The sequence below is a fragment of the Nitratidesulfovibrio sp. D1 genome (assembly GCF_051133415.1).
GTDB lineage: Bacteria > Desulfobacterota > Desulfovibrionia > Desulfovibrionales > Desulfovibrionaceae > Cupidesulfovibrio.
Genome location: NZ_JBPGNZ010000001.1, coordinates 1 through 56,734, shown reverse-complemented (window position 1 = coordinate 56,734; position 56,734 = coordinate 1). Strand labels below are relative to the sequence as shown.

Here is a 56,734-nt window from a genome sequence, read left to right as displayed (position 1 = left end):
GCCCGCGCGTTCCACCAGTTCCAGGGTGGAGCGCCAGATGTCCGAGGGAATTTCGCCGGGGCGCAGCCGTTCCGCCGCGCGGGCCTGCACCTCGATGCACAGGTCGTGGGCGCGGCGCACCGCGTCGGGGATGGAGGCGGCGCTGCCCGCCCAGTACAGCTGGGTCTTGTCGGTGTGGTAGCCTTCGAGGCAGAAGCCGATATCCAGCGCCAGCGGGGTTCCGTGCCGCCACACCGAGCCCGCGTACCCCATGAACGGGATGGCCGGATGTTCGCCCTTGAGGCCCAGCGGCCCGTTGAAGTGACTGGGGTAGTTGCCGTTCTCCCCGGCGGCGATATGCCCGAGAAAGCATTCCTCGCCCGGCGCGCCCATGCGCATCAGGCCGCCGTGCCCCCGGCTGAAGAACACCTGCCACGCCAGGTGCGAAATCTCGCGCTCGGTCATGCCGGGGCGCATCAGGCCGGGCAGCACGTCGTGCAGGCATTCGTGGTGGCGGGCCCCGGCCAGACGCAGTTTGGCCAGTTCCCATCCGGTCTTGCGGGCGCGGGCGCGGGTGAGCACCGCATCCCCCGGCACGAAGGCGACGTCCGCCAGCCGCTGCTGCATCATGGCGGCCAGCGACCATGGCAGGCCGGACATTTCCGCCGCCGCCACCGGGGCCAGCGGACTGCCCGCGTCGGCGCACAGGCCGGGCAGGTCGCCGTAGGAGCGGAAGGACACGATGTTGTCCAGGGGGCTTTCCAGCCGGGCGCGTTCCTCGCCCTTGCGCACCAGCAGCACCGGTTCGCCCTCGCGCGGCAGCCACAGCACCCCGTTGCCCGCCGTGCCGGCAAGATAATAGATGGCCACGCGCGAGAAGGCCATCAGCCCCCCGGCGTCCGGGGCCAGCGCGGCAAGGATGTCCAGCGTGCGGGACTGGCGCAGCCGGGCCTCTTCGGCGGGCATGCGCTCGGCGGCGGTGAACGGGCGGGGGGCGGCGGGGACATGCGGAATGCGGGCGTGGGACATGGCTGCGGGGCTCCTTGGGGACTGGGTTCCGGCGATGGGCTCAGGGTAGGCCAAGGGAGGGCCGGGCGCAACCGGTGGTGGGGGCGGTCCCGGCGAGAGGTGCGGAACCGCCCGCCCCGCGATGGCGGCGCCAGGCGCGCCGATTGCGCTTGGCGGCAAGGCCGGGTAGAGGGATGTTTCCGGATTGTTGCTCGCGGCCGACAACGGCGGCGCGACCGCAGAAGAGGCAAGGGCCGCGCCAGTCCGCCGGGGCGCGCGGCTTCGGCTTCGGCCGTACATATGGTTTAGAGGTACAGGATGCTGCTCGACGCAACGCTTCGCACCATACTGCGCGAATCGCGCACCATCGCCGTCATCGGCGCCAAGGACAAGCCCGGCCAGCCCGTGGACATGGTGGGCCGCTACCTCATCGAGGCCGGATACGACGTGCGCCCGGTGCATCCGGTGCGCCGCTCCGTGTGGGGCATCCAGGCCTGTCCGACCATCGCCGACGTGCCGGTGGACGTGGACATCGTCAACGTGTTCCGCGCGCCGGAACACTGCCCGGCCCACGCCGTGGAGGTGCTGGCCCTGCCGCGCCTGCCGCGCCTGTTCTGGATGCAGTCGGGCATATCGAGCCCGGAGGCGGGGCGGATGCTCTTCGAGCGGGGCGTGGCCGTGGTGGAGGACCTGTGCCTGATGGTGGAGCACCGCAGGCTGATGACCGGGGGGCTGCTGTGAGCGCCCCCACGACACCGGCGTCCTCTTCGGCGTCCGCGACCCCGGAACCCTGGGACGACGCCTTCGACTGCCGCATGTGCGGCCAGTGTTGCCAGGGCGAGGGCGGCATCGTGGTCAGCCCCGCCGATCTTTCGCGCATCTGCGCCTTTCTGGGCATGACGCCGGAAGCCTTCGAGGCCGCCTACGGAGAGCGGAGCAACGGCAAGCTGAAGGTGCGCACCGGGCCGGACGGCAACTGCGTGTTCTTTGCCGCCGGGCGCGGCTGCACCGTACACGAGGGCAAGCCGGACATCTGCCGCGCCTGGCCGTTTTTTCGCGGCAACCTGGTGGATGCGGGCAGCTTGGCCATGGCCAAGGAATACTGTCCCGGCATCCGGCCCGGGGTGCGCCACGCGGAATTCGCGGCCGCCGGGCGGGCCTATCTGGCCGCGCGGGGGCTGCTGGCCTCGGACTGTACGTGCGAGGCCAACGCGCTGGTGCTTGAACGGGACGAAGACGGCGCGAAATAGCTGGCGGAAAGGGCGCGGATCCGCGGTAAGGTTTTTCGCCGAAACAGCCGAAAGGGCTGCGGGCAAGGCAAGCGGGGGCGTGGAGGTCGCGTGACGCTGAGGGAATGCTACCGGATACTGCAAGTGGGCAACGGCGCGTCGCTTGACGAGGTCAAGAAGGCGTACCGCAAGCTGGCCTTCGAGTTGCATCCGGACCTGAACCCTGGCCGGTCCGACGCGGCCCGCCGGTTCCAGCGCCTGAACGAGGCGTACGTGCTGCTTTCGCGCACCCTGGACGCGGCCGGGCCCGGCGGCAACGGGAACGGGACGGGTGCCGCCGACCGTGAATCGGCCGAGCGCGAGGCCGCCCGCGCCTACGAGCAGGCCCGCCAGCGCTTCGGCGACATGGGAACGGGGGGAGCAGGGGGAGCGGGGGGAACCGGACCTTCGGCCTCGTCCGCATCGGCGGGGAACACGTTCACGGGCGGCGCATCCACCGCGCGCGGCGCCAGCGGGGCCGACCGCAGCCGCCGCAAGGCGGAGGCGACCTATCAGGCCGGTCAGGACGAGGTGTTGCAGGACATTCTGCGCGACCCGTTCGCCCGGCGCGTCTTCGAGGACATCTACAGCCAGATCCGCCGCGACGGCGGCGGGTTGGCCGCGCGCCCGCCCAAGAAGCGCAAGCTCAGCCTGGAATGGGGCGGCAAGGCCCTGACGCTGGACCTCACCCACGGCATCGGCGGTGCGGTGAAGGGCTGGCTGCGTCGCCAGATCGACGACGAGCAGACGGTGTACCTGCCCGCCCTCAGCATCGTGCCGGGGGCGCGGCTGCGCTTGCAGGTCACCCAGGGCCTTTCCGGAGAGGTGCGCACCGTGGAGGTGACCCTGCCGCAGGACTACGTGGTGGGGCGGCCCATCCGACTCAAGGGGCTGGGCAAGCGCATCGGGCCGTGGCAGGGCGACCTGTACCTGCGCATTCTCGCCAAAGCGTAGCCGTTTGGAAGGACGTAGCCGTTCGCCAAGGCATAGCCGCCCGGCGATTCCGGGGCCTTCCCGCTTCCGCTCATTCCACGGGCATGTGCCCGCGCGTCAGGCCGGTGTCTTCACCGGCCGTTTCCGTTTCCGCCGCGTCTTCCCTGCCGGAGGCGCGCGATACGCCCCCGTCATGCCTGTCGCGGCCCCGCGCGCCGTCCAGCACCACACAGAACACCGCCGCGATGACCAGCCCGGCTCCGATCCAGCCCGAGGGCGGGAACAGCTCGTCCCACAGCCAGTAGGCCAGCAGGGCCGCCAGCACCGGCTCGAAGTTGGCCACCACGGCCACGCGGGTGGGCGAAAGGCGGCGCATGCCCTCGCAGTAGGCCAGGTACGCGCCGTAGGTGGTCACCAGCCCCATGCCCAGCACCAGCAACGACCACGCCAGCGGCCCCTTGGGGGCGAAGTCCACGAAGGGCAGCAGGGCCAGCGCCCCCACGGGCAGGCAGAACAGGTACATGGTCACCGGCGAATGGCGGCGCAGGAAGTGGCGGCTGAACACGTAGTGCAGCGAATAGGTGAAGCCCGCCAGCAGGCCGAAGCCGATGCCCGCCGCGCTGGTGCCGCCCTGCAATCCTCCGCCGGACCGGCAGATCAGGAAGGCCCCGGCCATGGCCAGGCCCAGGGCCGCCAGCTTGGCGCGGGTCAGGGGTTCCGCGAAGCACAGCCGCGAAAGCAGCGCCACCCACGCCGGGGCGGTGTACAGCAGGATGGAGGCCAGCGCCGCGCCGCCTTCGCGCACGGCCAACTGATACGAGCCGAAGAACAGCGCCACGCCCACCAGCCCGAACGCGGCGAAGGCGGCAGCGTCGCGCGCCGGGGCGCGCCACAGTCCGTGCCGGGCCGCGTGCAGGCCGAAGAACAGCGCGCCGAACGCGGCGCGCCAGAAGGCGATTTCCAGCGGGGTCACCCCTTCGGCAAGGCAGTAGCGGGCCAGGGGGCCGATGAGCGCCCACAACCCGGCGGCAAGCAGCACGAAGCCGTATCCGGCCAGCGGCATGGCATCCTCCCGTTGTTGTCGTACCGGTGTTGTGAACGATGGCGGGGGGGATGGCAAGCCCGGAACGCACGGAAAAACGGACGCATGGCCGCGTGATGCTTCCGTAACCCGGCGGCGGCTTCACAGTGGCCCTGCGGGGTGGTACATACCGCCCAGACATATCGGACCAGACTCGACGCACCAGACACGCTCACCCGCTCACGCCCGACCAATGGGCTCGCGCCGCACGGCCCGCGCCCGCAGGAGGATGCCACGGATGGCCCCCGAAACGCCCGATCAGACCCCAAATCAGACGCCCGGCCAGACCCCCGATACGGCTCCCGGCCGCGACCCCTCCCGTTCCGCCTCCGGCCCCACCCGGCAGGACGGCAGCCTGCTCGACATGCCCAGGCCCCCCAGGCGCACGCGCAGCAAGCTGGTGTGGGCGTTCCTGCTGGCCCTGGCCGTGGCCGGCGTGGCCCTGTGGGAACTGCGCGACCTGGTCCTGCGCGATGCCGTGCCCGAGCGGCAGGCCAACATGACCGGCACGGAAGCCGCCATCCTGGGGCCCAACGCCACCAACGGCACGCTGCCCTCCATGGTGCCCATGGACGGCGACGCGGCAGCCGATGCCCAGGCCAACGCCACGGCCGGGGCGCCCGGCGTCAACGCCACCAGCCCGGACGGGGCCTTTGCCCAGGACGACGCGGTGGTGCGCTTCGCCTTCGTGGAGGACGTGGCCAACTGGCTGGTGGAAAGCTACTATCCCAAGGGCACGCACATGGAGGCGCGCAACTCCGGCTGGGTGGCCCCCAGCCTGAAGTCGGCCAACATGCGCTACGGCGTGAACATGACCGGGCTGTCGTGGTCCGGTGACGATCTTTCCGCCGGGCGCGCAGGCGTGCTGGACTACGCCTTCACCCCGGCCATGCTCGAAGCCCTGCAACGCCTGTACGCCGACCGGTTCATGGAGGCCATGGCCGCCGCCGCGTCGGTCGCCAAGGTCACCGACAAGGGCAAGGAGCGGCCGCTGGCCCCCGCCGAGGTTGCGGAAATGTACGGCCTGTACGCCACGCGCCTGCGCGGCCTGGCAGGAGCCCTGCGCGAGATTGCGGGCATGCCCGACGCGGTGGTGCGGGTGAACGCCTGGCTCACCGCGCAGCAGACCGCGCTGGAGGCCAACGCCAAGTACCAGGACGCCGTGTTCGGCTACGATACCGCGCGCGAGGGCAATTCCGCGCACATGGCCGAGCAGGCCCGGCGCATCATGGAGCTTTCCGGCAAGGCGTACCAGCAGGCCATCATGGCCCGCGAACGCGCCCGCGAAACCCTGGCCGAGGCCATCCGCCGCAACCCCGACGCCCGCAGGCTGGACGACGACACCCTGGTCTACACGGCGGGGTGGGTGTACCGCCGGGCCAACGGCAAGCCGGAGAAGATGGACGCCGTGCGCATGGCCGCCACGGTGCTGGCCGACACGGCCGCCCGCTTCGACAAGGCCGCCATGGCGGCGCGGCAGTAGCGCGCGGAAAAGCGGTACAACGTGACGACGCCGCGAGGGGGCAACCCTTCGCGGCGTTTTTGCGTGCGGCATGCGCATGGAAAAGACGGAATCGGAGGAGAAAGGAGCGGACCGGCGCGCACGGCACATGGCCCGGCGCGGCCATTGCCCTTTGTCTTCCTTCGGCCGTCAGAACTGCCTGTCCAGCAACAGGTGCGAGAAATACCCCAGCACGGCGGCCGCGTACCACGGGACGGCGGCCTGCCACGCCCAGCCGTACAGCAGCACCGGGGCCAGCAGCAGGGGCAGGGGCACCAGCAGCATGGCCCACCAGGTGTGGGTCCACCCCCGGTGGCCGTCGATGGCGGGCAGCATGGCCAGCAGACCCAGGAGGGCGGCCCACTGGTAGCGCCGGGTGGCGATGAGCGCCACGTCGGCCACGGCCAGCAGTCCGTAGAACCACGTCCGCCCGCGCGAGTGGGTGTCCACGTCGGGCGCCAGGGCAAAGGCGGTGGACACGGCCAGCAGGGCGGCCTGGGTGGGCAGGCCGGGAGCGTGAATGCGCAGGGTCTGCGCCGCGAACAGGGCTCCGGCGGCCAGCACGGCGCCGCCGACGAGGTGGGTGCGGTATCCGGGCATCGGTGATGTGGATTGGGGTGCGTGATGCGGCGCGGGGCGGAATGCCACGGGACGGGGGTCGCGCCGGGGCGACCATATGTCACCCCCGCCCGGCGGGCAAGCGGGGCGCGCTGGCTAGTCCGGCCCGCGCCGTGCTACAGCAGGCGCGGGCGGCAGGGGATGCCCGGCCGCGCCGCATCGGCCTCCGTCACCCCAACCCGTGGAACCCGCCATGTCCGAACCGTTGCCCGCCGACACCTGTTCCTCCCCCGGCCAGCAGGCCGCTCCCCCCGCCAGCACCATCCTGTTCACCGGCGGATGCCGCAGCGGCAAGAGCGGGCTGGCCCAGCGCTGGGTGGAATCGCTGGGGCCGTCGCGGGTGTACATCGCCACCGGGGCCGCCCGAGACGCGGAAATGGCCGAGCGGGTGCGCCGCCACCAGGCCGCGCGGGGCGCGGGCTGGCGCACGGTGGAAGAACAACTGGACGTATGCGCCGCCCTGCGCGGCTGCATGGGGCAGGGCGCGGGCCAGTCCGCCCCGCAGTCCCGTCCGCACGGGGTGCTGCTGGACTGCGTCACCCTGTGGCTGACCAACCGCATGCTGGCCGATCACGACGACGCGGCCATCCTGCGCGGGGTGGAAGAGTTGGCGGCGCTGCTGCGCGCGTCCTCCGTGCCTGTGGCCGTGGTGACCAACGAGGTGGGCTGGGGCGTGGTGCCGGAAACCCCGCTGGGCCGCCGCTTCCGCGACCTGTCCGGCGAGGCCGGTCAACTGCTGGCCACGGCCTGCACCGGCGTGATCCTGGCCGTCAGCGGATTGCCGCTGGCCGTCAAGGGCAGGGTGCCCGCCGCCTGCATGGGGTAGGGCGGCACTGGACCCCGGCCCGCCGCTGGAGTAGAAGCCGCATGAGCCGCCCGTGCGGCCCCAACCCCTGAACAGGAAGCTCACATGCCCGGATATTTCCGCCGTCTGATTTCGCTCCGTTTGAATCCGCCCCGCCTGATTCCGTTCGGCCTGATTCCGGCCGCGATCCTGCTGCTGGCCGTCTCCGCTCCCGTCCTCGCCGCCGCCGAGGAAACCCCGGAAGCCGCCCTGCGCCAGGTGCAGACCGCCATCGACACCAACGACGCCGCCCTGCTGGAAAAGTACGTGGACGTGGGCCGCATCGCCCAGCGCGGGGTGGACGCCTTCATGTCCGACCTGGTGGCGCGCCCCCCCAAGGCCGTTTCCGGCGGCGGCGAAACCCTGCCCCTGCTGGCCATGCTGTCCAGCGCGGTGCAGTCCGGCGCGCAGTCGCAGACCGCCCAGACCGTGAAGATGCTGGTGGCCGAGGAAACCCGCAAGTTCGTGGTGTGGGGCGTGGCCTCCGGCAACTTTTCCGGCAAGCCGGTGAAGAAGGAACGCAAGGCCACCGACGGCGGCCTGTTTTCGCCCCTGTTCGCCGATGCCTCCGTGAGCCGCAAGGAACTGCGCGGAGTGAAGTCGGTCGCCCGCGACGGAGACAAGGCCACCGCCTCGGTGATGCTGTTCGACCACGGCAGCGAGCGCGCCTACCCCGTGGATCTGGCCCTGACCCGGCGCGAGGCGGGCAACTGGCAGGTCACCGACGTGACCAACGCCGCCGCGCTCATTTCCGCCATCCGGAAGGAAGCGGAGAACCGCTAGGGCAGGAGCGGGGCAGGCGACAGACAGCAACAAGACAGCGGGTTGCGTATGCATCAGAGATGCGTACACAACCCGCTGTTTTCATTCTGGTACCGGGAGCGAGACTCGAACTCGCAAGGTGTTGCCACCGGCGGATTTTGAGTCCGCTGCGTCTACCAATTCCACCATCCCGGCAGGTGTAGGGAAAGGGCTATGGCACAGCGGGCGTGGTCCGGTCAAGGGCCGAGTTACGCCGTGGCCCGGAAGGGTGCCTGCTGACGGCTGTTGGAACGTGTCCGGGCCGCGTCTGCACAGGGCCGGGCAGGGCCTGGCAGGGCCGGAAAATTTCCCCGCGCTGCTGCCCTACTGTCCGCCTATTGTCCCCCTACTGTCCCCTTACTGTTCGCTGACGGGCAGCACCACCTTGGAAAAAGTGCTGCCATTCCAGCGGTACAGCACCCGGTGGTCGAATTTCACCTGTGCAAGCCCGGTGGATGTCCACAGCAGGGCGCGGGCTTCCAGATCATTTTCGCCAAGGCAGAGCATGACGGACGGGCTCGTGCCCGGGGGCAGCTTGTGGCCGGGCGCGAAGAATTCGGCGATGTCCGGCTCCTCCGGCGTGGCGGCGGGGGCCAGCCTGCCGTCGGGCTTGCGGCGCCACAGTTCCAGCGCGCAGGCCTCGCCGTTCTTCACGCCCATGGCCGCCAGCGTGTCGCCGTTGTCGGCGCGGAACACCCGCACCGAAACCCGCGTGTCCAGCATGGGCAGGGCGCCCACCTCGAAATGTTCCGGGGTGCTTTCGATGACCGCCCAGAAACCGGTTTCGCCCTCGTCGGCCAGTTGCTGCTTTTCTTCGTCGCTCAGCCCTTCGGCCGTGTTCTCGAAGATGGTGGCGGGCAGCATCCGGAACATGTCCAGCGCGGTGATCTGCCCCCCGGCCGCGCGGGCCGTCGTCGCGCCCAGTGTCACGCCTGTCCCCACCGCCAGGGCCGCCGTCAGTGTCACCGTCAGTGACACCAGCAGGGCGGCAGTGCGCAGAATGCGATGCATGGTGAACTCCTTCCTTCTTTCGCCGCCGCCAGCCCGCGGTGGCGTATCCATGATACGCGGGCCACGGGGCCGTGTCCATTTGCAGGGTGCCAGAACCGTGGGAAATTTCCGTGAGCCGGATCACGCTTTCCGGCGGCGCAGTGCCGTTGCGGCAGGGCGGGGGAGGGTGCAGCCCCATTCCGTGCCGCCACTGCGGCGCGCGCCCGCGCGGGGTGAAGCGGATGCTGCGAAATGGCAGGTAAAGCCGCTTCCAAGTCCCTTTCGTTTCGGGTATCACGGGGCTCCAACAAACGGAGCGTATCGTGACTCTTCCCGTCGGTTCACTCATCAACATGGCCGCCGTCGTGGGCGGCGGCGCGCTGGGCATGCTGCTGGGCGCGCGCCTGCCCGACCGCGTGCGGGCCATCGTGTTTCAGGGGCTGGGGCTGTGCACCATGGTCATCGGCATGCAGATGGCCTTCAAGACCGCCAACCCGCTGGTGATGATCTTCAGCATTCTCAGCGGGGCCATCATCGGCGAACTGCTGCGGCTTGAGGACGCCTTCGCCCGCGCGGGCGAGGCCCTGAAATCAAAGCTGCGCTCCGGCAACCCGCGCTTCACCGACGGGTTCGTCACCGCCACGCTGCTGTTCTGCATCGGGTCCATGGCCATCCTGGGGCCGTTCGACGAGGGCCTGCGCGGCGACCGAACCATCGTGCTCACCAAGTCCATCCTCGACTGCTTCGCGGCCATCGCCCTGGCCTCGGCCTACGGGGTGGGGGTGCTGTTCTCCGCGCTGCCGCTGTTCATCTACCAGGGCTCGCTGACGATGTTCGCCGGGGTGCTCCAGCCGCTGCTGGGTCCGGCGGTGATGAACGAACTGACCGCCACCGGCGGGCTGATGGTCATCGGCATCGGCATCAATCTGCTGGAACTGAAGCGCATCCCGCTGGCCAACATGTTGCCCGCACTGCTTACGGCGGTGCTGCTGGCGTCCATTTTCATGTAGTCCGGCGCGGCCCTGCGGCTGCCGCGCGGCCCCCCGTGACGCCACCGCAGCCGGACCATCTTGCGCCGGGTACTTGCCCCGCGCGCCGGATGTCGTATCTTACCCCCTGTTGCCAATGTCGCGACGACCAACCCGATTCGGCCCGGACGGCACATCTTGTCCGGCAGGCGGGACGCACGCGCGTGATGCGGTTTCCACGTCGCGTCGCGCCCGGTGCCCGTCCGTTCCGGCCGCCGCGTCCCCGCACCGTCAGCACTCCAACCCGCGCGTCCCCGCACGACGCTCCGGCGGTTCCGGCCGCCCGCCCCACACGAGACCCACCGCATGAGCAAGCCCTGCATCCATATCGAGGGAGCGCGCCAGCACAACCTCAAGAACGTCACCCTCGACATCCCCCGCGACGAACTGGTGGTGGTCTGCGGCCCCTCCGGCTCGGGCAAGTCCACCCTGGCCTTCGACATCGTCTACGCCGAAGGCCAGCGCCGCTACGTGGAATCGCTGTCGGCCTACGCCCGCCAGTTCCTGCCCCAGATGGACAAGCCGGAGGTGGAGAAGATCGAGGGGCTTTCCCCGGCCATTTCGCTGGAACAGCAGACGGCCACCCGCAACCCGCGCTCCACCGTGGGCACCGTGACCGAGGTGTACGACTTCCTGCGCGTGTTCTGGGCGCGGCTGGGGCGCATGTACTGCCCGCAGTGCGGCCTGCCCATCGAGGCGCGCGCGGCGGACGAGATCATCGCCGACATCCTGGCCCTGGGCGAGGGCACCCGGTGCATCGTGCTGGCCCCGCTGGTGGAGCACCAGAAGGGCACCCACCTCGACCGGTTCAAGAAGCTGAAGGCCGAAGGCTTCGTGCGGGTGCGGGTGAACGGGGCCATCATGGGCATCGACGAGGTGCCCGCGCTGGACAAGAACCGCAAGCACACCATCGACCTGGTGGTGGACCGGCTGGTGATCAAGGACGGCATCCGGGGGCGGCTGGCCGATTCGGTGGAACTGGCCCTGCGCTACGGTGACGGACGGCTGGTGGTGCATTTGCCCCCCGAAGGAAAGGACGGGAAGGAGGGCGGCGAAGGGAAGGGCGGCACGGCAAGCGCCGGACGCGACATCGTGCATTCCACGGAATCGGTGTGCCCGGCCTGCCGCATCAGCCTGCCCGCGCCCAGCCCGCAGCTGTTCTCGTTCAACAGCCCGCAGGGGGCCTGCCCGCGCTGCCTGGGCCTTGGCAGCGTGGAATATTTCGAGCCCGCGCTGGTGGCGCCCAACCGGGGCCTGTCGCTGAACACTGGCGCGCTCTTGCCGTGGAAGAACACCAAGCTGTTCGAGCGCCACAGGGACGCCCTGACCGCCCTCGGCAAGCGCTGGGGCTTCACCCTGTCCACGCCGCTGGCCGCGTATTCGGCGGACGCGCTGGACGCGCTGTTCCACGGCGAGACCGAAGATGGCAAACCCGCCGGGCGCGGCGCGGGCAGCAACCTGCGCCGCAACTGGCTGGGCGGGTCCGTGGTGGTGAATGCGCCCGCGTACGACGGCAACGGGGGCAACGGGAACGGCAACGGCGCGGCGCACGACCACGGACCGGCGCTGCCCGCGACTGGCGGAACCGTGCCCACCGGGGGCGGCGGCATCGTCACGGCGGACCGCTGGCCCGGCGTGGTGTCCATCCTCGAACAGGGCATGCAGTACGGCGACGCCTGGCGCGAACTGTTGTCGCGCTACCGCCAGAGTATGGCCTGCCCGGTGTGCGCCGGGGCGCGCCTGCGGCCGGAATCGCTGGCCGTGCGGGTGGACAGCCTGAACATCCACGAATTCTGTTCCATGTCCGTGGCCCGCGCGCTGGACTGGCTGCGCGAACGCCGCTTCGAGGGCCGCCACGCCCTGGTGGCCGAACCGCTGATGAAGGAACTGCACCACCGCCTGGAATTCATGGTCAACGTGGGGCTGGACTACATCGCCCTTGGCCGCAACATGGCCACCCTGTCCGGGGGCGAGGCGCAGCGCATCCGCCTGGCCTCGCAACTGGGCTCCGGGCTGGTGGGGGTCACCTACGTGCTGGACGAGCCCTCCATCGGCCTGCACCCGCGCGACAACGAGCGGCTCATCAAGACCCTGCGCAGCCTGCAACGGCGCGGCAACACCGTGCTGGTGGTGGAGCACGACGAGGCCACCATCCGCGAGGCGGACACGGTCATCGAGCTTGGCCCCGGTTCCGGGGCCATGGGCGGCGAGGTGGTGTTCAACGGTTCGGTGGATACGCTGCTGTCCTCGTCGCAAAGCCTTACCGCGCAGTACCTGCGGGGCGACATGTCCATCGCCCGGCCCCGGGTGCGCCGCGCACCGCGCGGGTGGATGACCCTGCACGGGGTGACCACCAACAACCTGCAAGGCATCGACTGCCGGGTGCCGTTGGGCGTGCTGACCTGCGTGACCGGGGTTTCCGGCTCGGGCAAGAGTTCGCTGGTCATGGACACCCTGTACAAGCACCTCGCGCTGGCGCAGGGCATCCGGGTGGACCAGCCGGGCTCCATCGAGGGCCTCGAGGGCGCGGAGACCGTCGAGCGCATCGTGTCCATCGACCAGACGCCCATCGGGCGTACCCCGCGTTCCAACCCGGCCACCTACACCAAGATATTCGACGAGATACGCGGCATCTTCGCCATGACGCCCGACGCCCGCAAGCGCGGCTACAAGCCGGGCCGGTTCAGCTTCAACGTGCGCGGCGGCCGCTGCGAGGCCTGCGGCGGCGACGGGCAGATCCGCGTGGAGATGCACTTCCTGCCCGACGTCTACGTGACCTGCGACGTGTGCAAGGGCCGCCGCTACAACCACGAGACGCTGGAGGTGCGCTACAAGGGGCTGAACATCGCCGAGGTACTCGACCTCACCGTGCGCCAGGCGCGCCAGTTCTTCGAGAACTATCCGGTGCTGGAACGCCGCCTGGGCGTGCTGGAGGACGTGGGGCTGGAATACCTGCGCCTTGGCCAGCCCGCCACCACGCTGTCCGGCGGCGAGGCCCAGCGCATCAAGATATCGCGCGAACTGGGCAAGCGCAGCCTGCCCGGCACCATGTACATCCTCGACGAGCCCACCACCGGCCTGCACATGCACGAGGTGGGCAAGCTGATCGCCGTGCTGAACCAACTGGTGGACCGGGGGGCCACGGTGACGGTCATCGAGCACAACACCGACGTCATCCTGGCCTCGGACCACGTGGTGGACCTGGGCCCCGGCGGCGGCGAGAACGGCGGGCGCATCGTCTCGGCGGGCACGCCGGAAGAGATCATGGACGACCCCCATTCGGTGACCGGCACCTTCCTGGTGCAGGAACACGCAACCCGCCACCCCGGCGTGCCCATGCCGCGCGTGCCCGTGGCCGCCGCGCCCGCGCCCGTCCAGATTCCCGGCGTGGATATGGGAGACGCGGTGGATATGGGAGAAGCGGAAGGTCTGGTTGTTGCGGGTGACGCGGACGCCGATGCGCCCGGCGCAGGCGCCAAGGCCGCATCCGCCAAGCCCGGCCGCAAGCCCAGGACGGCTGCAACCGGCAAGCCGGAGAAGCCTGCCAAGGCGGCGGCCTCCACCGCCCCCGTTGCCCCCGTCACCACGGACGCCCCGCGCAAGCGCGGCAGGCCCCGCAAGAATCCCCCGGCCTAGCAGACAGCTCCGATCCCGCCATCTTCCCTTGCCGGTGCTCCCTTCCGGCTATCTTTTCAGTGTGGGCCGGGCACGTGTGAAGAAATGTCAGGGCACGCACCTCCGCGCTCCATGGCATGGTAAGTATGCGCTCAGCGACATTGAGGTTTCCATTGCTGCGTTTGTCGCATGGGTGTAGTATGCCCAGCGGATTGACTGCACGTTTTCCCTGACAGGAGATGCACATGGGCCGATTTTCCGGCTTCGATGAAGTATATGCCGCGCTGTACGTGGATTTCGACAACATCTACTCCCGTCTGCGCGAACAGGACGAAGACATTGCCCGCGCCTTTGCCACCAACCCGCAGCGCTGGGTGAAGTGGATCGAAGGCCATGCCCTGCGCATGCTCTACGGCGACGGCGTGCGCCGCCGCATCCTGAAGCGCATCTGCTACATGAACCCGCAGTGCTTCCACGAGTTCCGGCCGTTCTTCATCCGCGCCGCCTTTCAGGTGGTGGACTGTCCGCCCCTGACCAATCAGGGCAAGACCAGCGCCGACATCCATCTGGTCATGGACTGCATGGACGCGCTGAACCACTCCACCCGTTTCGACGAATTCATCATCCTTTCCGGCGACGCGGACTTCACGCCGCTGCTCATCCGGTTGCAGGAACATGCCCGCCGTCCGCTGGTGCTTTCCGTGGGCTACACCTCGCCCGCGTATACCGCCGCCGCCTCGTGGCGCATCCGCGAGGACTGGTTCGTGCAGCAAGCCCTGGAAGATGAACGCCCGGCCGAACCCGCGCCCGCTCCCGCCCCGTATCCCCCGCGCGGCAACGGCGAACGGCTGGCCCGCGTGGCCGAGGTGGTGCGCCGCGTCGTGGCCGATGCCCCGTCTCCGGTGGGCATCGCCTCGCTGGCCCAGACCCTTCAGCGCGAAGTGGACCCCGGCGCGGACTGGTTCGGCTACGGCCGCCTGCGCGACCTGCTGGACGTGCTGGACCTGAAGGGGCTGGAATTCTCGCCCGTGCCGCCCGGCTACCTGTACGACCCGGAACGCCACGAACAGCCCGAGGAACGCGACGCCCACGACGACTTCCGCTCGCGTTACCCCGACCTGTACGACTTCGCCCTGAAGGTGCACCGTCTGACCGACATGCCCCTGCTGCGGCCCGACCATTTCCGGCAGCTGCTGGGCTACATCGTGGAAGAGGTCAACGCCAACGGGTTCTTCATGACCACCACCTCGCGCAACGTGCGCGACCGGTGCGTGGAGGCGGGCCTGCCCATCGCGCGGGGCCACGTGAACTTCGTGCTGGTGGGCATCGCGCGCGGGGGCTACCCCCTCAACGAACAGGACGGCGTGAACCTGCGCGACGTGGGCAAGGCGTTCCTGCGCAACGCCTACGACCTGTGCCGCATGTCCCAGATGGACCTGACCAAGCCGGAGCAGCAGATGCTGATGGTGTGGATACTGCCCAAGGAATCCATGGGCGATTAGGGGCTGTCCCCCGAATTGTCCTTTCGCCCGTTGGCTGCGTCAAACTTCGCCCGCCATTTCGGTCGAATACGAGAAGAGCGCGCTGCGGTCCTCATCCGTAAGGTTCGCAAGCTCGCCTAACGGCTGAGGCATACTCCCTCATGACGGGCTCGTTTTCCTTGCCAACGGACGAAAATCCTAATTCGGGAAACAGCCCCTGAAAGGCAAAAGACCGCAGTGCGCAACAACGAACCGGCTCCCCGCGAGGGGAGCCGGTTTTTGCTTTCAGAGTCGGGGCATCCGGGGTTCAGCCGGAAAGGCCCGGTGCGGGGCAAGGCAGTCGCGTTTCTCCCCGCGCGGGGGCGGTTACCACTGCACGTAGCTGATGTGGGTTTGCAGGTATTCCATCAGGCCGTGCTTGCCGTCGGCCCCGCCGATGCCGGACTTGCGCCATCCGGCGTGGAAGCCCTGCATGGCCTCGAAGTGTTCGCGGTTGACGTAGGTTTCGCCGAACTTCAGGCGGTTCATGGCGTACATGGCGCTGTTCACGTTGGTGGTGAAAATGGACGAGGTAAGGCCGTATTCGCTGTCGTTGGCCAGGGCGATGGCCTCGTCCAGGTTGCTGAAGGTCAGCACCGGCAGCACCGGGCCGAAGATTTCCTGCTGCACGATCTCCATGTCCTGGCGGCAGCCGCGCAGCAGGGTGGGCTGGTAGAAGTGCCCGGACGGCGTATCCGGAATGTGCCCGCCGGTGATCACCTGCGCCCCGTCCTCCACGGCGCGCCGCACCATGCCCGCCACCTTCTTCTGCTGTTCGGCGCTGACCTGGCTGGACATGTCCGGGGCGGTGGCGGCCATGGGGTCGCCGTAGGTCACGGCCTTGAAGGCCCTGGCCAGCATGTCGGTGAACCGGTCGGCGATGCGCGCGTCCACGTACAGCCGTTCGGCGCAGTTGCACACCTGCCCGCTAAAGATCACGCGCGAGGCCACAACGGCCTTGGCCGCCAGTTCCAGGTCGGCGTCGGCGCAGACGATGGCCGGGGCCTTGCCACCCAGTTCCAGCGAGGTCTTGGTGATGTTCTGCGCGGACGAGGCGATGACCCGCTGGCCCGCCTCCACGCTGCCGGTCAGCGAGATGATGCCCGGTATGGGGCTGCGCACCAGCGCTTCGCCCAGCGTGCCCCCAGCGCCGGTGATGATATTGAGGATGCCGCCCGGCAGGTCCAGCCCGGTAAGCAGTTCGGCAAAGGCCATGATGGTGTTGGGGGCCACGGAACTGGGCTTGATGACCACCGCGTTGCCGGTGAGCAGGGCCGGGGCCACCTTGCGGGCCATGACGAAGAACGGGAAGTTCCACGGGCAGATGCCCACGGAAACTCCCACCGGCTTGCGCATCAGGAAGATGCTCTCGCGCGGGCGGTCGCTCTGGATGATCTCGCCTTCGTAGATGCGCGCCCACCCGGCGTAGTAGTCGAAGTATTCGGCGGTGACGTCGATCTCCACCTGCGCCAGCGGCAGCACCTTGGCCTGTTCCTCCACCAGGATGCGGGCCAGTTCCACGCGGTGCGTGCGGATCAGTTCCGCCATCTTCTTCAGGTAGCCGGCCCGGTCGGGGGCGCTGCGGGCCGCCCAGGCGGGCTGCGCGGCGCGGGCCGCCTCCAGCGCGCGCACGGCGTCGGCCTCGTTGCCGTTGGGCACGGTGGACACGATGTTGCCGGTGAACGGGTTCTCGACCTCGATGACGTCCTTGCTGCTGGAGGAAACCAGGGAACCATCGATGTACTGCTTGTAAGCCTTCATGATGCCTCCGGATTGCAGGTGAGGGAAAGAAGGATGCCGGCCTGGGGGGGCGCGGGATGGCCTGTGGTCCCGGCCATGTGGGGCATGGGGGATTATGGAAGACTACACCGTCTTTCCCCGTCGCAGTCAAGGCATGCAACCGCGCATGCAGCGCAAATGTGTTGCAGTGGCACTGCATTCGAAGGCGACGTGGTGATTTTTCTGCATTGGTTCCATAGAATTCGTGACCGGATGTTGCGGCAGGCGAGACCGGGCGGCGGGCGCAACGGTTCGGAACGTCGCGGCAAACCATCATGCGTCAGGACCATGCATAGGGTGTGGCTATCTCAATATCTGGAATGTATTGGCTATTTCGTTTTGTGGGAGCGCCGCGCGGCGTATAGGGTGGGTGCCACTACCCATAACACGCGGAGGTGTTCATGCGTCAGTTGCAGGACGAGGGGCGGCGCGGGTTTCTGCGCGCCTCGCTGACCGGGGTGGCGGGGCTGGCCGCCGCCTCGTTGCCGGGAACGGCGCAGGCCGCGCCGTTCCCGGGCGGCAGGTTGCAGGTGTGGTCGTGCGGGGGCCTGGCCGAGGCCATGCAGCCCGCCCATGTGGAGTACGAGAGGCGCAGCGGCGCGGCGGTGGTGTACACCGGCGCGTTTGCGGCGGCGCTGGGCAAGTCGCTGCTGGGCAGCGGCTCGACGGAGGTCTTCGCCGGGCGGGTGCTGGACCTTGCGAAAAAGCTGCGCGCGGCGGGCCGGATGACCTATTTCAGGCCACTGTGTTTCACCAGCTACGTCATCGTCACGCCCACGGGCAATCCGGGCAACGTGCGTTCCGTGGAAGACATGGCCCGCAAGGGCGTGCGGGTGGCCATGGCGCCCGAGGCGTCGCCCCCCGGCGGCGCGGCGGTCATCGGGCTGCTCAAGAAGGCGGGGTGCCTGGATGCGGTGATGGCCAACGTGGCCGACCCCGGCACCTGCGTGCAGCGTTCGGTGGAGGCGGTGACCACCGGCAAGGCCGACGCCATGATCGTGGAACTGCGGGTCGCGCGGCTGCCCCAGTTCGCGGATCGGCTGGACATCGTGGAGATTCCCGCCGGGCTGTTTCCGCCGCCGCCGCTCACCTTCACCGTGGGCGTCATGCAGGAGGCGCGCGACCGCGCCCTGGCCGACGACTACGTGGCGTGGGTGACCTCCGCCGAAGGGCAGGCGCATTTCGAGCGGGCCGGGTTCATCCCCGCCATTTCGCCGCGCGGGCAGGAACTGGTGGAAAAGCTGGGGGTGAAGGATGTCTGATGCGGGCGTGAATACCTTGCATGCGGCGGGCGGCGCGGCGAACCTGACGGAACTGCGGCCGCGCGCGGGCCTGCGCGCCCGCACCGTGCGCCTGTGGAACCGGGTTGTGCAGGTGGTCATGCTGGCCGTCATCGGCCAGTGGTCGTTCTACGGCATCTTCCGTTGCCCCTTCGTGGTGCCGTACATCAGTTGCCAGAACTGTCCGGTGGTGGCCTGCCACGGGCGGCTGTTCACCATGTTCTGGGGCGTGTGGGCCGGGTGGCTGGCGCTGGCGGCCCTGTTCGGCCGCGCCTTCTGCGGGTGGGCCTGCCCCGGCGGCACGGTGAACCGGCTGCTGGGCCTGTTCGCGCCGCTGCGCCTGAAGCCCGGCGGCCTTGCCGCGCGCCTGCTGCCCTTCGGCAAGTACGGCGGGCTGGCGCTGGCCCTGTGGGCCTACTTCGTGCTGGGGCAGCCGCGTGTCAACGTGCCCATCCGCACCGGGGAATTCTTCGGCGCGGTGGCCCTTACCTTCGAGCACGCCATGCCGCTGTGGCTGGTGCGCACCTGGGCCGTGGTGGGCCTGCTGGCGCTGGGCGTGGCGGTGTCCGCCGCGTGGTGCCGCTTCGCCTGTCCGGCGGGCGGCGTGCTGGAGGTGGTGCGCCGCTTCGCGCCGTTTGCGGTGTACAAGACCGACGCCTGCAACGGCTGCGACAAGTGCCGCAAGGTCTGCTACATGGCCACGCGGCCCGAGGAGACCAACTGTACCAACTGCGGGGACTGTATCGGCTCGTGCCCGCAGGACTGCATCGGCATCGGGCGGAAGCCGCGATGAGCGCGGGCGATCCGCGTCATCCGTGCTTTTCCGCCGGGGCGCACGGAACGCACGCGCGCATCCACCTGCCGGTGGCGGCGGCGTGCAACATCCGTTGCGGTTACTGCGACCGGCGGCACGACTGCGTCAACGAGTCGCGCCCCGGCGTGACCAGCCGCGTGCTGGACCCGGCCGAGGCCGCGCGGCTGGTGGACCGGGCCGTGGCGGCGCTGCCGCACCTTTCGGTGGTGGGCATCGCCGGGCCGGGCGACCCGCTGGCCGACCCCGGCCCCACGCTGGAAACCCTGGCCCTGGTGCGGCGGGCGCATCCCGGCCTGCTGCTGTGCCTGTCCACCAACGGGCTGGCCCTGCCCGAGCATGTGGACGCGCTGGCCGCGCTGGGCGTGGGGCACGTCACCGTGACCCTGAACGCCGTGGACCCGGAAGTGGGCGCGCGCCTGTACGCGCACGTGTCTGGCCGGGAAGGGTGTGCCGGGCGCGTGCTGCGCGGTGCGGAGGGTGCGGCGCACCTGCTGGCCCGGCAGGAGGATGGGCTGGCCCGCCTGGCGCGGGCGGGCATCGCCGTGAAAGTGAACACCGTGGTGGTGCCCGGCCTCAACGACGCCCACGTGGAGGCGGTGGCCATGCGCGCCGCCGCGCTGGGGGCCTCGCTGATGAACTGCATCGGGCTCATTCCGGTTGCGGGCACCCCGCTGGGCGGGGTATCCGCGCCGGGGCCGCGACTGATGGACGCGGTGCGCGCGGCGGCGGGCCGCCACCTGCCGCAGATGCGCCATTGCGCCCGCTGCCGGGCCGACGCCGCCGGACTGTTGGGCGACGGCGGCACGCTGGGCGGGCTGGGGCTGCTGCCCTTGGAGCCGGAACGTCCGCGCCGGGGGCACGGGCTGCCCGGAACGGCAGGCTGCTCCGGGCGGCGGTGCGGCTGAGGGCGGGCGCTCGTCCGCCGGGGCCGGACCCGTGGTCCGATACGAAGCAAATACAACGAGAAAGGACGCCGTACCCACTGTGGGCGGCGTCCTTTCAAGTTTCCGGGCTGTTGCCGGGACGCGGCGGGTCACTTCTCCGTGTCCCAGACCTGTTCCAGCCGTTTGTCGCGGCCGGAGTTGGCCCGGTAGAACGAATAGCGGACCGGGCTCTTGAGGTAGTAGTCCTGGTGGTATTCCTCGGCGGGCCAGAACGTGGTCGCGTCCACGATCTGCGTCGCCACCGGGCGGCCCAGGCGTTCCTCCACCGCTTTTTTGCTGGCCTCGGCGGCGCGGCGTTGCTCCGCGTCGGCCACGAAGATGGCCGAGCGGTACTGGCTGCCCCGGTCGCAGAACTGGCCGCCGGGGTCCAGCGGGTCCACGTTGCGCCAGAAGACATCCAGCAGGGTTTCATAGGCGACCCTGGCCGGGTCGTAGGTCACCCGCATGGCCTCGGCGTGCCCGGTGAGGCCGGAGCACACCTGCTGGTAGGTGGGCGAATCCACGCTGCCGCCGGTGTAGCCGGGAGTGGTTTCCAGCACGCCGTCCAGTTGGTCAAAGGGTTTTTCCATGCACCAGAAGCAGCCGCCCGCGAAGATGGCGGTGGCCGTGGGGGCCGCAGGGGCGGCGGTTGCGTCATCGGTTGCCGTGGTCTCGATGGAGGCGGAGTGAAGCAGGGTGGACATGATGCGCACTCCCGTGCCGGACGCGGCGCGCCGGAAATGGCGCCCCCCTCCGGGCATCAGGTCAGATATAGCACGCCCGCGCCGGGAGTACAGGGGGGCGCGGTCCTGATGTGGTCGCGGGACAGGGGGAGCGGGAAGGGCGGTGCGGACCGCTGGCGCGGATTGCCCATGGCGGAAGCGGCGGGAGGCTATCCCCCGGCCCACATCTCCGCCAGCCGGTGGCGGTGGTGCAGCAGGATGCCGCAGTAGTCCAGTTCCATGTCCAGCATGTCCCGGTCGCTGCGGCGCAGCCATTCCGACAGCCACCCGAAGCGCGAGGCCAGCACCATCAGCGGCAGGTGGCGCAGGGTGTCCGCCGGTATTCCGGCAAGGTCATACTGTTCCACGCCCTCGCGCAGCGTGGCGGTGAACCCGGCGGCAAAGGCGCGCCCGAGGCCCGAGGGATGCTCGAACCCCACGCAGCCGATGCAGTTGGCGGCATCATACAGCACGGGCTGCGCCCCGGCGAATTCCCAGTCGATGACCCCGCGCAGCGCGGCCAGCGGTCCGGTGGTCAGCGGTCCGGCGACGCGCGGCGGGGTGTCGTCGCCATTCTCGCCGGGCGTCCAGATCAGGTTCAGGGGGTGGGCGTCGCCGTGGGCCAGCACCACCGGCTGGGCGGCCAGCGCGTCGGGCAGGGCTTCCAGCGCGTCGCGCACCGGGTGCAGGCGGCGGGCCGCCTCGGGCATGCGCCGGGCCACGGCCTCGTGCAGCCCGGCGATGAACGCGGGCAGCGGCGGCACCGGCGCGGGGGGCAGCCCGGCGGGCAGATTGTCCCCGGCCCGGTGCAGGGCCAGCAGCAGGGCCGCCACGGCCCGGCCCCGCCAGGCATGGTCCAGATAGTCGGGACGGGGCGGCTCCGCGCCGGGCACGAAGGGCGAAAGCTGCCAGTACCCGGCGTGGGGCGGGGTATCCGCCGCCAGCACGTGGCGCAGGGCAGAGCCTTTCGGGGCCTTGTGCGGCGAAGCATCGTCCACCGGCAGGTAGGCGGGCACCAGCCGGGCCAGGTCCGGGCCGGACACGGCCGGGTCCGCCAGTTGCGCCAGCAGGCCGCCCATGGCCTCGCGCCGGGCCACCTGCGCCGGAGCGAGCCGTTCCAGCATCCACAGCCGTCCGTCGTCGCCCTGCACCGCCGTGCGGGTCAGGCAGCGTTCCGGGCTGCCGGGCAGGGGAAATTCCGTGGCGAGGCGGCGCGGGGTGACGCCGAAGCGGTACGGCAGGTCGAGCATGTGGTCTCCGTGGAGGTTGGTGTGGCCGGATGGCGGCAGGACGCAATGTTCCATGCGGGGGACGCCATGTCCAGCGGACAGGGGCTCGTCAAGGAGGGGCCGCGCGTCCGGCCGTTCCCCGGCATTGCCACGGCCGCCGGGGCAACGTAGTATCACCCCGCGCCGTTGTCCCGCATCCCGCGTCCGCCAGCCCGGCCCCCGGCCATTCCGGAGCATTCCCGCCGTGACCTTCGCCGAACTGCCCCTCGACGCCCGCCTGCTGGCCGGGGTGGAAAGCATGGGCTACCACCTGCCCACTCCCGTGCAGCGCCGGGCCATTCCCGCCGCGCTGTCCGGGCGCGACGTGCTGGCCCTGGCCGCCACGGGCACGGGCAAGACCGCCGCTTACGCGCTGCCGCTGCTGCAACGCCTGCTGGAAGGTCCGCGCGGGCAGGTGCGGGCGCTGGTGGTGGCCCCCACGCGCGAACTGGCGGAGCAGATCCACGACCACATCCGGCGGCTGGGCTCCATGACCCGCCTGCGCTCCACCACCATCTACGGCGGGGTGGGCATCATGCCGCAGGCCCTGCGGCTGCGCACCGGAATCGAGATAGTGGTGGCCTGCCCCGGCCGCCTGCTGGACCACCTGCGGCGCGGCAACCTGGACCTTGCCGCCCTGGACGTGCTGGTGCTGGACGAGGGCGACTCGCTGTTCGAACTGGGCTTTCTGGCCGATGTGCGCAAATTGCTGGCCGTTGTGCCCGCCGCCTGCCAGCGCATGCTGTTTTCCGCCACCCTGCCGGAGGCCGTGCGCGGCCTGGCGGGCGAGGCCCTGCGCGACCCCGTGACCGTCAGCGTGGACGCGCAAGCCCCGGCCGCCACCGTGGACCACGCCCTGTACCCGGTGCCCGTCCACCTCAAGACGCCGCTGCTGAAGGCCATCCTGCGCGCCCGGCTGCTGCCCGGCGAGCCCGGACATGCTGTCGCGCCCGATCTGCCCGATTTGCCTGACCTGCCCGATTTGCCCGATCTGCCTGATGCGCCCGACATGCCGGGCGATATCGATGGCGGCGCCGGGGATAACAGCGGGGACGGCATCGAGGACGACCCCCTGGCGGGTGCGGTGCTGGTGTTCGTGCGCACCCGGCACGGGGCGCGCCGCCTGTGGCAGCAACTGGCCACCACGGGACTGCGCGTGGGCTGCCTGCAAGGCAAGCTTTCGCAGCGGCGGCGCCAGGCCACGCTGGACGGGTTCCGCACCGGGCGCTACGCTGTGCTGGTGGCCACCGACGTGGCCGCGCGCGGGCTGGACATTTCACGGGTGACCCACGTGGTGAACTACGACGTGCCCGCCACGGCCGATGCCTACATCCACCGCATCGGGCGTACCGGCCGCGCCGCCCGCGCGGGCACGGCCATGACCCTGGTGGCCCCCGGCGACGAGGCGGCGGTGCGCCACATCGAGCGCGCCCTGGGCGGCCCGGTGACCCGCTGCCGCTTCGAGGGGTTCGACTACGGCGCGGCCGCGCGCAGCCCGGAAGGGGCGCGCCCCGCGCTGCCGCCCCGGCAGGCCCGCCTGCCCGGCGGCCGCAAGCCGCAATTGCAACCGGCAGAGGCCCCGGAGCCGCCGCGCAAGCCGACGCGGCCGCGCCCGGCCCGCCATGCCGTACCCCCCGCCGCGCCCGGCAGCGCGCCGCAGCCGCAGGAGCCGCGCGGCAAGCCCGGACGCGGCCCCTCCGGCGGTTCCGGCCCCGAATCCGCAAGCTGACCGCCGTACCCGGCCCCGGCCCGGCTTGAACCAAGGCGCTCCCTTTGCTACATCCTGTGTCCCATGCGGGCGCGGCCCCGTCCGGCCCAATCCGGCCGCTCCGTCCGCAGGACACTTTTCAATCCGCGTGCCCCACGGCACGACGCATCCGGAGGTTCGCATGCCCTCGTTCGACGTGGTCAACAAGGTCGAGATGCAGGAACTCGACAACGCCGTGAACAACGTGAAGAAGGAAGTGGAAACCCGCTACGACTTCCGCAATTCCGTCACCGAAATCGAACTGCATCGCGGCGACAAGCGCATCCACCTGCTGGCGGGCGACGAAATGAAGATGCGCGCCCTGCAGGACATGCTGCAATCCCACTGCATCCGCCGCAAGGTCGATCCCAAGTGCCTTGAGTTCAAGGACATCGAACCCACGTCCAAGGGCCAGGTAAAACGCGACGTGGTCATCCGCGAAGGCATCGCCAAGGACGTGGCCCAGAAGATCGTCAAGAAGATCAAGGACGCGAAGCTGAAGGTCCAGGCCGCCATCCAGGATGACCAGGTGCGCGTCACCGGCAAGAAGATCGACGACCTTCAGGAAGTCATCCAGTTGCTGCGGGGGGAGGAGTTGGGCATACCCCTTCAATTCGTCAACATGAAATCCTAGGGGCGGTGCTCGGGCGCGCCCTGCGGCTGCAACGCGGCGGCATTCCCCGCTGGCTGCGTTGCGGCACGCTACGGCTTCCTCGACGTAGCGCTGCTACGCCGTCGTCGCCGTAGCGTACCGCGCCTTGCCTTCGGGGCCGCCGCCGCGTTTCGCCATCGCAGGACGCCCCCTCGCCCCGCCCGATGCAAGGACAGAGGTGGAGTGGGGGCGGAGAAGAAAAACAGGCTTATCGGTTTTTTGTTGTTTTTTATGGGTGTTACGAACGCGCCACTACCGAGATCAACAAACACCCGCCCGGAGACTTCACGTCTCCGGGCGGGTGTTTGTTGATGCGTGGCTGTTGTCGCGCTAGGTGCGGGGCAACTCGCAGACCCCCATCTGTCCGATCCGTCCGAAGCTACCCGGCCTGACCGATGCGCCCTTCGCGCACGGCGGCGGCGAAGGTTTCCAGGTCGTTGGGCTGCCCGGGGGTGTGGTCTTCCGGGTAGAGCAGGGCGGACATGTAGAACACGGAGTCGATGCGCAGGGCGTTGGATGCGCTGGAGGCGAAGCGGGACAGCCGGTCGGCGATGGCGTCGCGCTCGCGCCCCTCGAACTGGGGCAGCAGGTCGCGGGCGCGGTCGGGCAGCGAGGTCAGCACTTGCGCCTTGCGGCGCATCAGGTCGCGGTAGGCGTCCTGGTCCTCGTTCCGGTGCAGCGCCTGTTCGGCCTCGCGTTCGATGTCGCGCACGGTGGCGGCCATTTCGTCAAGCCAGTGTCCAAGGGCTTCGCGCCCCTTGCGGGCGTCGGGTTCGGTGGCGGGCATGGATGGCACCTCCTGTATAGCCCTAGTACCCTTGTGGAGGCTGGTGCGCAAGCGTGGGGCCTGCGCCTGGGGAAGGCCGCCGCCCGGCAGGCTCAGCGCCGCAGTTCCAGCGGGCGGGCCTTGGCGGCGGCGCCGGACATCTGGGTATCGTGGGCGTCGCGCCGGTAGGATGCGCTCTTGAAGAAGTCGCACTTGGCGCAGTTGCCGATCTTCTTGGCGAAGGTTTCCTGTACCTGGCCGCCGCAGAAGGTGCCGGTAACCCCGGCACAGCTGAAGCCGTGGTTGGGCCAGGCGGGGCAGACCCCCATTTCCCTTTCCTTGGCGCCGCCCTTTTCGCGGCCGCATTTCTTGAAGTCCCAGCAGGGCACGGCCTTGCCTTCCGCGGCGGCCGTGTCGTCCGCATCGTCCGTCGTGATGCGCGACACCGTGCGTGAAAGGTCGCTGGACCGCCCGGCCAGGCTGAAGATGTCCTGCGCGGCGTGGTTCATCATTTCCATGGTGCGCCCGGCAATGCCGGTGATGGCCTCCACCGCGCGGTTGATCTCGGCCGAGGTGGCCGACTGCTGTTCGGCGGCGGTGGCGATGGACTGCACCTGAATGCTGGTGTTGTCGGTAAGGGTCAGGATTTCCGACAGCGCGGCGCCGGAATCCTGCGCGCGGCGGGCCGCCTCGTTGACGGCGGCGCGGGCTCCGTCCATCTCGCGGGCGGCGGCGCGCGAACTCTGCTGGATGCCGGTGATCACCTCGCTCACCTCGCGGGTGGCGTTCATGGTCTTTTCGGCCAGCTTGCGCACCTCGTCGGCCACCACGGCAAAGCCGCGCCCGGCGTCCCCGGCGCGCGCCGCCTCGATGGCCGCGTTCAGCGCCAGCAGGTTGGTCTGGTCGGCGATGTCGCTGATCACGTTCATCACCTGACCGATGTTGCCGGCCTGCGCGTCCAGCGCGCCCACGCGCTCGGCCAGTTGGCCGATGACGCGCTCCACCCCGTCGATGTGGGCCACCAGTTCGTTCACCTGACGGGCGCCGTCCACGCTGCGGCGGCGGGTTTCGGCGGCCTGGTCGGCGGCGTGGGCCGCGTTGCGGGCCACCTCGACGACCGTGGCGTTCATCTCTTCCATGGCGGTGGCGGTCTCGGCCGTGCGTTCCTGCTGGCTGCCCGCGCCCGCGTTGGCTTCCTGGATCAGGGTGGCCAGGTCCTCGGCGGCGCGGCTCACCTCGTCGGCCGCCGACATGGAGGTGGCGGCAAAGCGTTCGATGCGCGACGAGGTGCTGGCCAGGGTACACTGTGCGGCGCGCAGCCGGGTCATGTCGCGCAGCAGCACGAAGCTGCCGTGCAGGCGGCCCGCCGTGTCGGTGATGGGCCGGGCGGCCAGGGAAAGATGAATCAGGCAGGACACGCCGGATGTGTTCGCGGCCGTGCCGGTGCCGGGCACCCCGCAGGCCAGCGGGATGGCCAGTTCGCCGGTGGCGGCGCGGCCCTCGCGGGCCTGGCGCAGCAGTTCCGCCCCCTTGGCGTCGGCGGGGGCGGGGCGCAGGCCCAGCGTTTCGAGGGTGGCGGGCAGGGCGGGCGGCGTTGCGCCTGCGTCGAGCAGGGCCAGCAGGGCAGGGGAGGCGCAGGCGACCATGCCTTGGGCGTCCAGCAGCGCGTAAGGTACGGCCCCGTCCGTGGCATCCGTGGCGTCCAGCGCTTCCAGGATGGCCTGCCCGGCGGCGGCGTTGCGCAGCGCCTCGTCGCGCAGGGTGGCGATGGCGGTGGCGGCCTCGGCCAGGGCGGCGGGCGCGTCCGTACCATGCACGTTCGCACCATGCACGTTCGTACCTGGCGCGTTCGTGCCCTTCAGCGCGGTATCGTGCAGCAGGCGCGCGTCTGCGATCTGTCCGCGCGTCCGGCACCACAGCACGCCGGCTGCCGCAATGCATGCGACGAGCACTGTGGCAATGCCGTGCGATACGGAAAACGTGCCCGAAAGAAAGGGCGAGAGGGCGGCCGCACCGGCCGCGAGAAGGCCGGTGCCCACGGCACAGCCCAGTGTTTGTGGCGAGACGTAACGCATGGATACCCCGAGGGATTGTGGCGTGTGCGCCAATTCCCATGGCGCTTGATGCGGCAATAGTGTTGCGTCTATCCTTTGCTGTGCATACATGTCAATGTTAGCACATACTTACGTACAATCGCAGCTTCATTGCAATAACATTCCGGTATCGTGGCGTTTTGTGGACTTTTTTCGTCCGGCTTGCCCGAGGGACGGTTGCACGCTAAACTGATTGATTGAACGCAACATTTGCCCGTATGGCGTGTTTTTTCGCATGGTCATGCGGCCTGGCGGATATTTCTTCGCGTTTTTTTCAGGTAACCGAATATTTTTGGCGGGATATGCACATGGCACTGCTCGGCATACAGGACGTCACGCTCAACCTCGGCACCGGCAGGCTGCTGGACGGGGCCACCTTGCACGTGGAGCAGGGCGAGCGCATCTGCCTCGTGGGGCGCAACGGGGCGGGCAAATCGACGCTGCTGCGGCTCATGGCCGGGGACGTGCGCCCCGACGCGGGCGAAGTGGTGCGCGCGCCGGGCACGCGCTTCGGCTGCATGCCGCAGGAAGTGCCGGAGGAGCTTTCCGGCCCGGTGTTCGGCATCGTGGCAGGGGGCCTGGGACCCGAGGGTGAGGCGTTGGCCGCCTTTCACGTGCTGGAGGCCGCGCGCGAGGCGGGCCGTCCCGTGGACGAGGCCGCCCTGGCCGCCGCGCGGCGCGCGCTGGAAACCGGCGAAGGGTGGGAGCGGTACGGCGACGTGCTGTCGGTGTGCAACCATTTGCGCCTGGACCCGGAGCGGGAGTTCGCCACCCTGTCCGGCGGGCGCAAGCGCCGGGTGCTGCTGGCCCGCGCGCTGGTCGCCTCGCAGGACCTATTGCTGGACGAGCCCACCAACCACATCGACATCGACACCATCGCGTGGCTGGAAGACTACCTGATGCGCCGCGCGCGCACGCTGGTGTTCGTCTCGCACGACCGGGCCTTCGTGCGCCGCCTGGCCACCCGCATCGTGGAGGTGGACCGGGGCAGGCTGCATTCCTATGCCTGCGGGTACGACCAGTACCAGGAGCAGCGCGAGGCCCGGCTGGAGAACGAGGAGCGCCAGTTCGCCCTGTTCGACAGGAAGCTGGCCCAGGAAGAGGCGTGGGTGCGTCAGGGCATCAAGGCCCGGCGCACGCGTAATATGGGCCGGGTGCGCGCCCTGCACGCCCTGCGCGAGGAACGCGCCCGCCGCCGCGAACGGCAGGGCGGGGTGGCCATGCTGGCGCAGGAGGCGGAGCGCTCGGGCAAGCTGGTCATCGAGGCGCGCAACGTGTGCTTCGCCCACGAGAACGCCAAGTCGGTGCTGCGCGATTTCTCCGCGCTCATCCAGCGGGGCGACCGGGTGGGGCTGATCGGCCCCAACGGCTCGGGCAAGACCACCCTGCTGCGCCTGCTGCTGGGCCAGCTTACCCCCCACTCGGGCGAGATACGCCACGGCACCCGGCTGGAAATCGCCTATTTCGACCAGTTGCGCTCGGCCCTGGACGGCGAGAAGTCGGTCATGGACAACGTGGCCGAGGGCGCGGACACCATAGAGGTCAACGGCAACCGCCGCCACGTGGCCGGGTACCTGCGCGACTTCCTGTTCGAGCCGGACCGGCTGCGCCTGCCCGCCAGGGTGCTGTCCGGCGGCGAGCGCAACCGCCTGCTGCTGGCCAAGCTGTTCACCCGGCCCTCCAACGTGCTGGTGCTGGACGAACCCACCAACGACCTGGACGTGGAAACGCTGGAACTGCTGGAAGAACTGCTGGCCGAATATCAGGGCACCGTGCTGCTGGTGAGCCACGACCGGTCCTTCCTGGACGACGTGGTCACCAGCACCCTGGCCTTCGACGACGACGGCAACGTGCGCGAGTACGTGGGCGGCTACACCGACTGGCTGCGCCAGCGCCCGAAACCCGTGGCGGATGCCGCCGGGAACGGGCAGGCCGACGCCGGGCGGCCCGCCAGCGCCGCCAATTCGGGCAACGGTTCGGGCAACGGTCCGGGCAATGGCCAGACACGCAAGCTGACCTTTAAGGAGCAGCGCGAACTGGCCGGGCTGCGCGATGAACTGGCGGCCCTGCCCGGCGACCTGGATGCGCTGGAGCGCGAGCAGGCCACGCTGGAGGCGCGCCTTGCCGAGCCGGATTTCTTCACCACCGATCCGGAGGGCTTCAACGCCGCCGCCGCGCGGGTCACCGCGCTGGAAGGCGAGCAGACCGCCCTGCTGGAGCGCTGGGAAGTGGTGGAGGCGCGCATCGCAGAGCTGGCCCAATTTCGTGAATAACCGCGAATAACCGGCGCGGGATGATATTTCGGGGACGCCCGCGCGGTCCGTCTGGACACGCGGCGTCCCCGTTCCTATCTGCACGGTTCGCCGTTGCGGGCAGCATGTCCGCGCGGCCGGACTTCCCCCATACGCAAGAACATGCATGCACCGGTCCCGCATCCGCGGGCCCGCAAGGATATCGCCATGTCCCAGACCCCACATGCCCCCGCGCCCCCGCGCCACCCCGCCCCCAACCCCGTGGCCCTGCTGCCGCTGGGCCTGTTCCTGGCGCTGTTCATCGGCACGGGGCTGGCCCTTGGCGCGGCCGGAACGAAAATGGCCTTCTACCAGCTGTCGCCTGCGGTGGCCATCCTGCCCGCCATCGCCCTGGCCCTGGCCCTGCGCGAGAAGGACCCGGCCACGGCGGCCCGGCCCGGCGGGCTGACCCGGCGGGTCAACGTCTTCCTGTCCGGCGCGGGCGAGATCAACATCGTCACCATGTGCGTCATCTACCTGCTGGCGGGTGGCTTCGCCTCGGTGGCCTCGGACATCGGCGGGGTGGAATCCACGGTGAACCTGGGGCTGTCGCTGGTGCCGCAGCGGCTGGTGCTGCCAGGGCTGTTCGTCATTTCGTCCTTCGTGGCCACGGCCATGGGCACCTCCATGGGCACCATCGCCGCCGTGGGCCCCATCGCGGCGGGCGTGGCCGCCCAGACCGGCATGGACGCCGCGCTGCTCATGGGCGCGGTGGTGGGCGGGGCCATGTTCGGGGACAACCTGTCCATGATTTCCGACACTACCATCGCGGCCACGCGCACCCAGGGCTGCGACATGCGCGACAAGTTCCGCATGAACTTCGCCATCGCCCTGCCCGCCGCCCTGCTGACCGTGGCGGTGTTCTGGCTGGCGGGCGACGCGGGGCGCGCCGCCGAACCCGGCGCCTATCGGGTGGTCACGGTGCTGCCCTACGTGGCCATCCTGGTCATGGCGCTTTCGGGCATGAACGTGTTCGCCGTGCTGTTCGCGGGCATCGTCATGGCGGGCGGCGTGGGCATGGCGGTGGTGGACGGCTACACCCCGCTGAAGTTCGCGCAGGGCATCTACAAGGGGTTCACGGACATGCACGAGATTCTCGTGCTGTCCATGCTCATGGGCGGCCTTGGCGAACTCATCCGCTACCATGGCGGGGTGGCCTGGCTGCTGGCCGCCGTGCGCCGGTTCACCGACCGGCCCGGCAGGCGGGGCGGGGCGTCCGCCCGCACCGGCGAGGCGGGCATTTCCGGGCTGGTGGCCGTGGCCGACCTGTGCACCGCCAACAACACCGTGGCTATAATCCTGACCGGGGGCATGGCGCGCGAGATTGCCGCCACCTCCGGCGTGGACCCGCGCCGCAGCGCCAGCATGCTGGACATCTTCTCGTGCGTGGTGCAGGGGCTGGCCCCGCACGCGGCCCAGGTGCTGCTGGCCGGGTCCATCGCGGGCATTTCGCCCGTGGCGGTGCTGTCGGCCAACTACTATTGCCTGCTGCTGGGCGCGGCCGGGGTGCTGGCCATCCTCACCGGGCTGCCGCGCGCCCCGCGCACGGCAGGAGCCGGGACAACAGGGGCCTGAGGCGGGCCGCCCGGTGTGCCAGACCGGTGGCCCAGACCGGTGCGCCAGACCGGTGCGCCAGTTGCGCGCGCAACCCGTTGAATTCGCAGGGCGCAGGAAGAAAATGCAAAAAAATGCACACGCCCCCCTTTTCAAGCCGTAAACCTGCCTTATTATCCAACGCGGTTGCCATGCACCGCCTCCGCGCCAGCGGGCGCGGGCGCGCAGCCGCACCCGGCGGCCGGAATCCGGCGTCTGCCGAAAAGCCACGATACATCGGGCGAGACGAATTTCGCCCCCCGCCACCCGGCGGGAGGGCGCGCGCGTGACACGGTCATGGCGCGCGGCGAGATGACCGCCCTTGTCGCTGGCACTCGCAGGACGCGAGTGCCAGCGACGGGACAAACAGCGATCACCTAAAGTTGGAGGACTAGTTGTCATGAATCTGAAGCCTTTGAATGACCGCGTTCTGGTGAAGCGCCTCGAATCCGAAGAGAAGACCGCCGGCGGCCTCTTCATCCCCGACACCGCCAAGGAAAAGCCCTCGCGCGGTGAAGTCGTCGCCGCCGGTCCCGGCAAGGTCGCGGAAGACGGCAAGCTCATCGCCATGACCGTCAAGAAGGGCGACGCGGTGCTGTTCAGCAAGTACGCCGGCACCGAGATCAAGCTTGACGGCGTCGAGCACCTCGTCATGCGCGAAGACGACATTCTCGCCATCATCGAATAACGCCCCGCGAACTCACGCACTTACTCCCGAGGAGGATGAATACAATGGCTTCCAAGGAAATCCTGTTCGACGTCAAGGCCCGCGAAAAGCTTTCCCGCGGCGTGGACAAGCTCGCCAACGCCGTGAAGGTGACCCTGGGCCCCAAGGGCCGCAACGTGGTCATCGAGAAGTCTTTCGGCTCGCCGGTCATCACCAAGGACGGCGTGACCGTGGCCAAGGAGATCGAACTCGAGGACAAGTTCGAGAACATGGGCGCCCAGATGGTGAAGGAAGTCGCCTCCAAGACCAGCGACATCGCCGGTGACGGCACCACCACCGCCACCATCCTCGCCCAGGCCATCTACCGCGAAGGCGTGAAGCTGGTGGCCGCCGGCCGCAACCCCATGGCCATCAAGCGCGGCATCGACAAGGCCGTGGAAAAGCTGGTCAAGGAACTGGGCACCCTGGCCAAGCCCACCCGCGACCAGAAGGAAATCGCCCAGATCGGCACCATTTCCGCCAACTCCGACACCACCATCGGCAACATCATCGCCGAGGCCATGGCCAAGGTGGGCAAGGAAGGCGTCATCACCGTCGAGGAAGCCAAGGGCCTTGAAACCACCCTCGAAGTGGTCGAAGGCATGCAGTTCGACCGCGGCTACCTGTCGCCCTATTTCGTGACCGATCCCGAAAAGATGGTCTGCGAACTCGACGAGCCCTTCATTCTCTGCAACGAGAAGAAGATCTCCAGCATGAAGGACATGCTGCCCGTTCTCGAACAGGTGGCCAAGATGAACCGTCCGCTGGTGATCATCGCCGAAGACGTGGAAGGCGAAGCCCTGGCCACCCTGGTGGTCAACAAGCTGCGCGGCACCCTCCAGGTGGTGGCCGTGAAGGCCCCCGGCTTCGGCGACCGCCGCAAGGCCATGCTGCAGGACATCGCCGTCCTCACCGGCGGCACCGTGGTGTCCGAAGACATGGGCGTGAAGCTCGAGAACATCTCGGTGGCCGACCTTGGCACCGCCAAGCGCGTGGTGGTCGACAAGGAAAACACCACCATCGTGGACGGCGCGGGCAAGTCCGACGACATCAAGGCGCGCGTGAAGCAGATCCGCGCCCAGATCGACGAAACCACCTCCGACTACGACCGCGAAAAGCTTCAGGAACGCCTGGCCAAGCTGGTGGGCGGCGTGGCCGTGATCAACGTGGGCGCGGCCACCGAAACCGAAATGAAGGAAAAGAAGGACCGCGTCGAGGACGCCCTGAACGCCACCCGCGCCGCGGTGGAGGAAGGCATCGTCCCCGGCGGCGGCACCGCCTACATCCGCATCTGCAAGGTGCTGGACGACGTGAAGCCCGCCGATGACGACGAAGCCGCGGGCGTGAACATCATCCGCCGCGCCATCGAGGAACCGCTGCGCCAGATCGCCTCCAACGCCGGCTACGAAGGTTCCATCGTGGTCGAGAAGGTGCGCGACGGCAAGGACGGCTTCGGCTTCAACGCCGCTTCCGGCGACTTCGAAGACCTGATCAAGGCCGGCGTCATCGATCCCAAGAAGGTTACCCGCATCGCCCTGCAGAATGCGGCCTCCGTGGCCTCGCTGCTGCTGACCACCGAATGCGCCGTGGCCGAAAAGCCCGAGCCCAAGAAGGACATGCCCATGCCCGGCGGCGGCATGGGTGGCATGGGCGGCATGGGCGGCATGTACTAGGCCGAAAGGCTGGTACGGCCTCCCGGCTGCTGCCTGGTTGCGATCACGGGCCGGAACCTTCGGGTTCCGGCCCTTTTCGTTGGCGGTACGGATGGTGGGGCCGGAGCGGACCATTCCGACTTGACGCGGGCCCGCCGCACGGGCACCACGGGGCAGGAGAGAGAACATGGAGCAACCGAAGCACACGGGCCCGGCCGCCGCGAACCTTCCCGACAGGGCGCTGCTGCTGGACTGGGGCGGCACGCTGATGCGCGTCATGCCCCGCTGGATGGGGCCGCAGCACGGCTGGACCGACGAGGAACCCATGCCCCACGCGGGCGAGGTGCTGCGTGCGCTGTCCGTCGGCTGGCGGCTGGCGCTGGCCTCCAACGCCTCTGAGTCGGAAGAGGACCCCATCCGCGCGGCCCTTGCCCCCATGGGCGTGGGTCCGCTGCTGGCGGGGGTGTACACGTGGCGCTCGGCGGGGGCGCCCAAGCCCTGGCCGCCGTTCTGGGCCCACGTGCTGCGCGACCTGGGCCTGCCCGCCCGCCGGGTGGTGATGATCGGCGACGACTGGACCGGCGACGTGTGGGGCGCCACGCAAGCCGGGATGTACGGCATCTGGTTCGACCCGCCCCGCGATGCTCACCGGGGAGGAGGGGCGCGCGAGGCGCGCACCGCCCCCCGCGTGCGCACCATGCGCGACTTCCGGGAGTTGCCGGGGTTGCTGGCTGAACTGGGGTTCGAGGCGTAGCCGCCGCCGGGTCCCCCGTTCCCTGCTTTCCGCCAATGCGAACGCCCCCGCCGGTTTCCCGTCGGGGGCGCTGTGTTCTGCTGTCTGGTCAGTCCGTATGGTCTGGCCGTATGATCTGGCCGCCGGGGCGCGCGGGCACGCGGGGCGGGGGAGTGGCCATGGGTTCGATGCGTGAAAGCCGGGACGAGGCGCCATGTCCGGGCCGGGCGCGCTGCCGGACGCGCCCCCCGAAGGTGCCGGCTACACCAGGTAGCCGCAGGAATGGATGATGTTCTTGCGCAGGGTGCGCCCCTTCCAGACCGCCTCGGGGCCTTCGCTGCGGATTTCCTCGCTCACGATGTCGCGCAGGTCGCGCATCTGTGCGTCGGTGAGTTGCAGGCGAGTCATGTCACCCATGAGCTCCAGCGGGTCGGACCAGCAGGTGGGCATGGGTTCGTCCTCGTTGTGGTAGAGGTAGTAGATCACACACTCGCCAACGGGCTGCAACTTCTCCAGAAAATCCTTCATCGTGTCTCCCTTTTTCCGCGAAGCCGTCCGGACTTCGCGTGGTCAATCCGCCGGGGGCTGGGCCGGCGGACCACCGCGCGCCCTTGGGCTGTCCACCGTGCCCGCCGGATGTTCCGGCTGGGTGATTCGGCGGCCCCCGTGGCGCGACGGCCTGTTAGCTGCATTTTTTTTCTGTGGGTGCGCAATTGGCCTGAAATCCACCCACATGCACCGTGCGGCCCCAGCGGCCTGCCGATGCCCCAAAAACAAAAAAGCCCCTCGCGTGGAGAGGCCGACGCCGCAAGCCCGCGATCATGATCCCGTGCGCTACACGGTCGGTGTTGGCACCTTGTCCCGACCGACGGCGTCACGTCAGGGCAGGTTGCCGGGCGGTCACAGGGCCGTACCCTCGCGCCTCTCTCCATGAATGGGGCATATCTAGCGGTTGAGTGCACAGTTGTCAATGGATGAACAGGAAATCAGGAAATACTTGTATAGTAAATTTTTCAATGTGTTAATTTGTGTAAAAGGTAGTCTCGTGTAGTACCACTGCTGAAAAAAATGTGGTTGCGCGGCCAGGCGGCCTTCCGAACGCCTTTACCCGGGCGCTCGTTGCCTTGGTGCACGCCCCTCTCCGTATGGTCAATCGGGGCGGTATGGGGTAGTGGTTCCTGCGTACCGCGCACGTAGCACAGGAGAGCCCGCCGCCGCATGAAGCTGTTCACCCGCACCCAGCAGATGGGCGCCGCCGCCCTGATCATGGCGGCCAGCGTCTTCGTGTCGCGGTTCATGGGCCTCGTGCGCGACAAGGTCATCTCCTACCTGTTCGGCGCCACGGTGGAGGCGGACGTCTACTTCGCCGCCTTCGTGGTGCCCGACTTCATCAACTACCTGCTGGCGGGCGGGTATTTCTCCATCACCCTCATTCCCCTGTTGTCGGAGCGCTTCGAGCGCGACCCGGAGGACGGCTGGCGCTTCTTCGCCGCCGCGTTCTGGTGGATCGCCATCGCCATCTGCCTGCTGACCGGCGTGGCGTGGTGGTTCGCGCCGGAACTGGCCCGCGTGGCCGCGCCGGGCTTCGACGCGCCTTCCACGGCCCGGCTGGTGCGCTTCCTGCGCATCATCCTGCCCGCGCAGGCGTTCTTTCTGCCGGGGGCGTGCGTCACCGCGCTGTTGTACATGCGCCGCCAGTTCGCGGTGCCCGCCATGGGGCCGCTGGTGTACAACGGGTGCATCATCGGCGGTGGCGTGCTGTCGTGGGCGCTGGCCCCTGCGCGCGGCATGGAGGGCTTCTGCTGGGGCGTGCTGGCGGGCGCCGCGCTGGGCAGCTTCGGGCTGCCGCTGCTGGCCGCCGCGCGCGGCGGCGGGGTGCGGCTGCGCCCGGTGCTGCGCCATCCCGGCGTGCGCCGTTTCGCCCTGCTGGCCCTGCCGCTGATGATCGGCCAGTCGGTGGTGGTGCTGGACGAGCAGTTCGTGCGCATCTTCGGTTCCATGACCGGCGAGGGCGCGGTGAGCCTGCTGAACTACGCCCGGCGCATCATGCTGGTGCCGGTGGGCGTGGTGGCCCAGGCCGCCGGGGTGGCCTCGTACCCGTTCCTGGCCGCGCTGGCCGCCAGGGGCGAGGCGCAATCCTTCGACGCCACCCTGTCCACGGCCCTGCGCAACGCGCTGGCGGTGATCATCCCCCTGTCCGCGTGGATGCTGCTGGCGGCGGAGCCCACCATGCGCCTGATCTTTCAGGGGGGCGGGTTCGCCGCCGCCGAAACGCTGGCCTCCGCGCCCCTGCTGCGGGTGATGCTGTGCGGCGTGGCCTTCTGGGCCGTGCAGCAGGTGGTGGGCCGGGCCTTCTACGCCCATCAGGATACGGTGACCCCGGCGGTGGTGGGCACCCTGGCCACCCTGGCCGCGCTGCCGCTGTACGTGCTGGCGGGCCACGCCGGGGCGCGGGGCACCCTGGGCGTGGCCGCGGCGGGCACGGTTGCCGTGGCCGTGTATACCGTGGCGCTGGCCCTTGTCTGGCGCAGGCGTCATGGCGGCGGCGGGCTTTCCGGCATCGTCGGGTGGGGCGCGAAATCGGCGGCGCTGTGCGCGGCGGCCGCGCTGCCCGCATGGCCCGCGCTGGCGTATGCGCCGCTGCTGGCCCCGGCCACCCCGGCCGGGCAGGTGTGGGGCGCGTTCCTGGCGCTGGCCGCCAGCGGCCCGGTGTTCGCCGTTGCGTACCTGTTGCTGGCGCGCCGCCTGGCCCCGGACCTGGCCGAGCCGGTGCTGTCCCGGCTGCGTCCGCTGCTGGCCCGCGTGACGGGCAGGCCGCGCGGGCGGCAGGACGGCTGACGGGGGAGACGTTCCGCACTCCCGAACAGCCCGGCCGCACACGTTCCGCGCCACGAAAAAAGCCCCTGCCGCATTTGCGCCAGGGGCTTCGCTGCTTCCGGAATCATGGGGCGAGGGTAGGGGCTGTCTCCAAATCAGGATTTTTGTTCGTTGGCAAGGAAAACGAGCCTGCCATGAGGGAGTGCGGCAGCCGTTAGGCGAGCTTGCGAGCCTTACGGATGGCGACCGCAACGCATGCTCTTATCGTATTTGACCGAGCCTTAGCCGTTAGGCGAGCGCATGGCGCGAGTCTTACGGATAAGGACAGCAACGCTATGACAGGCGAAGTTTGACGAAGCCAACGGGCAAAAAGACAATTTGGAGATAGCCCCTACTGTTCCAGGGCGCCTTCGCCCTCGTACATCATGCCGCCTTCCTCTTCCATTTCCAGGGTTTCCACCTTTTCCTCCAGCCATTCCAGGACGGCGCGGGCGGTGTGGTAGTTCAGCACCACCTTGGAACGGATGTGACGGGTGATGACCTTGAGGTTCTCGTCGTAGGGGGCCACCTCGTGGCCGAAGCTGCCGTCGGGCGCCACCAGGCGTTCGGAGAACGGCGGCATCTTGTCGGTTTCTATGTAGAAGCTCATCTCGATCTCGCCCTGCGGGTTGATGCCGCCCCACACGCCGTGGGCGTACTCCAGCCGCACGCCGGGATCGTGTTCGTATTCGTAGCGGATTCGGGTCGGGTATTTCGGGTCCTGACTCATGGACGCTCCTTGGGAAAGTATGGGGCTGGCCGGATCGGACGGAGTGACGCGCGTCAGCCGATCAGCGAAACCAGCGTGCCCTCGATGCGCTCGGGCACGGCCAGCGGGCTCAGGTGGCGGATATCGCCCTTGGGCGGGCTGTAGCCTGCCCGCTCCAGCCGCGCCCGCTCGGCGGCCGCATCGGCCTCCATGTCGTCAACGACGGCCTGGGTCTTGTCCAGCAGGGAAGGGGACGGCGGCGCCAGATAGGGCGGGCCGCGCCACGGCTCGGGCGGTTCGGACATGGCCCGAAGTCCCCCGATGCTCATCCGGCGTCCGCCGGGAAACTGCATGGCGAAATCCGTGGACATGCATGCCTCCGGGCTGTCCTGCTCCGGTTCCTTGGGCGCGCATTCTAGGGTAGTCGCGGGGTGAAGTAAAGGCGGCGCCATTCCGTGGGGCGGCGGCAACGGGCAGGCATCGCAGTGTTCCGCCGGGACCGGCAACGGAAAGGGCCATGACGCCGATCCGCGCCATGGCCCCGTGCATTCCGCATCCCGGTCCGGTCCGTGTTCCGTCCCGGCGGGCCGCGCTCGCGCGGCTAGTCGTGGCCCGGCTCGTACCCCGGCAGCACGATGGACGACGGCGCGCCCGCCGCGCCCGAGCCTTTGGGACAGTCCTTGAGCAAGGTGCAGATTTCGCAGCCGCCCTTGAACGGGAAATGGGTCACCACGGCGTAGCGGCGCGACAGGGTGGGGCCTTCGCCGCTGTAGGGCAGGCCCTCGGCCTCCAGCGCGGCGCGCAGCTTGTCGGTGGGCTTGGGGGCCGGGGCGCAGCCCACGTCCTCCACCTCGGGCAGCAGCATGTGCACGGCGCTCATGACCATGGTCTGGGCCAGGGAGTTGATGATGAACGCGTCGGAGGGGGAGGTCTCCCACGCGTTGTCCACGTCGTCCTCCACCTCGTTGTCCAGCCACACCGCCAAATACTGGATCTTGCCGGTGTCGATGCGCAGGGCGTGCAGCTTGTCCATCCAGGCTTCCCAGCGCTGCATCAGGCGGGTCATCACCTCGCCGCCGATGCGCGTCTCCTGGCTGGTGTTCATCAGCAGTTCCACGTCGAAGTAGGGCTGTACCTCTAGCTTTTCCACAATATGTTCCGCCATGTCCCTGTCTCCTGGGGGTGTGCTCGTGTGGGGCGTGACGCGGCGCGCCGGAGCGCCGCCGCGCGCTCGCGGGAGGCCCGAGCCGGTGCCCGCGCCTGTTTGGCGGGCGATGTCCGGCATCGTCGTGGACGAGACTTTGCGCGAAAGGCGCGGGGCGCGTCAAGACACAAGGGGAGTACAAGGGGGACAAGGGAGGGCAAAGGCATTCCGCGCGCGTCCCATGGTGTCTTCGGGGGCGCGCGGCGGCGGGCGAGTGGCGGTCGGCGGGTGGCGGCGGGGCGGCTACTGGACGAAGTAGCGTTCCATGAGAGTATGGCTGGTGGTGTCGCCGCCGATGAAGGAGGCCCCCACCCGCGTGGTGCCCTTGCCGCGCTCGTTGCGGGTGCTGCGGCAGCGCATGCGCACCGGCGGGTTGCTGTCGTCCAGGCGGAAGATCACCTCGAATTCGCCGTCGGCCAGCCGTACGTCCAGTTCGGAATTGGGGGGCATGCGAAAGCCCACGCCGTTCAGCGAGATATCGTACAGTTCCACGGGCTGGTAGCGCCCGTAGTGGCCGTCCGGCTCGGTGACGTACACCACCCCCGGCAGGCGGATGGGGTGGCGTTCGAAGGCGCGCCGGTCCGCGTCGTCCCGCGATTTTGCGTCGCGGCGCAGCAGGTAGCGCTCCAGCAGCCCTTCCACGAGGGCCGTCGTGGTGATGCCCATTTCTTCCGCGGCGACGTCGATGCGCTTCAGCAGGTCGTGGGGAACGCGAAGTTCGCGGAATCTTCTCATGGTGGATCTCCCGTGTTGTCCACAAAAGGCAGACAATGACGCTTGACGCCAAGATATGAAAAGTCCGTGCCATCCGTGAAGGCAGATCAGGTCAGTTTGACAAATTATCTCATTATAACAGAATGTTAAAATTGTTCTTCAAGGCGCGTTTCCGGCCGTGGCGGACACGGTGCCGGTCCGGCCGGACCGGTGTGCGTCCGGAGAAGGCGGACAGGGCCCCCCGAACAGGGGGCGGAAGGGGGGCTGCGGACGATGTAATGTTGTCCTGCGCAAATCTAGCCCCCTTTCCGAAAAAACAATGCTGTGGCATAGCATGCGGACAGCTACGCGTGGCGTGGTCCGCGTTGGTGGCACGGGGGGGGCCGCATCGCCACAGGGCGGTGCGGCTATTCCGGATGTTCCGGGCTCGGCCTGGCATGTCCGGGCGCGCATGACGTGCGGGCACAAGGCATGCGGCGCGGTGGCGCACGATCGGGGGCCGGCGGATGTGGCCGGCGGAAGGGGACCATGGCAGACGTTCTGGTGATCGACCCCACGCGACAGTACAGGGCACACCTTGTGCCCGCCGTCACCGCTGCCGGGCATGCATGCCGCGTGGTCTCCACCTGCGAGGAGGCGGTGGCCAGCGGACGCCGCCGCCCGTGCGACGTGGTGCTGCTGGACGTGGACACCCCCGGACCGGAGGGCCTGGCCTGCCTGCCGGAACTGGCCGCCATGCGCAGCCAGCCCGAGGTGCTGGCCCTGACGGCCGAGCGCGCCGGGTCCAGGGCGGAAGACGCCATCCGCGCCGGGGCGTGGGATGTGCTGCTGCCCCCCTTCGACGAAGCCACCGTGCGCCAGGTGCTGGAACGCTGCCTGTACCACCACGCCGCCAAGGTGGCCCTGATCGGCCAGGCCAATATCAAGCGCGGCGACATCATCGGCACCAGCCTGCAACTGGAACGCTGCCTGCATTCGCTGGGCGTGGCCGCCCGCACCGACACCAACGTGCTGATCCTGGGCGAGACGGGCACCGGCAAGGAACTGTTCGCCCGGGCCGTGCACGAGAACAGCGAGCGCGCCGGGCGCGGGTTCATCGTGGTGGACTGCACCAACCTGCCGAGCACCCTGGCCGAAAGCATCCTGTTCGGGCACGAGCGCGGTTCGTTCACCGGGGCCGACGCCGCCCGCGACGGCCTGTTCAAGCAGGCCGACGGCGGCACCATCTTTCTGGACGAAATCGGCGACCTTGACCTTTCGGTGCAGAAGTCGCTGCTGCGGGTGCTGCAGGAACGCACCTTCCGCCCGATCAGCGCCCGCAACGAGGTGCGCAGCGACTTCCGCCTGGTGGCCGCCACCAACTGCGACATCGAGGACATGGTACGGCGCGGGGCCTTCCGCAAGGACCTGTACCACCGTCTGAAAACGCGCATCATCCAACTGCCCGCCCTGCGCGAACGGCGCGACGACATCGAACCGCTGGCCCGGCACTACGTGGACCGCATCTGCCGCCAGCATCGTCTGGCCGCCAAGCAGATGTCGCCCGACTTCGTGGATGCGTTGCAGATCTACCACTGGCCGGGCAACGTGCGCGACATGATCAACGCCCTGCACTACGCGGTGCAGGCGGCCTTTGCCGAGCAGCGGCTGTACCCGCAGCACCTGCCGGTGGAGATTCGCGGGCACGTCATGCGCGCCCGGCGCGACCCGTCACCCGCACGCCAGCATGAGGAAGAGGAGCACCTTCCGGCGTCCGGGACATGGACAGGAGCCGGGGCCGGGGCCGGGGCCGGGGGCAACGGCAGCGGACCGGCGGCGGAACCCGGCTCGTACGGTCTGCCGGGAGCGCCCGCCTCGTCCGTGGCCTATGGCCCGCCCGGCCCGTCCGTGATGTCCGGCCCATCCGTAATGTCCGGCCCGTCGGGACCGCCGGGATTCCCCGTCCCGGCGGGCGCGGGCGGCGTCTCGGGGGCGTCGTCCTCCGCCCCGCGCGGGGTGCCTGCCGCCATGGCGGCCATGCCGTCCGACACCTGCCCGCCGCCCGTGGAGCGGGAAGGTTTCGGTTTCGCCAACGAGGTGTTCCCCTCGTTCCGCTCCGCGCGCGAGGTGACCATGGACCGCATGGAATCCGCCTACCTCATGGAACTCATCCGCCGCAGCCGGGGCGAAATCGCCTCGGCCATCGCCCTTTCGGGCCTTTCCCGCGCCCGGCTGTACGAGCTGTTGCAGAAGCACTCCATTTCGCTGCGCAACAGCAACTGACCCGCCATCTTTCTTTCTCCCCCCTGTTTTTCCGCCCGTGCGAAGCCGTACGCGCACGCCATGCGCGCGCCCACGGGACATGGTGACACAATCCGTGCCCCGCGCGCGACTTTTGGTTGACGGAAGGAGACAACTATCCGACATGTCCGTTATATGGCTCGAAAGGCAGGCGGCCGGTCCCGCCCCGGCCTGACGCCCTGACCTGGCGCCCGGCACGGTTCCGGCATGCAGTTGACGAGCACGTGTTCCCTAATGTTCGTGAGTGGTTGTCCGATAAGTGCAGTACACACTCACCTTGTTACCGTGCGAGGCGTGCATGAAACTGACGATTCTCCGCAAACTGCTCATCATGGTCATCTGTATCGTGCTGCTGACGGCGGCGGCCATTTTCGGCACGGCTCACCACTTCATGAAGCGCGGTTTCGCCGACGAATCGGCGCAGGCGGTGACCCGGCTGCGCGACGTGGTGGTGCGCAACATCGGCGACCGTTCCTCCAAGTTCCTGGAGGAAGTGGCCCTGGTGGCGCAGCACGCGGACTTCGTCGCCGCCGTGGCGGAGGGCAATGGCCCGCGCGCGGTGGAACTGTCCAGGCGGCTGATGCGCGACGTGGGGTCGGACTTCATGACCGTCACCGACGACAAGGGCAACGTGCTGGCGCGCGGGCACTCCGACAAGACCGGCGATTCGGTGCTGGACCAGGACACCGTGCGGCGCGCCTTGCGCGGCGAAGCCTCGGTGGGGGTCATCTCCGGCACTGTGGTGCCGTTCACCCTGCGGGCGGGGGCGCCCATCCGCCGGGACGGCAAGGTGATCGGCACGGTGGCCATCGGCACCTCGCTGGTGCGCGAGGGCTTCGTGGACGACCTGAAGTCGTTCACCGGCCTGGAGGTCACGGTGTTCAAGGGCGACACGCGCGTCATGACCACCATCGTGCGCGACGGCAAGCGGGCCGTCGGCACGCGCATGGACAACCCCAGGGTGATGGAGACGGTGTTCAACGCGGGCAAGACGTTCCTTGCGCGCAACGTGATTCTGGGCAGCGAATACGAGACGGCGTACTGGCCCATCCTGGACATGGAGGGCAAGACCATCGGCATGTGGTTCATCGGCATGCCCGTGGCCAGCATCATCGAGGTGCAGGACCGGGTGACCAATTCGTCGCTGGCGGTGATGGCGGGCGTGCTGCCGGTGATGATCGCGGTGGCCTGGCTGCTGTCGCGCGCCCTGTCGCGGCCCATCTCGCGCACCACCGCCTATGCCACGGCAGTGGCCGGGGGCGACCTGGATTCCGAACTCACCGTGCGCACCGGCGACGAGGTGGGCCAACTGGCCGACGCCCTGCGCTCCATGGTGGCCACGCTCAAGGACAAGATCGGCGAGGCCCTGGAGCAGACCCGCCTTGCGGGGGAAGAGACGGAAAAGGCCCGGCAGGCCATGGCCGAGGCGGAGGCCGCCAGCGCCCGCGCCGAACAGGCCCGGCGCGAGGGCATGCTGCACGCCGCGAGCGAACTGGAAGGCATCGTGGACATCGTGTCCGCCGCCTCGGAAGAGCTTTCGGCGCAGATCGAACAGTCCTCGCGCGGGGCGGAACTGCAAAGCCGCCGCACCGGCGAGACCGCCGTGGCCATGGAGGAAATGAACGCCACCGTGCTGGAGGTGGCCCGCAGCGCGGGCCTTGCCGCCGACACCGCCAACGACGCCAAGTCCAAGGCTGCGGCCGGGTCGGGCATCGTGGAGGACATGATCGGCGGCATCGGCGTGGTGCAGCGCCATTCCGAAACCCTGAACCGCGACATGGACGCCCTGGGCAAGAGCGCCGAGCGCATCGGGGCCATCCTGGGGGTGATTTCCGACATCGCGGACCAGACCAACCTGCTGGCGCTGAACGCGGCCATCGAGGCGGCCCGCGCCGGTGACGCCGGGCGCGGCTTTGCCGTGGTGGCCGACGAGGTGCGCAAGCTGGCCGAAAAGACCATGACCGCCACCAAGGAGGTGGGCGAGGCCATCGGCGGCATCCAGCAGGGGGCCAGGGTGAGCATCGCCCAGGTGGGCGAGACGGTGCGCGAGGTGGAAAGCGTCACCGGCAGGGCGCGCGAGGCGGGCCAGTCGCTGTCGGCCATCGTGTCCCTGGCCGATTCCGTGTCCGATCAGGTGCGCTCCATCGCCACCGCCAGCGAGCAGCAGTCCGCCGCGTCCGACGAGATCAACCGGGCCGTGGAGGAAGTGAACCGCATCTCCGCCGAAACCAGCGACGCCATGCGCCAGTCGGCCCTGGCCGTGAGCGAGCTTGCGGCGCAGGCCCAGAGGCTGAAGGCCATCATCGGGCAGATGCAGAGCGAGAACGCCTGACGCGGCGCGCCCTCCGGCGCGCACACGTGCAAATGAAGACCGGGATCGTCCCTGCGGGGGCGGTCCCGGTCATGTCTTGGCGGGGTGGCTTCAGGCTGGCGCGCGTTCTGCGCGCTTACGAGCACACGGCGTCGCCGTTCCGCAACTGGCGCAGCACTTCGGCCACCTCCGGAAGGCCCGCGTGGTTGCCGCGCAGCAGTTCAAGGCAGGCGTCCACCACGTCCGGGGCGTACAGCCTGCCGCTGCCGGAGGCAAGCTCGTCCATGGCCGCTTCCACGCAGTGGGCCGGGCGGTAGGGGCGGTGCGAGCACATGGCCTCGGCCACGTCGGCGACGCCCAGGATGCGCGCCCCCGGCAGCAGGGCGTCGCCGGACACCCCGTGCGGATAGCCGGAACCGTCCAGCCGTTCATGGTGCTGCAACACCATGCGCGCCACGGGGTGGGGAAAGGGAATGCTTTCCAGGATGTCGTGCCCGAACTGGGGGTGCTGGCGCATGAAGGCCATCTCGTGGGCGTCGAGCACGGTGGGTTTCAGCAGGTACTGTGCGGGGATGCACAGCTTGCCGATGTCGTGCAGCATGCCCGCCACCCGCACCGATTCCACCTCGTCGCCGGGCATGCCCAGCCTGCGGGCCATGGCCGTGGCCAGCACGGTGACCCGGGCCTGATGGGTGCCGGTGTAGGCGTCCTTCAGGTTGGTGACCCGCGACAGGGAATCCACCGTGGCCTCCAGCATCCCGCTGAGCCGGTCGTAGGCGGCGCTCAGTTCGCGGGTGCGTTCGGCGATGCGCGCCTCCGGACCGGCCCGGTAGGCCTCGTTCTCCGCCAGCAGGCGGGACCGCTCCAGGCAGCGCTCCACGGTGTGTTCCAGGGCGCCCATGTCTTCCACGGGCTTGGCCAGGTAGTCCCAGGCGCCCTCGCGCAGGGCGGCCACGGCATCGCGCAGCACGCCGGTGCCGGAAACCACCACCACCGGCGTGCCCCGGCCCGAGGCCGTGATGGCCCGGATCACCGAAAGTCCGTCCAGCACCGGCATGCGCAGGTCCACCAGCACCAGGTCCGGCCCGTGCTCCTCCCAGGCGTCCAGTCCGGCGCGGCCATCCCCGGCCTGGAGCACGCCGTAGCCGCTGTCCGACAGGAAATCGGCCAGCGAGCCGCGGACCTGCGGGTCGTCGTCGATGACCAGGATGCTGGGCGGGGTGGACATGGCAATTCCGAGGGGCGGCGGACCCGCACGGCGATGCGGGCTTGGCCGGTATGCCCGCCGGTGCGTCATGGTCCGGCGAGTATCGGGTATGCGAACACTAACAGGCTGCGGTACGCACCGCAAGGGGGTGGGGCGGGGCGGGGCTATTCCACGGGGCGGCGGCCCAGCACCCCGCGCAGGCCGGTGCACAGCCCGTCGTGCATGCACGGGGCAAGGTGCAGCACGGCGGGAAAGGTGGCGCCCGAGGCATGCTGGGCCTCGCAGGCCAGCGACGCGGGCTGGCCGTTGCGCAACGCCTCGGCGATGGCGGCGGCCATGCGCGGCCGCTCGTCCGGGGCCAGCAGGTCCAGCAGGCCCGCCGCCGGAGGCAGCGCGGCGGGGTCGATGCCGAACTGCGTCGCGGCTGCGCGGTTCAGCGAGCGCAGGATGCCCGCCGGGTCGGTTTCGAACACCGTGACGGACAGGGTGTCGATGAATTCGCGCTGGCGGCGGTCGTGCTCGCGCAGCAGGCGGTACAGCTCGAAGCTCTCGATGGCGTTGGCGCAGTGCTTGAGGATGAGCGACAGCAGCGAGAGCAGGATGCCGGAAAGGTTCTTTTCGGTGCGCGGCATGGCCCCGATGAACATGCCCCGCACGCGCGAGGTGGTGGCCAGCACGCTGAGCACCAGCCGGTGGCTGTTGTCCGAGGAATACACGGTGATGGGCCGGTTCTCGCGCACGGCCAGGGCGAACACCCCGGTCTCGATGAGCCGCTCCACCTCGCGTTCGATGGCCGGGCCTTCCTCGCTGGGGCGGCACAGGCCCAGCACGAAGTCCGAAGTGTGCTCGTCCACCAGGTAGAATGCGGTGACCGAGAACTGCACCAGTTCGCCGATGCGCGCCACCGCCTCGTCCAGCAGGGCCGAGGGCTCTTCCAGCCGGTTGATGCAGGTCTGGAAGTCGCCGAGGTTGAAGGCCATGTCCAGCACGTCGAGCGTGAACCGGGCCTGGTCTTCCAGATGGCGCAGCCGGGCGTGCAGGCCCGCGCTGCCGAAGGTGGGGTCGTTGCTAGTCATGCGTTTCCAGGAACCTGATGATTTCCAGCACCTGATATTCCATCTGGTTGGCCGTCTGCACCACCGCGCCGGGGGGCAGGGCCAGGGCGGCCCAGCCCTCGTCGGACAGGGGCGGCACCAGCACTTCGCCGCTGGTGCCGTGGCACAGGGCGTTGGCCAGCAGGTCGGCCACGGCCATGATGGCCGGCTCGCTGCTGCCGCTGGAGCGTTCGGGCGTATGGTGGCGCTGTACGTTGCGTTCGAGCGAGACCGGGCACTTCCATTGCCGCAGGATGGCCCCGCCCATCTCGTCGTGGGTGAAGCCGACGATGTCGCGCTCCAGCGAGCGCACCGTGGTCCCGCGCGAGCGGGCCTCGGCCAGCAGCAGCCGCCCGTGCTCGGGCAACTGCCCGTAGATGGCCAGCCGCCCCAGGTCGTGCAGCAGCCCGGCCACGAAGAACCGTTCGCCGTTGCCCATGCGGTGCAGCCCGGCCAGGATGCGCGCGGCCACGCCGCAGGCGATGGAGTGGGTCCAGAAGGCGCGCATGTCCACCAGGTCCTGCGGCACGCCCCGGAAGGCCGTGACCACGCTGACCCCCATGGCCAGCGACACCAGCTGGTTGGTGCCGATGATGGACACGGCGCGGGTGATGGTTTCGATGCGCGCCCGCAGCCCGTAGTAGGCGCTGTTGGCGATGCGCAGGAGGCGCGCGGAAAGGTCGGTGTCCTTGGAGATGATTTCGGCCGCGTCGGCGGCGGAACTGCGCGGGTCGTTGACCACCTCCACCAGGCGGTGGAACACGCTGGGCAGGGTGCCGAAGCGCATGTCCTCGCGCAGCACGGATTCCAGCGTCACCGGCCGGGGGGCGGGGTCGGGCCGCGCGGGGCAGGGGGCGTCGCCGGGGGCGGGGGGCCACGGCGCGGGCATGGCGGCAAGGCGCATGGCACAGTGGCGCAGCAGCGCGGCCACGTGCGGGTTGGCCGGGTCGTGCAGGGCGAAGTGGGCGCGGGTGCGCTCCATGGCCTCGTCGAAGCGGGCGGCCACGGTGGGCGGCATGTCGTCCCCGCCGTCGTCCTCGCCGATGACGGCGGCCTCGGTGACGCCCCATATCTTGAGGATGCGCAGACCGGCGGGCGACAGCACGTCGCCGCACTTGAACAGCAGGCGTCCGTTGCCGTCGCGGATGTCGTCGGCCACGCGCATGCCTGGCTTCAGGTCTGTGATGCTGATGCGTGTCATGAGGCTCCGTGCGGGGCTTCGTGCCTGGCCCGATGGGCTCGCCGCCAGTGTGGCGGTCCGGCTCGCCGCCCGCGCGGCGGCGGGCTGGCCGGACGTGTTCCGTCCGGTGCCGCCCGGCCCGGTGGCGGGGGGCGTCGGCGCGAAAGGGCGCCGGGGGCAACACGGACCCGAAGCATAGTACAGGAAATGACCGGGCGCATGCAACAGCATTGCCCCGCACCGCCCCCTTCGCCGCCGGTGGCCCGCCGGGGCCGCCTTGCTTCCCCTTCGGGGCGAGTTCTGATAGGTACGTGCCCGTACAGGGACGGGATGGGGGACCGGACGGGAGCCCGGCAAGGCCGCGACAGGCCCGTGCCCAGTCGCCGCCCGGCCACGCTCCGGTTCACGCCTGTCCGCCTTTGCCCGCGCGCGGTCCGCATCCGCCTCTTTTCTCCGGCCCGCCGCCGGGTCCCAACTCCCCTCGTCCCAAGGAAACCGAATGAATTTCAACATGCTGGACGCAGCCTTCCTGATCATCGTCGGGTTGTTCGTCCTGCGCGGGCTGTTTCGCGGCTTCGTGGAAGAGGTGGCGGGCCTGGTGGGCGTCATCGGCGGGTTCATCCTGGCCAACCGCCACCACGGCGACGCCGCGCCCCACGTGGCCAAGGTGGTGGGCGACCCCGGCTGGGTCAACGTCATCGCCTACGTGGGCGTGTTCCTGGGTGTGCTGCTGGTGGTGGCCATCGTGGCGCGCATCATCCGCAAGCTGCTGGTCATCACCTTTGCGGGGTGGCTGGACCACATGGCGGGCGGGGTCATGGGCGCGGCCAAGGGGCTGCTGATCTGCTCCATCCTGCTGGCCGTGCTGCTGCACTTTCTGCCCGACGCCGCCTTCGTGCGCGATTCGCGCGTGATACCGTACCTTTCAATGATCACCGGCTACGTGAAGACGTTTTTGCCGCAACAACTGTTCTGACGGACGGCGCGCGCCGGTCCAGATTTCAGGCGGACGGCGCAGGCCGGTCCGGCTCCCCAACCCCACCCCCAACGCCCGGCCGCGCCGGGCATCCGACGGATTGCAGACCATGAGCACCGAACCCGCGTCCCCGACCTCTCCCCAGGGCCTTCAGGCCGTCATCGACGTCATCGACCGCCTGCTGGCCCCCGAAGGCTGCCCGTGGGACCGTGAACAGACCCCGGAATCGCTGGCCGACTACGTCATCGAGGAATGCTTCGAACTGGTGGAGGCCATCCGTTCGGGCAAGGTGCACGACGTGCGCGAGGAACTGGGCGACGTGATGTTCCTGCTGGCGTTCATCGGCAGGCTGTACGCCGACAAGGGCCAGTTCACCCTGGACGAGGCCATGGAAGGCAACGCCGCCAAGATGATCCGCCGCCATCCGCACGTGTTCGCCGAAGGCGAATGCGCCAGCCGCGAGGAATTGCTGCGCAACTGGGAGCGCATCAAGCGCGAGGAGAAGGCCGCGGCCATGGCCGACGCGGCCGATGGCGATGGTGACGGCGACGGGAAGGCTGTATCCGCCGAAGAGACCCCCAAGGGCGTGTTCGACAGCCTGCCCAAGGGGTTGCCCCCGCTGGTCAAGGCGTATCGCCTGCACTCCAAGGCCGCCCGCGTGGACTTCACCTGGGAGAGCGACGAGGACGTGGAGCAGCAGGTGGAGGCCGAATGGCTGGAATGGCTGGACGCCTCGGCCAGCGGCGACAAGGAGCGCCAGGAGCAGGAACTGGGCGACTTCCTGTTCACCATCGTGGAACTGGGCCGCCGCAAGGGCATCAAGGCCAACGCCGCGCTGGACTACGCCACCCTGAAGTTCCTGCGCCGCTTCGAGGGCATGGAAGCCTTGGCCCGCGAGCGCGGGCTGGACTTCCCCAACCTTTCCTTCGAGGAAAAGGACGCGCTGTGGAACGAGGTGAAGGCCGCCGAAAAGGTCTGACGCCCGGCCCGTCTGGCCCGTCCGGCTCGTCTGGAGTGTCCGGCCCGCTGGCCCCGCGCATCGCCGATGCGGTGCGGCGGTGGCTGGCCACCGGGGTGCGCTTTGGTCCCGAGACCTGCGCATTTCTGGAAGCCCAACTGGACCTGCCCGGCCTTGCCGCCCTGCCGGGGGCGGAGGCCGCCGCGCGGCTGGCCCCGCTGCTGGGGGCCGCACCGGAAGGCCGGGGTGCGGGCACGGCCGGGCACGGCAAGGATGGAACCACCGACCAGCCCGCTGCCGACGCCGAAACCGCCCTCGAATACCTGTTCTATCCCGACACGGCGTTGCGCCTGACCGTGGAACGGTTGCTGGTCCATGCCGATTGGACCGCGTCCGAATCCGCCCCCGATTCTGTCCCTGACCCCGACCCCGCCATCGCGTCTTCCCTCTCCGCAGCGGTGTTGCGGTTGCTGCCGCCGGACAGCCCGGCCGTGCTGCACCTGTCCGAGACCGGTAACGAACCGCAACACGCCCCGCACGCGGCGCGCCTCGTGCTGCCCGTGCCCGGCTGGGCCATGGCCCAACTGGTGCGCCGTTTGCGGCTGGACCGGGCCATTCCCGCCGGTATCGCCGAAGCCGTGTCGCACGCCCTGCCGGAACCGCAAGCCCTCGCGGTGCGTCTGGCCCTGCGCGACGCCCGGTTCGAGCTTGCCGAAACCCCGGCCGTTTCCGCCGCCGGATACTCTGCGGGAACCGCCCGCGAATCCCGCCCCGATCTGGTGCTGCGGTTCATCCAGCGCATGCCCCCGTCCGACCCCGGCTACGTCGAGGCGTTGGCCCTGTGGCTGGACCTGCTGCACGACCTGCCGCCCGGCGCAAGCGCGCACGCGGCCCTTTCCGCCCGGCGCGAACGCCTGTCCCGAGCGGCGCGCGAGGCCGACGAGTTCACGGAACGGCTGGGCCGCCTGAACATGGAAATCCTGATGTTGCAGGGGGTGCACGCCCCGGCCCTGGACGCCGCCGAGGCGCGCCGCCGGGTGCGCCTGATGGACCGGATGTGCCTGGCCGTGCTGGGCCGCCCCGCCGCGCCGGACCCGGCGGAAGAGGGCATGGCCCCCGATGCGCCGTCCGGACACGATCTGGGTGCGTTCGACCCGGCCACGGGGCTGGACGACCTGATGCGCCTGCTCTCCTAGGTGGTGTCGTCACGAGCGTCCTTTTGTCCTCTGCCTAGCCGACCCGAAGGGCGCGAAGCGTGCCCGTTAGGCGAGCCTGCGAGCCTTACGGGCATCGAGCGCAGGGCGGTCAGAACAGTTTTTTATTCCGGTCGAGTACGAGAAGAGTACACTCCCTCCATAAAAAACTGTTCTTCCTTGGCAGAGAACAAAATTCCTGCTCGTGTGACACCACCTGGGCATCCGCGCCCGCCGCGGTCTTGCCGTCTCCCCGCAAAAGGTCGGGTGCGCCGCCACGGAAACGTTCCGCCACGGCGCACCCCGGTGCCCATTGACGCCCGCGCGTCAGACGGTGACGTCCACGTGCTCTCCAAGGCCGCGCACGGCCACGGAGGACTCGGTCTGCGTCTGTCCGGCGTCCCGGCGTTCCTGCCGGGGAAGGGCCTCTGCCTGCGCGGCCGCGAGTTGTTGCCCATCCTGTTGCATCAGGCGGGTCTGCTCCAGCACGTTCAGGATGCCCTCCGCGCCACCGGTGAACTGGTCTATCCGCATGGCGCACCTCCTTTCCGGGGGATGCGACACCCCGTATCCGTCCTATCGGCAGGCCCCGCGCTTTCCACAGGGGGGCGCACGAAAACGGATGCATTCCGCACCTGTCTTGCGTATCATCGGGCATGGCGCGATCCGGTTCGAGCGGAGTACGCGCCGCAACCGCCCGCCGTGCGGGCAGGCCGGGCAGGGCCGCAGGCAGGCCCTGCCCGCAGGGGAGGCTGCCATGATCATGCCGCAGAACGAGGCCAAGTTCCGCTACTGTCCCTTCCTGAAGACCAGCGACGACAAGATGCGTTTCTGCGTCGGCGCCCAGTGCATGATGTGGCGCTACAAGCATCCCCAGCGCAACGCCGAGGGCGACGAAGGGTATTGCGGGCTGGCCGGCAAGCCCGCTGGAGCCATGTAGGACCCCGGTCCGGGCCATCCGGAGGGCAGGCCACGGCCGTGCGCGCCTCTCCATCTTCCTGTCCACACCCACAGCAGCATCACCCACCAACGGGCACGCATCCATGAACACCACCCCGGGCAAGGGCAGCCGAGTCATCGCCTCGCGCAACCTGTTCTCGTACTTCCTCTTCCTGCTGCTGGTGCTGGCCTTGTGGCTGGCCTATCAACTGGTGGAATCCTTCCTGCACACCCTCATCCTGGGGGCGGTGTTCTCGGCCATCTGCTACCCGCTGTACCTGCGCTGCAAGCCGCTGGTGCGCGGCAGCTCCATCTTTTCGGCGCTGCTGGTGCTGACGGGACTGGTGGTGTGCATCGTCATTCCGGTGTGCGTGTTCGTGGCCCTGCTGATTCCCCAGGGCATGCAGACGGTGACGGCCATCAACAAGTGGCTGAGCGGCGGCGGCCCGGCGGCGTTGCTGTCGGAATCAAACCTGGAACCGTGGCTGGCGTGGGTGCGGGTGAACCTGCCGTTCATCGACCTGAGCCACATCGACTTCCAGACCAGCCTGTTGCAGCTTTCACGCACGGCGGGGCAGACGCTGATCCAGTGGGGCTCGTACGTGCTGGGCAACACCATGCTGTTTTTCCTGCACTTCCTGCTGCTGCTTCTGGTGATGTTCTTCATGCTCAAGGACGGCAGGCGCATGGTGGAAGGGGTCAAGTACCTGTGCCCCCTGCGCGAGGAGCAGGAGGACATGATCATCCAGAGCCTGCGCCGCGTGGCCCGCGCCGTGCTGGTGGGCGGGCTGCTGGTGGCCGTGGTGCAGGGCGTGCTGGGCGGCGTCGGCATGGCCATCGTGGGCATGCCCGGCCTGTTCTGGGGCACGGTGATGGGCTTCGCCTCGCTGGTGCCGGTGATAGGCACGGGCCTGGTGTGGGGGCCTGCCTCCATCTATCTGCTGCTGATGGGCCAGTGGAAGGGCGCGGTGTTCCTGGCGCTGTGGTGCTCGCTGGTGGTGGCCGGGGCAGACTCCATCCTGCGGCCGTACTTCATGCGCGGCAGTTCCGGCACCTCGGTGTTCTACATCTTCCTGTCCATCCTGGGCGGGCTGAAGACCTTCGGCATGGCGGGCATCATCTACGGACCGCTCATCCTCAGCTTCACCATGGTCATGCTGACCCTGTACGGCGAGGAATACCGCGACATCCTGGCCCCGCGCACGGCGGACCCGGCCAACTGCCCGCCGTGCCCGCCCCGTGCGGAGGCGGCTGCGGAAAACGCCGCCAGGGACGCCGCAAAGGCCCCGCCGGGCACGGGGGGCGGCGTCTAGCGCCCTCCCACGGAGCACCTCCGGCGGGAAACGCACGGATTGCGCACGCGCGTGGTCTCCTTGCCATTTTTCCGGGTTACCGGTAGGCCGTGAACTGGGCACGGCACCGCCGGTCTTCTTCCGGCCATGTATCGCAAACCGTCGATGTGGCGGGCTCCTGCCCGCAGGGGGAGACGTGTTGCGCGAACCTTCCGGTGCAGAAATTATCTCCGGCGCCTCCGAACCGCCTGCCGAACCGGAGCGTTCCGGCATGGCTGATATGTCCGGCATGTCCGGCATGTCCGGCATATCCGGGGCGCCGACGCACGCCCCTTGCGTTTCCGGCGATTCCCCGTTCGCCGGGCTGCCCGACCTTGCCGCCATGCTGGGCACATCCCCCACCCGCGCATTGCCGGAAGAACCGGCCACGCCCCCGGCGTCCGGCATGCCCGGCATACCGGGCGGGAACGCCGAATGCGCCGCCCCGCACGCTTCCCCGGTCCCCCGTCCTTCGCCCCATGGCGACCTTGCCGCGCAGTTCGGCACGGCGGGCATCGGCGTATGCGTGTTCGACCCGGCGGGCCAACTGCTGTACATGAACGGCCGCATGGCCGACCTGCTGGGCTGCGGGCCGGAGGACATCCCCTCGCTGTTCTGCGCCCGCATGGTGGGGCTGGAGGGCACGGCCGACGTGCTGGCGCTGTTCCTGCGCGTGGCCTCCGGCCAGGACGAGGGCGGCAGCGTGCGCAAGCGCTTCCTGCGCGGCGACGGCGGCACCATGCTGGCCTCGGTCACCCTGTACGCGGTGCATGACGCCCTGGGCTTGCCGCTGCACGTGGTGCATCTGGTCCGCCCGCTGGACCGTACGGATAGAGGCAGCGACCGGCCGGACATCCAGGCCCGGCGCCGCTTCGACGACGTGCCCTTCCCCGTGGGCTGGTCCGCCACCGATGGCGCCCACGCCCCCGGCACGGCGCGGCCCGACCGCTACCGCGCCGCACTGCACCTCATCGCCCACGCCACCCTGCACGAGCCCGAGCCCGACGGACTGGCCCTGGCCTTCGCGCGCATCTTCCGTTCGCTGCTGCCGGGCGAGCCGCCGCAACTGGTGGTCTACCCCGGCGACGGCAGCCGCACCGTGTACGCTTCCGCCGACGCGGCCGGGCGCAGGGACGCCGCACCCCCGTGCGACCTTGCGGCGCGGGTGTACCTGCGCGGCGAGACCGTGCGCGTGGACGCCGACGAACTGCGCGAACTGGCCGAACTGGGCGAATGCCTGCTGCCCGACCCCGTGCCCGCCCACTGGCTGGGCGTGCCGCTGCGCACCCGCACCGGCGAGGTGCTGGGGGCCATCGTGTGCCGGGTGGAAGGCGAAGGGGATGCCGACCGTGTTGACCGGGCCGAGGCGCAGGCCCTGCCGCGCCCCGCGCCCGCGCGGCCCCGGCCTGATTTTTCGGCAGAGGACCGCCGCCTGCTGGAACTGGTGTCCGGCCACGTGGCCGACGCCCTGGCCGCCCGGCGCGACCTGGGCCGCAGGGCCCTGGACGAGGTGCGCTTTCGCGCCTCGTTCATGGACGCGGTGGCGGGCATGGCCCTGCTAGACGCCGGGGGCAGGCTGCTGGCGGTGAACCGGGCCTTCGAGGCCGCCTTCGGCTATCCCGACGGCGTGCTGGCCGGTACGGAACTGCGCGACCTGCTGCCCCCCGACGTGGCCGGGCAGGCCCTGCGCGAGTTCGGCGGGCTGTGGCTTTCGGTGTCGGCCATCCGCGCGGCGGCGGGCATGGGCGAGGCCACCGGCGCCATGGTGGAGACCTCGTGGCCTTTCCTGCGGGCCGACGGCGAAAAGCGCTGGATGCAGCAGAGCCTGCGCATCCTGACCGGTGAGGCGGGCCACCCCCCGTGCGCGCTGTTGCAGGTCACCCCGCTGGAGGGCGGCAACGGCCGCGCCGGGCGCGACCCGGCCGCCCGCGACGAAGAGCGCATGACCCAGACCGCCTTCCACGACGTGCTCACCGGCCTGCCCAACCGGGTGCTGCTGCTGGACCGCGTGGAAAGCGCCCTCAAGCGCGCCCGGCGGCACGACCATTACCGTTTCGCCGTGCTGTTCCTGGACATCGACCGGTTCAAGGTGGTCAACGAAAGCCTGGGCCACCGCGCGGGCGACGAACTGTTGCGTCTGTTTTCCGACCGGGTGCTGCCCTGCCTGCGCGAGGTGGACACCCTGGCCCGCTGCGGCGGCGACGAGTTCGCCGTGCTGCTGGACGACGTGGAGGACATGGCCGAGGTGGGCACCATCGTCGAGCGCATCCAGGACGCGCTGCGCACCCCCTTCCCGGTGCACGACACCGAGGTGTACATGGCCGCCAGCATCGGCGTGGTGGTGCGTGCCCGGCAGTACACCTCGGCCGAGGACATCCTGCGCGACGCCGACCTCGCCATGTTCCGCGCCAAGGAATCGGGCAAGGGCCGCTACGAACTGTTCGACGAGGACGTGGTCCCCGCCGCCCCGGACAAGTTGCGCCGCGAGAACGAACTGCGCCGGGCCATGGAGCGGGGCGAGATAGAACTGTACTTCCAGCCGGTGGTCTCGCTGCGTACCGCGCGCATCACCGGACTGGAGGCGCTGGTGCGCTGGAACCACCCGGAACTGGGCCTGCTGGCGCCGTCGGACTTCATCCCCCTGGCCGAGGAGTCCGGGCTGATCTACCACCTGGACCGGCACGTGCTGGAACTGGGCTGCGCATCCGTGCGCGCCCTGCGCGAACGGGCCGGACCGGCGGCGGAATTCGCCCTGAACCTGAACATCTCGGCGCGCAGCTTCCGCCGCTGGAACATGGTGGAAAGCTATTCCGCCGTCATCCTGGAATCGGGCTGCAACCCGCTGGACGTGCGGCTGGAGATCACCGAAAGCCTGCTGCTGACCGGCGTGGATTCCGTCACCGACAAGCTGTGGAAGTTCAAGGAACTGGGCGTCTCGCTGGTGCTCGACGACTTCGGCACCGGCTACTCCTCGCTGAACTACCTGCGCCAGTTCCCCATGGACATGATCAAGATCGACAAGTCGTTCACCAGCCGCGTGCACGAGGAAAAGGCCGCCTACGGCATCGTGCAGTCCATCGTCAGCCTGGGCCGGGGCCTCGGCCTGGGGGTGGTGGCCGAAGGCATCGAACGGCCCGAACAGGCCGAAGTGCTGCTGGAACTGGGCTGCCTGTACGCCCAGGGCTTCCTGTACTCCCGCCCGCTGCCCTTCGACCGCATCGTCAAGGTGCTGGAACGCCGCTCCCCCCTGCCGCTGTCGGCGGGGTAGCAGGTGCAGGAATAGAGAAAGGCAAACGGGGGAAGGGACCCTTTAAAAAGGGTCTCCTTCCCCCGTACCCCCATCCCCCCAAACTTTTCAATTGGGGGTCCGGAAATATCTGCCCTTCTTGTCTAAAGGAAAGGGCGCGGAATGATCCGCGCCCATTTCGTTTTTTACGTCGTCCACGATGGAAAAGTTTTGGGGGGAGAGGGTGGGGGGCCGGGGGGAGGGGGGGGGGCCCCGTTTGAAAAAGGGGCCAAGCCCCCCCCCCCGGTTAATTTCAAAATATTTGGGAAACTCACGGGGCGCGCGGGGGCG

General features: G+C 69.4%; 46 protein-coding genes, 1 tRNA gene and 1 riboswitch (1 of these 48 cut by a window edge). Of the genes, 28 read left to right on the top strand and 19 right to left on the bottom strand.

Going from position 1 to position 56,734, the window contains the following annotated elements:
* Positions 1-1,008, bottom strand: partial view of a M24 family metallopeptidase gene (locus tag ACR4XJ_RS00235; RefSeq protein WP_434753320.1) — the 5' portion only. The gene continues 255 nt to the left of window position 1, outside the view; only the first 1,008 of its 1,263 coding nucleotides appear in the window; the start codon lies at positions 1,006-1,008; its stop codon lies beyond the left edge, outside the window.
* Positions 1,009-1,305: 297 nt separating this feature from the next.
* Between ACR4XJ_RS00235 and ACR4XJ_RS00230 the strand changes: the two genes are divergently transcribed.
* The 3 genes from ACR4XJ_RS00230 (at position 1,306) to ACR4XJ_RS00220 (ending at position 3,209) form a co-directional block, all read left to right on the top strand.
* Positions 1,306-1,728: a CoA-binding protein gene (locus ACR4XJ_RS00230; protein WP_434753319.1), complete on the top strand. Its 423-nt coding sequence runs from the start codon at positions 1,306-1,308 to the stop codon at positions 1,726-1,728.
* A gap of 74 nt (positions 1,729-1,802) precedes the next feature.
* Positions 1,803-2,237, top strand: coding sequence for a YkgJ family cysteine cluster protein (locus ACR4XJ_RS00225; RefSeq protein ID WP_434753835.1), 435 nt, complete (start codon positions 1,803-1,805; stop codon positions 2,235-2,237).
* A gap of 90 nt (positions 2,238-2,327) precedes the next feature.
* On the top strand, positions 2,328-3,209 hold the full coding sequence (locus ACR4XJ_RS00220) for a J domain-containing protein (protein WP_434753318.1): 882 nt from the start codon (positions 2,328-2,330) through the stop codon (positions 3,207-3,209).
* Between the two features lie 70 nt (positions 3,210-3,279).
* Here ACR4XJ_RS00220 and ACR4XJ_RS00215 read toward each other — a convergent pair whose 3' ends face one another.
* A complete protein-coding gene (locus ACR4XJ_RS00215) occupies positions 3,280-4,251 on the bottom strand; it encodes a DMT family transporter (protein WP_434753317.1) in 972 nt (323 codons plus the stop codon).
* Between the two features lie 256 nt (positions 4,252-4,507).
* Here ACR4XJ_RS00215 and ACR4XJ_RS00210 point away from each other — a divergent pair, with 256 nt between their 5' ends.
* Positions 4,508-5,752 (top strand): hypothetical protein, encoded by a 1,245-nt coding sequence (locus tag ACR4XJ_RS00210; RefSeq protein WP_434753316.1) that lies wholly within the window; start codon positions 4,508-4,510, stop codon positions 5,750-5,752.
* A gap of 168 nt (positions 5,753-5,920) precedes the next feature.
* Here ACR4XJ_RS00210 and ACR4XJ_RS00205 read toward each other — a convergent pair whose 3' ends face one another.
* On the bottom strand, positions 5,921-6,370 hold the full coding sequence (locus tag ACR4XJ_RS00205) for a metal-dependent hydrolase (protein ID WP_434753315.1): 450 nt from the start codon (positions 6,368-6,370) through the stop codon (positions 5,921-5,923).
* Between the two features lie 211 nt (positions 6,371-6,581).
* Here ACR4XJ_RS00205 and cobU point away from each other — a divergent pair, with 211 nt between their 5' ends.
* Positions 6,582-7,214, top strand: coding sequence for a bifunctional adenosylcobinamide kinase/adenosylcobinamide-phosphate guanylyltransferase (gene cobU / locus ACR4XJ_RS00200; RefSeq protein WP_434753314.1), 633 nt, complete (start codon positions 6,582-6,584; stop codon positions 7,212-7,214).
* An 84-nt stretch (positions 7,215-7,298) separates the two neighbouring features.
* Positions 7,299-8,015, top strand: coding sequence for a hypothetical protein (locus tag ACR4XJ_RS00195; protein WP_434753313.1), 717 nt, complete (start codon positions 7,299-7,301; stop codon positions 8,013-8,015).
* Positions 8,016-8,102: 87 nt separating this feature from the next.
* On the opposite strand, the gene ACR4XJ_RS00190 is transcribed toward ACR4XJ_RS00195, so the two are convergent.
* Both ACR4XJ_RS00190 and ACR4XJ_RS00185 read right to left on the bottom strand, forming a co-directional pair.
* A tRNA-Leu gene (locus ACR4XJ_RS00190) sits at positions 8,103-8,189 on the bottom strand.
* A 201-nt stretch (positions 8,190-8,390) separates the two neighbouring features.
* Complete coding sequence (locus tag ACR4XJ_RS00185) at positions 8,391-9,044, bottom strand: hypothetical protein (RefSeq protein WP_434753312.1); 654 nt, start codon at positions 9,042-9,044, stop codon at positions 8,391-8,393.
* Positions 9,045-9,346: 302 nt separating this feature from the next.
* Between ACR4XJ_RS00185 and ACR4XJ_RS00180 the strand changes: the two genes are divergently transcribed.
* The 3 genes from ACR4XJ_RS00180 (at position 9,347) to ACR4XJ_RS00170 (ending at position 15,168) form a co-directional block, all read left to right on the top strand.
* Entirely contained in the window at positions 9,347-10,033 is a 687-nt protein-coding gene (locus ACR4XJ_RS00180) for a DUF554 domain-containing protein (protein WP_333506292.1), read from the top strand.
* Positions 10,034-10,357: 324 nt separating this feature from the next.
* Positions 10,358-13,687, top strand: coding sequence for an excinuclease ABC subunit UvrA (gene uvrA / locus ACR4XJ_RS00175; RefSeq protein WP_434753311.1), 3,330 nt, complete (start codon positions 10,358-10,360; stop codon positions 13,685-13,687).
* 224 nt (positions 13,688-13,911) lie between these two features.
* The gene (locus ACR4XJ_RS00170) at positions 13,912-15,168 is read left to right on the top strand and encodes an NYN domain-containing protein (protein ID WP_434753310.1); all 1,257 of its coding nucleotides are present in this window, start codon (positions 13,912-13,914) and stop codon (positions 15,166-15,168) included.
* Between the two features lie 345 nt (positions 15,169-15,513).
* Here ACR4XJ_RS00170 and aldA read toward each other — a convergent pair whose 3' ends face one another.
* On the bottom strand, positions 15,514-16,947 hold the full coding sequence (gene aldA, locus ACR4XJ_RS00165) for an aldehyde dehydrogenase (protein WP_434753309.1): 1,434 nt from the start codon (positions 16,945-16,947) through the stop codon (positions 15,514-15,516).
* Positions 16,948-17,366: 419 nt separating this feature from the next.
* Here aldA and ACR4XJ_RS00160 point away from each other — a divergent pair, with 419 nt between their 5' ends.
* The 3 genes from ACR4XJ_RS00160 to ACR4XJ_RS00150 are packed head-to-tail and all read left to right on the top strand — an operon-like array spanning position 17,367 to position 19,964.
* Positions 17,367-18,227, top strand: a complete 861-nt coding sequence (locus tag ACR4XJ_RS00160; RefSeq protein WP_434753308.1) for a substrate-binding domain-containing protein — start codon at positions 17,367-17,369, stop codon at positions 18,225-18,227.
* Positions 18,220-19,038 (top strand): 4Fe-4S binding protein, encoded by an 819-nt coding sequence (locus ACR4XJ_RS00155; protein ID WP_434753307.1) that lies wholly within the window; start codon positions 18,220-18,222, stop codon positions 19,036-19,038. The genes ACR4XJ_RS00160 and ACR4XJ_RS00155 overlap by 8 nt, the downstream gene beginning before the upstream one ends.
* Positions 19,035-19,964, top strand: coding sequence for a radical SAM protein (locus tag ACR4XJ_RS00150; protein WP_434753306.1), 930 nt, complete (start codon positions 19,035-19,037; stop codon positions 19,962-19,964). The genes ACR4XJ_RS00155 and ACR4XJ_RS00150 overlap by 4 nt, the downstream gene beginning before the upstream one ends.
* 128 nt (positions 19,965-20,092) lie before the next feature.
* On the opposite strand, the gene msrA is transcribed toward ACR4XJ_RS00150, so the two are convergent.
* Positions 20,093-20,686 carry a peptide-methionine (S)-S-oxide reductase MsrA gene (msrA, locus tag ACR4XJ_RS00145; RefSeq protein WP_434753305.1) on the bottom strand — a complete coding sequence of 198 codons (594 nt, stop codon included), beginning with the start codon at positions 20,684-20,686 and terminating at the stop codon, positions 20,093-20,095.
* Positions 20,687-20,874: 188 nt separating this feature from the next.
* A complete protein-coding gene (locus ACR4XJ_RS00140) occupies positions 20,875-21,954 on the bottom strand; it encodes a phosphotransferase family protein (RefSeq protein WP_434753304.1) in 1,080 nt (359 codons plus the stop codon).
* A 223-nt stretch (positions 21,955-22,177) separates the two neighbouring features.
* On the opposite strand from ACR4XJ_RS00140, the gene ACR4XJ_RS00135 reads away from it, so the two are divergent.
* Positions 22,178-23,701 carry a DEAD/DEAH box helicase gene (locus tag ACR4XJ_RS00135; protein ID WP_434753303.1) on the top strand — a complete coding sequence of 508 codons (1,524 nt, stop codon included), beginning with the start codon at positions 22,178-22,180 and terminating at the stop codon, positions 23,699-23,701.
* Between the two features lie 160 nt (positions 23,702-23,861).
* Positions 23,862-24,353 (top strand): YajQ family cyclic di-GMP-binding protein, encoded by a 492-nt coding sequence (locus ACR4XJ_RS00130; protein WP_333506298.1) that lies wholly within the window; start codon positions 23,862-23,864, stop codon positions 24,351-24,353.
* Between the two features lie 397 nt (positions 24,354-24,750).
* Here the strand turns inward: ACR4XJ_RS00130 and ACR4XJ_RS00125 are convergent, their stop codons facing one another.
* Positions 24,751-25,158, bottom strand: coding sequence for a hypothetical protein (locus ACR4XJ_RS00125; RefSeq protein WP_434753302.1), 408 nt, complete (start codon positions 25,156-25,158; stop codon positions 24,751-24,753).
* 92 nt (positions 25,159-25,250) lie between these two features.
* The gene (locus tag ACR4XJ_RS00120; protein ID WP_434753301.1) at positions 25,251-26,954 is read right to left on the bottom strand and encodes a methyl-accepting chemotaxis protein; all 1,704 of its coding nucleotides are present in this window, start codon (positions 26,952-26,954) and stop codon (positions 25,251-25,253) included.
* A gap of 584 nt (positions 26,955-27,538) precedes the next feature.
* On the opposite strand from ACR4XJ_RS00120, the gene ACR4XJ_RS00115 reads away from it, so the two are divergent.
* From ACR4XJ_RS00115 to ACR4XJ_RS00095, 5 genes are all read left to right on the top strand, one after another.
* Positions 27,539-29,503 (top strand): ATP-binding cassette domain-containing protein, encoded by a 1,965-nt coding sequence (locus ACR4XJ_RS00115; RefSeq protein ID WP_434753300.1) that lies wholly within the window; start codon positions 27,539-27,541, stop codon positions 29,501-29,503.
* A 186-nt stretch (positions 29,504-29,689) separates the two neighbouring features.
* A complete protein-coding gene (locus tag ACR4XJ_RS00110) occupies positions 29,690-31,096 on the top strand; it encodes a Na+/H+ antiporter NhaC family protein (protein ID WP_434753299.1) in 1,407 nt (468 codons plus the stop codon).
* Between the two features lie 418 nt (positions 31,097-31,514).
* Positions 31,515-31,802, top strand: coding sequence for a co-chaperone GroES (gene groES, locus ACR4XJ_RS00105; protein ID WP_434753298.1), 288 nt, complete (start codon positions 31,515-31,517; stop codon positions 31,800-31,802).
* Between the two features lie 44 nt (positions 31,803-31,846).
* On the top strand, positions 31,847-33,493 hold the full coding sequence (gene groL / locus ACR4XJ_RS00100) for a chaperonin GroEL (protein WP_333506303.1): 1,647 nt from the start codon (positions 31,847-31,849) through the stop codon (positions 33,491-33,493).
* 166 nt (positions 33,494-33,659) lie between these two features.
* On the top strand, positions 33,660-34,226 hold the full coding sequence (locus tag ACR4XJ_RS00095; RefSeq protein ID WP_434753297.1) for an HAD family hydrolase: 567 nt from the start codon (positions 33,660-33,662) through the stop codon (positions 34,224-34,226).
* A gap of 240 nt (positions 34,227-34,466) precedes the next feature.
* On the opposite strand, the gene ACR4XJ_RS00090 is transcribed toward ACR4XJ_RS00095, so the two are convergent.
* Positions 34,467-34,733 (bottom strand): hypothetical protein, encoded by a 267-nt coding sequence (locus tag ACR4XJ_RS00090; protein ID WP_333506306.1) that lies wholly within the window; start codon positions 34,731-34,733, stop codon positions 34,467-34,469.
* 288 nt (positions 34,734-35,021) lie between these two features.
* A riboswitch (SAM riboswitch) is annotated at positions 35,022-35,142 on the bottom strand.
* A 281-nt stretch (positions 35,143-35,423) separates the two neighbouring features.
* Between ACR4XJ_RS00090 and murJ the strand changes: the two genes are divergently transcribed.
* Positions 35,424-37,043, top strand: coding sequence for a murein biosynthesis integral membrane protein MurJ (murJ, locus tag ACR4XJ_RS00085; protein WP_434753296.1), 1,620 nt, complete (start codon positions 35,424-35,426; stop codon positions 37,041-37,043).
* 370 nt (positions 37,044-37,413) lie between these two features.
* On the opposite strand, the gene ACR4XJ_RS00080 is transcribed toward murJ, so the two are convergent.
* The 4 genes from ACR4XJ_RS00080 to ACR4XJ_RS00065 all read right to left on the bottom strand — a co-directional run bounded on the left by ACR4XJ_RS00080 (position 37,414) and on the right by ACR4XJ_RS00065 (position 39,709).
* Positions 37,414-37,791, bottom strand: a complete 378-nt coding sequence (locus ACR4XJ_RS00080; protein WP_434753295.1) for a hypothetical protein — start codon at positions 37,789-37,791, stop codon at positions 37,414-37,416.
* A 53-nt stretch (positions 37,792-37,844) separates the two neighbouring features.
* Positions 37,845-38,141 (bottom strand): hypothetical protein, encoded by a 297-nt coding sequence (locus tag ACR4XJ_RS00075; protein WP_434753294.1) that lies wholly within the window; start codon positions 38,139-38,141, stop codon positions 37,845-37,847.
* 230 nt (positions 38,142-38,371) lie between these two features.
* Positions 38,372-38,935: a hypothetical protein gene (locus tag ACR4XJ_RS00070; protein ID WP_434753293.1), complete on the bottom strand. Its 564-nt coding sequence runs from the start codon at positions 38,933-38,935 to the stop codon at positions 38,372-38,374.
* Between the two features lie 282 nt (positions 38,936-39,217).
* The gene (locus ACR4XJ_RS00065) at positions 39,218-39,709 is read right to left on the bottom strand and encodes a PilZ domain-containing protein (protein ID WP_434753292.1); all 492 of its coding nucleotides are present in this window, start codon (positions 39,707-39,709) and stop codon (positions 39,218-39,220) included.
* A gap of 507 nt (positions 39,710-40,216) precedes the next feature.
* On the opposite strand from ACR4XJ_RS00065, the gene ACR4XJ_RS00060 reads away from it, so the two are divergent.
* Entirely contained in the window at positions 40,217-41,950 is a 1,734-nt protein-coding gene (locus ACR4XJ_RS00060) for a sigma 54-interacting transcriptional regulator (RefSeq protein WP_434753291.1), read from the top strand.
* A 316-nt stretch (positions 41,951-42,266) separates the two neighbouring features.
* Positions 42,267-44,300, top strand: coding sequence for a methyl-accepting chemotaxis protein (locus tag ACR4XJ_RS00055; RefSeq protein ID WP_434753290.1), 2,034 nt, complete (start codon positions 42,267-42,269; stop codon positions 44,298-44,300).
* Positions 44,301-44,415: 115 nt separating this feature from the next.
* Here ACR4XJ_RS00055 and ACR4XJ_RS00050 read toward each other — a convergent pair whose 3' ends face one another.
* The 3 genes from ACR4XJ_RS00050 to ACR4XJ_RS00040 form a co-directional block, all read right to left on the bottom strand.
* Entirely contained in the window at positions 44,416-45,507 is a 1,092-nt protein-coding gene (locus tag ACR4XJ_RS00050) for an HD domain-containing phosphohydrolase (protein ID WP_434753289.1), read from the bottom strand.
* A gap of 143 nt (positions 45,508-45,650) precedes the next feature.
* Complete coding sequence (locus ACR4XJ_RS00045) at positions 45,651-46,562, bottom strand: histidine kinase (RefSeq protein ID WP_434753288.1); 912 nt, start codon at positions 46,560-46,562, stop codon at positions 45,651-45,653.
* A complete protein-coding gene (locus tag ACR4XJ_RS00040; RefSeq protein ID WP_434753287.1) occupies positions 46,555-47,781 on the bottom strand; it encodes an HDOD domain-containing protein in 1,227 nt (408 codons plus the stop codon). Before ACR4XJ_RS00040 ends, ACR4XJ_RS00045 begins: the two co-directional genes overlap by 8 nt.
* Positions 47,782-48,259: 478 nt before the next feature.
* Here ACR4XJ_RS00040 and ACR4XJ_RS00035 point away from each other — a divergent pair, with 478 nt between their 5' ends.
* The 3 genes from ACR4XJ_RS00035 (at position 48,260) to ACR4XJ_RS00025 (ending at position 50,890) form a co-directional block, all read left to right on the top strand.
* Complete coding sequence (locus ACR4XJ_RS00035; protein WP_190244515.1) at positions 48,260-48,736, top strand: CvpA family protein; 477 nt, start codon at positions 48,260-48,262, stop codon at positions 48,734-48,736.
* Between the two features lie 109 nt (positions 48,737-48,845).
* Positions 48,846-49,715 (top strand): nucleoside triphosphate pyrophosphohydrolase, encoded by an 870-nt coding sequence (gene mazG / locus ACR4XJ_RS00030; protein ID WP_434753286.1) that lies wholly within the window; start codon positions 48,846-48,848, stop codon positions 49,713-49,715.
* Positions 49,682-50,890 (top strand): hypothetical protein, encoded by a 1,209-nt coding sequence (locus tag ACR4XJ_RS00025; protein WP_434753285.1) that lies wholly within the window; start codon positions 49,682-49,684, stop codon positions 50,888-50,890. Before mazG ends, ACR4XJ_RS00025 begins: the two co-directional genes overlap by 34 nt.
* A gap of 324 nt (positions 50,891-51,214) precedes the next feature.
* Here ACR4XJ_RS00025 and ACR4XJ_RS00020 read toward each other — a convergent pair whose 3' ends face one another.
* Positions 51,215-51,421: a hypothetical protein gene (locus ACR4XJ_RS00020; RefSeq protein WP_434753284.1), complete on the bottom strand. Its 207-nt coding sequence runs from the start codon at positions 51,419-51,421 to the stop codon at positions 51,215-51,217.
* A 223-nt stretch (positions 51,422-51,644) separates the two neighbouring features.
* Here ACR4XJ_RS00020 and ACR4XJ_RS00015 point away from each other — a divergent pair, with 223 nt between their 5' ends.
* The 3 genes from ACR4XJ_RS00015 (at position 51,645) to ACR4XJ_RS00005 (ending at position 56,425) form a co-directional block, all read left to right on the top strand.
* The gene (locus ACR4XJ_RS00015) at positions 51,645-51,827 is read left to right on the top strand and encodes a hypothetical protein (protein WP_333506320.1); all 183 of its coding nucleotides are present in this window, start codon (positions 51,645-51,647) and stop codon (positions 51,825-51,827) included.
* Between the two features lie 103 nt (positions 51,828-51,930).
* Positions 51,931-53,139, top strand: coding sequence for an AI-2E family transporter (locus ACR4XJ_RS00010; protein ID WP_434753283.1), 1,209 nt, complete (start codon positions 51,931-51,933; stop codon positions 53,137-53,139).
* 250 nt (positions 53,140-53,389) lie between these two features.
* On the top strand, positions 53,390-56,425 hold the full coding sequence (locus ACR4XJ_RS00005) for an EAL domain-containing protein (RefSeq protein ID WP_434753282.1): 3,036 nt from the start codon (positions 53,390-53,392) through the stop codon (positions 56,423-56,425).
* The last annotated feature ends 309 nt before the right edge of the window (positions 56,426-56,734 follow it).

Coding starts and splice junctions, on each gene's coding strand:
- ACR4XJ_RS00020 (WP_434753284.1), bottom strand. CDS start 51,421: ATGCGGATAGACCAGTTCACCGGTGGCGCGGAGGGCATCCTGAACGTG.
- cobU (WP_434753314.1), top strand. CDS start 6,582: ATGTCCGAACCGTTGCCCGCCGACACCTGTTCCTCCCCCGGCCAGCAG.
- ACR4XJ_RS00230 (WP_434753319.1), top strand. CDS start 1,306: ATGCTGCTCGACGCAACGCTTCGCACCATACTGCGCGAATCGCGCACC.
- ACR4XJ_RS00080 (WP_434753295.1), bottom strand. CDS start 37,791: ATGAGTCAGGACCCGAAATACCCGACCCGAATCCGCTACGAATACGAA.
- ACR4XJ_RS00210 (WP_434753316.1), top strand. CDS start 4,508: ATGGCCCCCGAAACGCCCGATCAGACCCCAAATCAGACGCCCGGCCAG.
- ACR4XJ_RS00015 (WP_333506320.1), top strand. CDS start 51,645: ATGATCATGCCGCAGAACGAGGCCAAGTTCCGCTACTGTCCCTTCCTG.
- ACR4XJ_RS00010 (WP_434753283.1), top strand. CDS start 51,931: ATGAACACCACCCCGGGCAAGGGCAGCCGAGTCATCGCCTCGCGCAAC.
- ACR4XJ_RS00060 (WP_434753291.1), top strand. CDS start 40,217: ATGGCAGACGTTCTGGTGATCGACCCCACGCGACAGTACAGGGCACAC.
- aldA (WP_434753309.1), bottom strand. CDS start 16,947: ATGAAGGCTTACAAGCAGTACATCGATGGTTCCCTGGTTTCCTCCAGC.
- ACR4XJ_RS00040 (WP_434753287.1), bottom strand. CDS start 47,781: ATGACACGCATCAGCATCACAGACCTGAAGCCAGGCATGCGCGTGGCC.
- ACR4XJ_RS00170 (WP_434753310.1), top strand. CDS start 13,912: ATGGGCCGATTTTCCGGCTTCGATGAAGTATATGCCGCGCTGTACGTG.
- ACR4XJ_RS00185 (WP_434753312.1), bottom strand. CDS start 9,044: ATGCATCGCATTCTGCGCACTGCCGCCCTGCTGGTGTCACTGACGGTG.
- ACR4XJ_RS00215 (WP_434753317.1), bottom strand. CDS start 4,251: ATGCCGCTGGCCGGATACGGCTTCGTGCTGCTTGCCGCCGGGTTGTGG.
- groL (WP_333506303.1), top strand. CDS start 31,847: ATGGCTTCCAAGGAAATCCTGTTCGACGTCAAGGCCCGCGAAAAGCTT.
- ACR4XJ_RS00095 (WP_434753297.1), top strand. CDS start 33,660: ATGGAGCAACCGAAGCACACGGGCCCGGCCGCCGCGAACCTTCCCGAC.
- ACR4XJ_RS00110 (WP_434753299.1), top strand. CDS start 29,690: ATGTCCCAGACCCCACATGCCCCCGCGCCCCCGCGCCACCCCGCCCCC.
- ACR4XJ_RS00140 (WP_434753304.1), bottom strand. CDS start 21,954: ATGCTCGACCTGCCGTACCGCTTCGGCGTCACCCCGCGCCGCCTCGCC.
- ACR4XJ_RS00155 (WP_434753307.1), top strand. CDS start 18,220: ATGTCTGATGCGGGCGTGAATACCTTGCATGCGGCGGGCGGCGCGGCG.
- ACR4XJ_RS00205 (WP_434753315.1), bottom strand. CDS start 6,370: ATGCCCGGATACCGCACCCACCTCGTCGGCGGCGCCGTGCTGGCCGCC.
- mazG (WP_434753286.1), top strand. CDS start 48,846: ATGAGCACCGAACCCGCGTCCCCGACCTCTCCCCAGGGCCTTCAGGCC.
- ACR4XJ_RS00055 (WP_434753290.1), top strand. CDS start 42,267: ATGAAACTGACGATTCTCCGCAAACTGCTCATCATGGTCATCTGTATC.
- ACR4XJ_RS00225 (WP_434753835.1), top strand. CDS start 1,803: ATGTGCGGCCAGTGTTGCCAGGGCGAGGGCGGCATCGTGGTCAGCCCC.
- ACR4XJ_RS00160 (WP_434753308.1), top strand. CDS start 17,367: ATGCGTCAGTTGCAGGACGAGGGGCGGCGCGGGTTTCTGCGCGCCTCG.
- ACR4XJ_RS00050 (WP_434753289.1), bottom strand. CDS start 45,507: ATGTCCACCCCGCCCAGCATCCTGGTCATCGACGACGACCCGCAGGTC.
- ACR4XJ_RS00195 (WP_434753313.1), top strand. CDS start 7,299: ATGCCCGGATATTTCCGCCGTCTGATTTCGCTCCGTTTGAATCCGCCC.
- murJ (WP_434753296.1), top strand. CDS start 35,424: ATGAAGCTGTTCACCCGCACCCAGCAGATGGGCGCCGCCGCCCTGATC.
- ACR4XJ_RS00065 (WP_434753292.1), bottom strand. CDS start 39,709: ATGAGAAGATTCCGCGAACTTCGCGTTCCCCACGACCTGCTGAAGCGC.
- ACR4XJ_RS00130 (WP_333506298.1), top strand. CDS start 23,862: ATGCCCTCGTTCGACGTGGTCAACAAGGTCGAGATGCAGGAACTCGAC.
- ACR4XJ_RS00075 (WP_434753294.1), bottom strand. CDS start 38,141: ATGTCCACGGATTTCGCCATGCAGTTTCCCGGCGGACGCCGGATGAGC.
- ACR4XJ_RS00125 (WP_434753302.1), bottom strand. CDS start 25,158: ATGCCCGCCACCGAACCCGACGCCCGCAAGGGGCGCGAAGCCCTTGGA.
- ACR4XJ_RS00035 (WP_190244515.1), top strand. CDS start 48,260: ATGAATTTCAACATGCTGGACGCAGCCTTCCTGATCATCGTCGGGTTG.
- ACR4XJ_RS00150 (WP_434753306.1), top strand. CDS start 19,035: ATGAGCGCGGGCGATCCGCGTCATCCGTGCTTTTCCGCCGGGGCGCAC.
- uvrA (WP_434753311.1), top strand. CDS start 10,358: ATGAGCAAGCCCTGCATCCATATCGAGGGAGCGCGCCAGCACAACCTC.
- ACR4XJ_RS00090 (WP_333506306.1), bottom strand. CDS start 34,733: ATGAAGGATTTTCTGGAGAAGTTGCAGCCCGTTGGCGAGTGTGTGATC.
- groES (WP_434753298.1), top strand. CDS start 31,515: ATGAATCTGAAGCCTTTGAATGACCGCGTTCTGGTGAAGCGCCTCGAA.
- ACR4XJ_RS00070 (WP_434753293.1), bottom strand. CDS start 38,935: ATGGCGGAACATATTGTGGAAAAGCTAGAGGTACAGCCCTACTTCGAC.
- msrA (WP_434753305.1), bottom strand. CDS start 20,686: ATGTCCACCCTGCTTCACTCCGCCTCCATCGAGACCACGGCAACCGAT.
- ACR4XJ_RS00045 (WP_434753288.1), bottom strand. CDS start 46,562: ATGACTAGCAACGACCCCACCTTCGGCAGCGCGGGCCTGCACGCCCGG.
- ACR4XJ_RS00115 (WP_434753300.1), top strand. CDS start 27,539: ATGGCACTGCTCGGCATACAGGACGTCACGCTCAACCTCGGCACCGGC.
- ACR4XJ_RS00005 (WP_434753282.1), top strand. CDS start 53,390: ATGGCTGATATGTCCGGCATGTCCGGCATGTCCGGCATATCCGGGGCG.